This is a genomic window from Mesorhizobium captivum (assembly GCF_033977165.1).
Lineage (GTDB): Bacteria > Pseudomonadota > Alphaproteobacteria > Rhizobiales > Rhizobiaceae > Mesorhizobium > Mesorhizobium captivum.
The window spans coordinates 55,825-112,223 of record NZ_JAVIJB010000015.1; the positions used below are offsets into that span (position 1 = coordinate 55,825).

General features: G+C 64.5%; 56 protein-coding genes and 1 pseudogene (2 of these 57 only partly in view). 40 read left to right on the forward strand and 17 right to left on the reverse strand.

Annotated features, from left to right (window positions below):
• From RFM40_RS14995 to RFM40_RS15015, 5 genes are all read left to right on the forward strand, one after another.
• A protein-coding gene (locus RFM40_RS14995) for an ABC transporter substrate-binding protein (RefSeq protein WP_320227459.1) crosses the window boundary here: on the forward strand, nt 1-1,497 show its 3' portion. 132 nt of this gene lie to the left of the window's left edge; only the last 1,497 of its 1,629 coding nucleotides appear in the window; its start codon lies off the left edge, out of view; the stop codon is at nt 1,495-1,497.
• Between the two features lie 19 nt (nt 1,498-1,516).
• Complete coding sequence (locus RFM40_RS15000; protein WP_320227409.1) at nt 1,517-2,584, forward strand: ABC transporter permease; 1,068 nt, start codon at nt 1,517-1,519, stop codon at nt 2,582-2,584.
• Nucleotides 2,585-2,780: 196 nt separating this feature from the next.
• The gene (gene nikC, locus RFM40_RS15005; RefSeq protein ID WP_320227408.1) at nt 2,781-3,707 is read left to right on the forward strand and encodes a nickel transporter permease; all 927 of its coding nucleotides are present in this window, start codon (nt 2,781-2,783) and stop codon (nt 3,705-3,707) included.
• A gap of 10 nt (nt 3,708-3,717) precedes the next feature.
• On the forward strand, nt 3,718-4,578 hold the full coding sequence (locus RFM40_RS15010; protein ID WP_320227407.1) for an ABC transporter ATP-binding protein: 861 nt from the start codon (nt 3,718-3,720) through the stop codon (nt 4,576-4,578).
• Nucleotides 4,575-5,321: an ABC transporter ATP-binding protein gene (locus RFM40_RS15015; RefSeq protein ID WP_320227406.1), complete on the forward strand. Its 747-nt coding sequence runs from the start codon at nt 4,575-4,577 to the stop codon at nt 5,319-5,321. Before RFM40_RS15010 ends, RFM40_RS15015 begins: the two co-directional genes overlap by 4 nt.
• Before the next feature lie 21 nt (nt 5,322-5,342).
• Here the strand turns inward: RFM40_RS15015 and RFM40_RS15020 are convergent, their stop codons facing one another.
• The 3 genes from RFM40_RS15020 to RFM40_RS15030 are packed head-to-tail and all read right to left on the reverse strand — an operon-like array spanning nt 5,343 to nt 10,557.
• Nucleotides 5,343-8,426: an efflux RND transporter permease subunit gene (locus RFM40_RS15020; protein WP_320227405.1), complete on the reverse strand. Its 3,084-nt coding sequence runs from the start codon at nt 8,424-8,426 to the stop codon at nt 5,343-5,345.
• Nucleotides 8,426-9,499: an efflux RND transporter periplasmic adaptor subunit gene (locus tag RFM40_RS15025; RefSeq protein ID WP_320227404.1), complete on the reverse strand. Its 1,074-nt coding sequence runs from the start codon at nt 9,497-9,499 to the stop codon at nt 8,426-8,428. The genes RFM40_RS15020 and RFM40_RS15025 overlap by 1 nt, the downstream gene beginning before the upstream one ends.
• A complete protein-coding gene (locus RFM40_RS15030) occupies nt 9,496-10,557 on the reverse strand; it encodes an efflux RND transporter periplasmic adaptor subunit (protein WP_430691676.1) in 1,062 nt (353 codons plus the stop codon). The genes RFM40_RS15025 and RFM40_RS15030 overlap by 4 nt, the downstream gene beginning before the upstream one ends.
• Here RFM40_RS15030 and RFM40_RS15035 point away from each other — a divergent pair.
• Nucleotides 10,472-10,918 (forward strand): hypothetical protein, encoded by a 447-nt coding sequence (locus RFM40_RS15035; protein WP_320227402.1) that lies wholly within the window; start codon nt 10,472-10,474, stop codon nt 10,916-10,918. The genes RFM40_RS15030 and RFM40_RS15035 overlap by 86 nt on opposite strands.
• A gap of 61 nt (nt 10,919-10,979) precedes the next feature.
• The gene (locus RFM40_RS15040; protein WP_320227401.1) at nt 10,980-12,257 is read left to right on the forward strand and encodes a 4-aminobutyrate--2-oxoglutarate transaminase; all 1,278 of its coding nucleotides are present in this window, start codon (nt 10,980-10,982) and stop codon (nt 12,255-12,257) included.
• 117 nt (nt 12,258-12,374) lie between these two features.
• Here RFM40_RS15040 and RFM40_RS15045 read toward each other — a convergent pair whose 3' ends face one another.
• Complete coding sequence (locus RFM40_RS15045) at nt 12,375-13,622, reverse strand: NAD(P)/FAD-dependent oxidoreductase (protein WP_320227400.1); 1,248 nt, start codon at nt 13,620-13,622, stop codon at nt 12,375-12,377.
• Nucleotides 13,623-13,787: 165 nt separating this feature from the next.
• Nucleotides 13,788-13,979 carry a hypothetical protein gene (locus tag RFM40_RS15050; RefSeq protein WP_320227399.1) on the reverse strand — a complete coding sequence of 64 codons (192 nt, stop codon included), beginning with the start codon at nt 13,977-13,979 and terminating at the stop codon, nt 13,788-13,790.
• Between the two features lie 72 nt (nt 13,980-14,051).
• Between RFM40_RS15050 and RFM40_RS15055 the strand changes: the two genes are divergently transcribed.
• The 18 genes from RFM40_RS15055 to trmB all read left to right on the forward strand — a co-directional run bounded on the left by RFM40_RS15055 (nt 14,052) and on the right by trmB (nt 31,419).
• Nucleotides 14,052-15,368, forward strand: a complete 1,317-nt coding sequence (locus RFM40_RS15055; protein WP_320227398.1) for an imelysin family protein — start codon at nt 14,052-14,054, stop codon at nt 15,366-15,368.
• A 58-nt stretch (nt 15,369-15,426) separates the two neighbouring features.
• The gene (locus RFM40_RS15060) at nt 15,427-15,738 is read left to right on the forward strand and encodes a (2Fe-2S)-binding protein (protein ID WP_192249981.1); all 312 of its coding nucleotides are present in this window, start codon (nt 15,427-15,429) and stop codon (nt 15,736-15,738) included.
• On the forward strand, nt 15,704-16,189 hold the full coding sequence (bfr, locus tag RFM40_RS15065; protein ID WP_059184973.1) for a bacterioferritin: 486 nt from the start codon (nt 15,704-15,706) through the stop codon (nt 16,187-16,189). Before RFM40_RS15060 ends, bfr begins: the two co-directional genes overlap by 35 nt.
• Before the next feature lie 12 nt (nt 16,190-16,201).
• A complete protein-coding gene (locus RFM40_RS15070) occupies nt 16,202-17,803 on the forward strand; it encodes a di-heme oxidoreductase family protein (RefSeq protein ID WP_320227397.1) in 1,602 nt (533 codons plus the stop codon).
• Complete coding sequence (locus RFM40_RS15075; protein WP_320227396.1) at nt 17,803-18,882, forward strand: imelysin family protein; 1,080 nt, start codon at nt 17,803-17,805, stop codon at nt 18,880-18,882. Before RFM40_RS15070 ends, RFM40_RS15075 begins: the two co-directional genes overlap by 1 nt.
• 4 nt (nt 18,883-18,886) lie before the next feature.
• On the forward strand, nt 18,887-19,993 hold the full coding sequence (locus RFM40_RS15080; protein ID WP_320227395.1) for a DUF1513 domain-containing protein: 1,107 nt from the start codon (nt 18,887-18,889) through the stop codon (nt 19,991-19,993).
• 132 nt (nt 19,994-20,125) lie between these two features.
• Nucleotides 20,126-20,872, forward strand: a complete 747-nt coding sequence (tsaB, locus tag RFM40_RS15085; RefSeq protein WP_320277753.1) for a tRNA (adenosine(37)-N6)-threonylcarbamoyltransferase complex dimerization subunit type 1 TsaB — start codon at nt 20,126-20,128, stop codon at nt 20,870-20,872.
• Nucleotides 20,872-21,366 (forward strand): ribosomal protein S18-alanine N-acetyltransferase, encoded by a 495-nt coding sequence (rimI, locus tag RFM40_RS15090; RefSeq protein ID WP_320227393.1) that lies wholly within the window; start codon nt 20,872-20,874, stop codon nt 21,364-21,366. The genes tsaB and rimI overlap by 1 nt, the downstream gene beginning before the upstream one ends.
• Nucleotides 21,367-21,393: 27 nt before the next feature.
• Nucleotides 21,394-22,194, forward strand: a complete 801-nt coding sequence (olsA, locus tag RFM40_RS15095; RefSeq protein ID WP_320271534.1) for a lyso-ornithine lipid O-acyltransferase — start codon at nt 21,394-21,396, stop codon at nt 22,192-22,194.
• Between the two features lie 86 nt (nt 22,195-22,280).
• Nucleotides 22,281-23,690 carry a tRNA (N6-isopentenyl adenosine(37)-C2)-methylthiotransferase MiaB gene (gene miaB, locus RFM40_RS15100; protein WP_320218664.1) on the forward strand — a complete coding sequence of 470 codons (1,410 nt, stop codon included), beginning with the start codon at nt 22,281-22,283 and terminating at the stop codon, nt 23,688-23,690.
• A 135-nt stretch (nt 23,691-23,825) separates the two neighbouring features.
• A complete protein-coding gene (locus RFM40_RS15105) occupies nt 23,826-24,818 on the forward strand; it encodes a PhoH family protein (RefSeq protein WP_292339837.1) in 993 nt (330 codons plus the stop codon).
• 11 nt (nt 24,819-24,829) lie between these two features.
• Nucleotides 24,830-25,327: an rRNA maturation RNase YbeY gene (ybeY, locus tag RFM40_RS15110; protein ID WP_320227391.1), complete on the forward strand. Its 498-nt coding sequence runs from the start codon at nt 24,830-24,832 to the stop codon at nt 25,325-25,327.
• Between the two features lie 27 nt (nt 25,328-25,354).
• A complete protein-coding gene (locus RFM40_RS15115; RefSeq protein WP_320227390.1) occupies nt 25,355-26,431 on the forward strand; it encodes a hemolysin family protein in 1,077 nt (358 codons plus the stop codon).
• An 11-nt stretch (nt 26,432-26,442) separates the two neighbouring features.
• On the forward strand, nt 26,443-26,913 hold the full coding sequence (locus RFM40_RS15120; protein WP_320227458.1) for a VOC family protein: 471 nt from the start codon (nt 26,443-26,445) through the stop codon (nt 26,911-26,913).
• Nucleotides 26,914-27,105: 192 nt separating this feature from the next.
• Entirely contained in the window at nt 27,106-28,695 is a 1,590-nt protein-coding gene (lnt, locus tag RFM40_RS15125) for an apolipoprotein N-acyltransferase (protein ID WP_320227389.1), read from the forward strand.
• 139 nt (nt 28,696-28,834) lie between these two features.
• Entirely contained in the window at nt 28,835-29,257 is a 423-nt protein-coding gene (locus RFM40_RS15130) for a helix-turn-helix domain-containing protein (protein ID WP_126086026.1), read from the forward strand.
• A gap of 162 nt (nt 29,258-29,419) precedes the next feature.
• The gene (gene metK / locus RFM40_RS15135) at nt 29,420-30,697 is read left to right on the forward strand and encodes a methionine adenosyltransferase (RefSeq protein ID WP_320227388.1); all 1,278 of its coding nucleotides are present in this window, start codon (nt 29,420-29,422) and stop codon (nt 30,695-30,697) included.
• Nucleotides 30,698-30,717: 20 nt separating this feature from the next.
• Nucleotides 30,718-31,419, forward strand: a complete 702-nt coding sequence (gene trmB / locus RFM40_RS15140; protein ID WP_320227387.1) for a tRNA (guanine(46)-N(7))-methyltransferase TrmB — start codon at nt 30,718-30,720, stop codon at nt 31,417-31,419.
• A 45-nt stretch (nt 31,420-31,464) separates the two neighbouring features.
• On the opposite strand, the gene RFM40_RS15145 is transcribed toward trmB, so the two are convergent.
• Entirely contained in the window at nt 31,465-31,626 is a 162-nt protein-coding gene (locus RFM40_RS15145) for a hypothetical protein (RefSeq protein ID WP_320277754.1), read from the reverse strand.
• A gap of 199 nt (nt 31,627-31,825) precedes the next feature.
• Here RFM40_RS15145 and RFM40_RS15150 point away from each other — a divergent pair.
• From RFM40_RS15150 to RFM40_RS15205, 12 genes and pseudogenes are all read left to right on the forward strand, one after another.
• Nucleotides 31,826-32,056, forward strand: a pseudogene (locus RFM40_RS15150) (CopG family ribbon-helix-helix protein); the annotation flags it as partial.
• Between the two features lie 14 nt (nt 32,057-32,070).
• Nucleotides 32,071-32,358, forward strand: a complete 288-nt coding sequence (locus RFM40_RS15155) for a type II toxin-antitoxin system RelE/ParE family toxin (protein WP_320227457.1) — start codon at nt 32,071-32,073, stop codon at nt 32,356-32,358.
• A 154-nt stretch (nt 32,359-32,512) separates the two neighbouring features.
• Nucleotides 32,513-33,145 (forward strand): ribosome maturation factor RimP, encoded by a 633-nt coding sequence (rimP, locus tag RFM40_RS15160; RefSeq protein WP_320227385.1) that lies wholly within the window; start codon nt 32,513-32,515, stop codon nt 33,143-33,145.
• 46 nt (nt 33,146-33,191) lie between these two features.
• Nucleotides 33,192-34,787, forward strand: coding sequence for a transcription termination factor NusA (gene nusA, locus RFM40_RS15165; protein ID WP_320227384.1), 1,596 nt, complete (start codon nt 33,192-33,194; stop codon nt 34,785-34,787).
• Between the two features lie 32 nt (nt 34,788-34,819).
• Complete coding sequence (locus RFM40_RS15170) at nt 34,820-35,470, forward strand: RNA-binding protein (RefSeq protein WP_320218675.1); 651 nt, start codon at nt 34,820-34,822, stop codon at nt 35,468-35,470.
• Entirely contained in the window at nt 35,467-38,037 is a 2,571-nt protein-coding gene (gene infB, locus RFM40_RS15175) for a translation initiation factor IF-2 (protein WP_320227383.1), read from the forward strand. The genes RFM40_RS15170 and infB overlap by 4 nt, the downstream gene beginning before the upstream one ends.
• A 123-nt stretch (nt 38,038-38,160) precedes the next feature.
• Nucleotides 38,161-38,583, forward strand: a complete 423-nt coding sequence (gene rbfA, locus RFM40_RS15180; RefSeq protein ID WP_320227382.1) for a 30S ribosome-binding factor RbfA — start codon at nt 38,161-38,163, stop codon at nt 38,581-38,583.
• Complete coding sequence (gene truB, locus RFM40_RS15185) at nt 38,584-39,543, forward strand: tRNA pseudouridine(55) synthase TruB (protein WP_320227381.1); 960 nt, start codon at nt 38,584-38,586, stop codon at nt 39,541-39,543.
• 164 nt (nt 39,544-39,707) lie between these two features.
• Nucleotides 39,708-40,802 (forward strand): magnesium/cobalt transporter CorA, encoded by a 1,095-nt coding sequence (corA, locus tag RFM40_RS15190; RefSeq protein WP_320277755.1) that lies wholly within the window; start codon nt 39,708-39,710, stop codon nt 40,800-40,802.
• 191 nt (nt 40,803-40,993) lie between these two features.
• Nucleotides 40,994-41,263: a 30S ribosomal protein S15 gene (gene rpsO, locus RFM40_RS15195; protein ID WP_027165894.1), complete on the forward strand. Its 270-nt coding sequence runs from the start codon at nt 40,994-40,996 to the stop codon at nt 41,261-41,263.
• A 368-nt stretch (nt 41,264-41,631) separates the two neighbouring features.
• Complete coding sequence (pnp, locus tag RFM40_RS15200; RefSeq protein WP_320227379.1) at nt 41,632-43,782, forward strand: polyribonucleotide nucleotidyltransferase; 2,151 nt, start codon at nt 41,632-41,634, stop codon at nt 43,780-43,782.
• A gap of 71 nt (nt 43,783-43,853) precedes the next feature.
• Entirely contained in the window at nt 43,854-44,861 is a 1,008-nt protein-coding gene (locus RFM40_RS15205) for a class I SAM-dependent methyltransferase (protein ID WP_320227378.1), read from the forward strand.
• A 5-nt stretch (nt 44,862-44,866) separates the two neighbouring features.
• Here the strand turns inward: RFM40_RS15205 and RFM40_RS15210 are convergent, their stop codons facing one another.
• The 4 genes from RFM40_RS15210 to fabA form a co-directional block, all read right to left on the reverse strand.
• Nucleotides 44,867-46,420: a putative bifunctional diguanylate cyclase/phosphodiesterase gene (locus RFM40_RS15210; protein ID WP_320227377.1), complete on the reverse strand. Its 1,554-nt coding sequence runs from the start codon at nt 46,418-46,420 to the stop codon at nt 44,867-44,869.
• A gap of 103 nt (nt 46,421-46,523) precedes the next feature.
• Entirely contained in the window at nt 46,524-47,336 is an 813-nt protein-coding gene (gene fabI / locus RFM40_RS15215) for an enoyl-ACP reductase FabI (RefSeq protein WP_126096324.1), read from the reverse strand.
• A gap of 12 nt (nt 47,337-47,348) precedes the next feature.
• Nucleotides 47,349-48,569 (reverse strand): beta-ketoacyl-ACP synthase I, encoded by a 1,221-nt coding sequence (gene fabB, locus RFM40_RS15220; protein WP_320227376.1) that lies wholly within the window; start codon nt 48,567-48,569, stop codon nt 47,349-47,351.
• Between the two features lie 127 nt (nt 48,570-48,696).
• Nucleotides 48,697-49,212: a 3-hydroxyacyl-[acyl-carrier-protein] dehydratase FabA gene (gene fabA / locus RFM40_RS15225; protein ID WP_320227375.1), complete on the reverse strand. Its 516-nt coding sequence runs from the start codon at nt 49,210-49,212 to the stop codon at nt 48,697-48,699.
• A gap of 246 nt (nt 49,213-49,458) precedes the next feature.
• On the opposite strand from fabA, the gene irrA reads away from it, so the two are divergent.
• Nucleotides 49,459-49,890: an iron response transcriptional regulator IrrA gene (irrA, locus tag RFM40_RS15230; protein ID WP_320227374.1), complete on the forward strand. Its 432-nt coding sequence runs from the start codon at nt 49,459-49,461 to the stop codon at nt 49,888-49,890.
• Nucleotides 49,891-49,900: 10 nt separating this feature from the next.
• Nucleotides 49,901-50,260: a DUF4260 domain-containing protein gene (locus RFM40_RS15235; RefSeq protein ID WP_320227456.1), complete on the forward strand. Its 360-nt coding sequence runs from the start codon at nt 49,901-49,903 to the stop codon at nt 50,258-50,260.
• A gap of 59 nt (nt 50,261-50,319) precedes the next feature.
• On the opposite strand, the gene RFM40_RS15240 is transcribed toward RFM40_RS15235, so the two are convergent.
• Nucleotides 50,320-50,877, reverse strand: coding sequence for an SH3 domain-containing protein (locus RFM40_RS15240; RefSeq protein WP_320277756.1), 558 nt, complete (start codon nt 50,875-50,877; stop codon nt 50,320-50,322).
• A gap of 169 nt (nt 50,878-51,046) precedes the next feature.
• Here RFM40_RS15240 and RFM40_RS15245 point away from each other — a divergent pair, with 169 nt between their 5' ends.
• The gene (locus RFM40_RS15245) at nt 51,047-52,048 is read left to right on the forward strand and encodes a 2-hydroxyacid dehydrogenase (RefSeq protein WP_126096320.1); all 1,002 of its coding nucleotides are present in this window, start codon (nt 51,047-51,049) and stop codon (nt 52,046-52,048) included.
• A 15-nt stretch (nt 52,049-52,063) separates the two neighbouring features.
• Here the strand turns inward: RFM40_RS15245 and RFM40_RS15250 are convergent, their stop codons facing one another.
• The 6 genes from RFM40_RS15250 to dnaN form a co-directional block, all read right to left on the reverse strand.
• Nucleotides 52,064-52,471: an aconitase X swivel domain-containing protein gene (locus RFM40_RS15250; RefSeq protein WP_320227371.1), complete on the reverse strand. Its 408-nt coding sequence runs from the start codon at nt 52,469-52,471 to the stop codon at nt 52,064-52,066.
• A complete protein-coding gene (locus RFM40_RS15255; protein WP_320227370.1) occupies nt 52,468-53,721 on the reverse strand; it encodes an aconitase X catalytic domain-containing protein in 1,254 nt (417 codons plus the stop codon). The genes RFM40_RS15250 and RFM40_RS15255 overlap by 4 nt, the downstream gene beginning before the upstream one ends.
• Nucleotides 53,718-54,206: a GNAT family N-acetyltransferase gene (locus tag RFM40_RS15260; protein WP_320227369.1), complete on the reverse strand. Its 489-nt coding sequence runs from the start codon at nt 54,204-54,206 to the stop codon at nt 53,718-53,720. The genes RFM40_RS15255 and RFM40_RS15260 overlap by 4 nt, the downstream gene beginning before the upstream one ends.
• A gap of 4 nt (nt 54,207-54,210) precedes the next feature.
• Complete coding sequence (locus RFM40_RS15265; protein ID WP_320227368.1) at nt 54,211-54,966, reverse strand: molybdopterin-synthase adenylyltransferase MoeB; 756 nt, start codon at nt 54,964-54,966, stop codon at nt 54,211-54,213.
• Between the two features lie 135 nt (nt 54,967-55,101).
• Entirely contained in the window at nt 55,102-56,241 is a 1,140-nt protein-coding gene (gene recF / locus RFM40_RS15270; RefSeq protein WP_320277757.1) for a DNA replication/repair protein RecF, read from the reverse strand.
• A 68-nt stretch (nt 56,242-56,309) separates the two neighbouring features.
• Nucleotides 56,310-56,399, reverse strand: partial view of a DNA polymerase III subunit beta gene (dnaN, locus tag RFM40_RS15275; RefSeq protein WP_320227366.1) — the end only. 1,029 nt of this gene lie beyond the right edge of the window; 90 of the gene's 1,119 nt are visible here — the last part of the coding sequence; its start codon lies beyond the right edge, outside the window; its stop codon occupies nt 56,310-56,312.

A 56,399-nucleotide genomic window follows, 5' to 3' on the forward strand; every position in this document is an offset into this window, starting at 1 on the left:
ATGGATCCGGGCGAGGCGTTCGAGCTGTCGACCGCTGAGGTCACGGGCAACACCTATGACCTGCTGGTTCGGCTCGACCTCAGCGACACCTCCAAGGTCAAGGGCGACCTCGCCGAGAGCTGGACCGTTTCCGACGACGGCATGACCTACACCTTCAAGCTCAAGCCCGGCATGAAGTTCGCTTCCGGCAATCCGATCACCGCGGCCGACGTCGCCTATTCCTTCGAGCGCGCCATCAAGCTCGACAAGAGCCCGGCCTTCATCATCAACCAGTTCGGCATCAGCGGCGACAACGTCACTGAGAAGGCGAAGGCCGTCGACGACACCACCTTTCAGTTCACCGTCGACAAGGCCTATGCGCCGAGCTTCGTGCTCAACTGCCTGTCGGCCACTGTCGCCTCGGTCGTCGATGCCAAGCTGGTCAAGGAACATGTCGCGGCCGTCACGCCCAGCGCCGACTACAAATGGGACAACGACTTCGGCAACGCCTGGCTGAAGACCGGCTATGCCGGCTCGGGCCAATACAAGCTCCGCGAATGGCGCGCCAACGAAGCCGTCGTCCTGGAACGCAACGACAACTACAATGGCGAGAAGGCGAAGCTCGCCCGCGTCATCTACCGCAACATGAAGGAAAGCTCGGCGCAGCGCCTGGCGCTCGAAGCCGGCGACATCGATGTCGCACGCAACCTCGAGCCGAACGACCTCGATGCCATCGCCAAGAACGCCGACCTCACCACCACAAGCGCGCCGAAGGGCACGGTCTATTACATCAGTCTCAATCAGAAGAACGCGAATCTCGCCAAGCCGGAGGTTCGCCAGGCGTTCAAATATCTGATCGACTACGACGCGATGAGTTCGACGATCCTCAAGGGCATCGGCGAGATCCACCAGTCGTTCCTGCCCAAGGGCGACCTCGGCGCGGTCGACGAGAATCCCTTCAAGTTCGACGTCGCCAAGGCCAAGGAACTCCTGGCCAAGGCCGGCCTGGCGGATGGCTTCAGCGTCACGATGGACGTGCGCACCGGCCAGCCGACGACCGGCATGGCGGAATCGATCCAGCAAACCCTGGGCCAGGCCGGCATCAAGCTGGAGATCATTCCGGGCGACGGCAAGCAGACGCTGACCAAGTACCGCGCCCGCAACCACGACATCTATATCGGCAATTGGGGCCAGGACTATTTCGATCCCAACTCCAACGCCCAGACCTTCGCCTCGAACCCGGACAATTCCGACGCCGCCAAGATCAAGACGCTCGCCTGGCGCAATGCCTGGGACATTCCGGACCTGACCAAGCAGACCGAGGCGGCGCTCTTGGAGAAGGATTCGGCCAAGCGCGCCGATATGTACAAGGACTTGCAGCAGAAGATCCTCGACACCAGCCCCTTCGTCATCATCCACCAGCAGCTCGAAGTGGCGGGCTTGCGCAAAAACCTCAAGGGCTTCGCGCTCGGCCCGAGCTTCGACACCAATTTCGTCTGGTCGGTCTCGAAGGAATAGTACCAGCGGAACGCGCCGCGTGAGCGTAGCTGACAACCAGGCGGCGGCCGGGCGCGGCCGCGCCCGTGCCGTGGCCATTTTATCATCGATCGGCCGCTTCCTGGTCATCGCGGTGACGACCTATCTCGGTCTTCTCGCGGTGACCTTCTTCATCGGCCGCGTCATCCCGATCGATCCGGTGCTGGCCGTGCTAGGCGACCGGGCGCCGACCGCCGTCGTCGAGCGCACGCGCCGCGAGATGGGGCTCGACCTGCCGCTGATCCAGCAGTTCTACATCTACGTGAAAAGTGCGCTGAGCGGCGATTTCGGCACCTCCGTGCTGACCACCAATCCGGTGATGTCCGACATCCGCCGCGTCTTCCCGGCGACGATCGAGCTTGCAACGCTGGGCACGATTATCGGCGCCGTCATCGGCGTGCCGCTCGGGGTGCTGGCCGCGGTGCGGCGCGGCAGCCTGATCGACCAGATCGTGCGCATCATCGGCCTGATCGGCTATTCCGTGCCGATCTTCTGGCTCGGGCTTCTCGGGCTCGTCCTGTTCTACGCCAAGCTGCAATGGGTCGCTTTTCCGGCGCGGCTCGACGTCGTCTACGAATACACTTTCACGCCGATCACCGGCTTTTATCTCCTCGATGCGGCGATACAGGGCCAGTGGGACGTCTTCTACGACGCCTACCGCCACATCATCCTGCCGGCTTCGCTGCTCGGCTACTTCGCGCTCGCCTATATCAGCCGCATGACGCGCTCCTTCATGCTGAACGAGATGGCGCAGGAATACATCGTCGCCGCGCGCGCCAAGGGCCTGTCGGAAACGCGCATCATCTGGGGCCACGCGCTGCGCAACGCCGCGGTGCCGATGGTAACGGTGATCGCGCTGTCCTATGCGAGCCTGCTGGAAGGCTCGGTGCTGACCGAGACCGTCTTTTCCTGGCCGGGCATCGGGCTATACATCACCAACTCGCTGCAGAATGCCGACATGAACGCTGTGCTCGGCGGCACCATCATCATCGGCTCGGTGTTCATCGGTATCAACCTTCTGTCCGATTTGCTTTACCAACTGCTCGATCCGAGGACGAAGGCCGGATGAGCAGAGGTATCGCACCTTCGGGCTTGGCTGCGGCCAATCACCCCCACTCCGGCCCTTCGGGCCACCTCTCCCCCTGCCCGGGGGAGAGGAAAAGCTGGCCGCACGCTTGGCGCCTTTCCTCTCCCCCGTCGAACGGGGGAGAGGTGGTCAGCGAAGCAGACTGGAGTGAGGGTCGACAGCTTCAAGAGGCATCGTCATGACCGCCTCCGACGCCGGCCCCCTCTCCCGTCGCGAATGGTTGCTGTCGGAGCGGCCGGCTTCGCGCATGCAGGCAAGGCTCGGCCGCGCCTATGTCGCGTGGCGGCGTTTTTCAGCCAACCGGCTGGCCCTTGTCGGCCTGCTGATCATACTCGCGCTGGTGGCGGTTGCCGCCTTTGCCGATGTGCTGGCCCCCTATTCGCCGACCGTGGGTGACCTGAAGAATGCCCGCTTGGTTCCGCCCGGCGCCGCGCACTGGTTCGGCACCGACGACCTTGGCCGAGACATCTATTCGCGCATCGTCTACGGCTCGCGCTGGACGCTCTACGTCGTCATCCTCGTCGCCATCATTGCGGCTCCGATTGGTTTGCTCGTCGGCACCGTCGCCGGCTATGCCGGCGGCTGGACCGATGCGATCTTGATGCGCATCACCGACATTTTTCTCGCGTTTCCGAAGCTGGTGCTGGCGCTGGCCTTCGTGGCGGCGCTTGGCCCCGGCATCGAGAACGCGGTGCTGGCGATCGCCATCACCTCCTGGCCGCCATACGCGCGCATCGCCCGGGCCGAGACGCTGACGGTGCGCAACTCCGACTACATCAAGGCCGTGCAACTGATGGGCGCCTCGCCCTTCCGCATCGTGCTGCGCCACATCATGCCGCTCTGCATATCCTCGCTGATCATCCGGGTGACGCTCGACATGGCCGGTATCATCCTCACCGCCGCCGGCCTTGGCTTCCTCGGCCTCGGTGCCCAGCCGCCGCTGCCCGAATGGGGCGCGATGATCGCGTCCGGCCGCCGCTTCATCCTCGACCAGTGGTGGGTGGCCGCGGCACCAGGCGCCGCGATCCTCATCGTCAGTCTCGGCTTCAACCTGCTCGGCGACGGTTTGCGCGACGCGCTCGATCCCCGGAGTGGTGACCAATGAGCGGCGACCAATGAGCGGCAATCCAGATAGGCAGCAAAAAGGCACGCTGCTCGACGTCGAAGATCTGCGCGTCACCTTCCCGACGCGTACCGGCGTCGTGCAAGCCGTGCGCGGCGTCTCCTTCTCGCTCGGCCGCGAGCGGCTCGGCATTGTCGGCGAGAGCGGCTCCGGCAAGTCGCAGACCGGCCGCGCCATCATGGGCCTGACCCCGCCGCAGGCTATAGTTTCGGCGAAGAAGCTCGGCTTCGACGGCATCGATCTGCTCTCCATATCGCAGGGCCGGCGCCGGGCGCTGCGGGGAAACCGCATCGCCATGATCCTGCAGGATCCGAAATACTCGCTCGATCCGGTGATGACCATCGGCCGCCAGATCGTCGAAACGCTGCGTACGCACGAAAAAGTCTCCAAGGCCGAGGCGCGCGAGCGGGCGCTGGAGATGCTGCGGGCGGTGCAGATCCGCGACCCGGGCCGGGTGTTCGACCTTCACCCGCATGAAGTCTCGGGCGGCATGGGCCAGCGCGCCATGATCGCCATGATGCTGATCGCCGGGCCGGAGCTGATGATCGCCGACGAGCCGACCTCGGCGCTGGATGTCACCGTGCAGCTCGACGTGCTCAACATCCTCGACCGGCTCGTCGCCGAGCGCGGCATGGGCCTGATCTTCATCTCGCACGATCTGCGCCTGGTCTCCTCATTCTGCGACCGCGTCGTCGTCATGTATGCCGGCAAGGTGGTCGAGCAGCTCAAGGCCTCCGAACTGCGCGACGCCCGGCATCCCTATACGCGCGGCCTGCTCAATTGCATGCCCCGGATCGGTTTCGAGCGCCATCCGCTGCCGGTGCTCGACCGCAAGCCGGAGTGGGCGGCATGACGGCAGCGCTTTCCGTCGAAGGGCTGGAGGTTGTCTTCGACCGTTTTCGCGCGCTTAAGGGCGTGAACCTCGAAGTGCGTGAAGGCGAATCCTACGGACTGGTCGGCGAGAGCGGTTCCGGCAAATCGACGCTGCTCAAGGCCATCACCGGCCTGGCGCCGGTCTCCTCGGGCACCATCACCGTCAACGGCAAGACGCTTGGCAAGAGCCGCGACAAGGCCTTCTATCGCGAAGTGCAGATGGTCTTCCAGGATCCGTACGGCTCGCTGCATCCGCGCCAGACCGTCGACCGGCTGCTGCAGGAGCCGCTCGCAATCCACGGCATTGCCGACGGCGAGAAGCGCATCGAGCGCGCGCTCTATGAGGTCGGCCTCGGCAACGGCTTTCGCTTCCGCTACGCGCACCAGCTCTCCGGCGGCCAGCGCCAGCGCGTGGCGATTGCCCGCGCGCTGATCCTCGAACCCTCGATCCTTTTGCTCGACGAGCCGACTTCGGCGCTCGACGCCTCGGTGCAGGCGGAGGTGCTTAACTTGCTCGAAGAGGTGCGCCGGCGGCGCAAGCTCACCTTCCTGATGGTCAGCCACGACCTCGCCATCATCACCCATATGTGCGAGCGGCTGATGGTGATGCAGAACGGCGAGGCGGTCGAGACGCTGACCGCGAGCCAGCTCATCGGGCATCGGGTGAGCGAAGACTATACGCGCAACTTGCTCAGGGCGAGCGAGGGGTTTGTGAGGGTGTGACGGAACGCGGCGCAACTCATTTTATGCCGCACCGCTTTCCGCTAAGGCTTCTTCCCGCTCCCGCTTCGGCTCCTTGATCCTGAACCACGTCACGTAAAGCGCCGGCAGGAACAGCAGCGTGATCGCGGTGCCGGCGATGATGCCACCCATCATGGCGTAGGCCATAGGCCCCCAGAACACTTCGCGCGCGATCGGGATCAGCGCCAGGCTCGCCGCCGCGGCCGTCAGCGCGATCGGCCGCATGCGATGCTCGGTCGCCTCGATCACGGCCGCCCAGCGGTCCTTGCCCTCGGCGACGAGGTCCTCGATCTGCACGATCAGGATGACCGAGTTGCGGATCAGGATGCCGATCAGCGCCAGCACTCCGAGGATGGCGACGAAGCCGAGCGGCGCGCCGCTCGGTACCAGCGCCGCGACCACGCCGATCAGGCCGAGCGGCGCCACCGCCACCACCAGGAACAGGCGCTGGAAGCTCTGCAGCTGCACCATCAGGATGGTCGCCATGATGAACAGCATCAGCGGCACCACTGCCGCGATCGGGCCCTGGCTGTTGGCGCTTTCCTCTACCGAGCCGGCCGTCTGCACCGAATAGCCCGGCGGCAGCTTGGCGATGAAGGCGTCGACCGACGGCTTCAGCTCGTTGACGACCGTCGCCGGCAGCACGTCGCCGACCAGGCCGGCGCGCACGGTGATCGTCGGCGTGCGGTTGCGCCGCCACACCGTCGGCTGCTCGAGGTCGTAGCGGAAGTTGGCGATTGCCGCCAACGGGATCGACTCGCCGGTGCCGGTCGGCAATTGCATGTTCTGCAGCGTCGAGATCGAGCTGCGGTCCGCCTCGCGCGAACGCGCCACCACGTTGATCAGATAGGTGGCGTCGCGCACCTGGGTGATCGTCGCGCCGCCGACCGTGCTGTTCAGCGCGCTGGCGATGTCGGAAGAGGTGATGCCGAGCTGGCGCGCCTTGTCCTGCAGCACGTCGACCCTGAGCACGCGTTGCGGCTCGTTCCAGTCGAAGGTCGGCGCGCCGAGCTTCGGATTGACCGAGATGATGCCGGCGAATTGCTGCGCCAGCTCGCGCACGGTCTGGATGTCGGGTCCGCCGACGCGGTATTGCACCGGACGCCCCACCGGCGGCCCGAGCTCGAGCGGCTTGACGAAGGCGTCGGTGCCGACGAACTCCTCGCGCAGCAGCTTCTCCAGCGCCGGCTTGACCCGGTTGCGCGCATCGATGCTCTTGGTGACGATCACGGTCTGGCCGAAATAGGGATTGGCCGGCTGCACGTCATAGGCAAGCAGGAAGCGCACCGCGCCCTGGCCGATATAGGACGAGAAGTGGTCGATGTCGGGATTGCCGACCAGCGCCCGCTGCTCGAAGCGCTCCATCTGGTCGCGCGTCTCGGCGATCGAAGCGTTCTGCGGCAGGTTCCAGTCGACGATCAGTTCAGGCCGGTCGGAGGGCGGGAAGAACTGCTGCTGGACGAGGCCGAAGCCGGCGATCGAGGCGGCGAACAGAAGCACCGTCGCGATAATGGTCAGCCAATGACGGCGCACCGACAGGACAAGTACGCGCCGGAACATGGAGGTGAATCGCCCCGGCTGGTCGTGGTGCTTGGCCTTCATCGTCGCCGGCAGGATGGTGACGCCGAGCAGCGGCGCGAAGAGCACGGCGACGATCCATGACACCAACAGCGACACCGCGATGACGACGAACAGCGTGAAGGTGTATTCGCCGGCAGCGCTCGAGTTGAGGCCGATCGGGATGAAGCCTGCGACCGTCACCAGCGTGCCGGTCAGCATCGGGAAGGCGGTGGACGTGTAGACATAGGTCGCCGCCTTGCGCAGGTTGTCGCCGACCTCCAGCCGCGCCACCATCATCTCCACCGCGATCATGGCGTCGTCGACCAAAAGGCCGAGCGCGATGATCAAGGCGCCCAGCGAAATGCGCTGCAGCGAGATGCCGAGATAGGCCATGACGGTGAAGGTGATGGCCAGCACCAGCGGGATCGACAACGCCACGACGAAGCCGGCGCGCAGGCCAAGGCTGATGAAGGAAACCGCGAGCACGATCGCCACCGCCTCGAACAATGCCCGTGTGAATCCCGACACCGCTTCCTCGACGATCACAGGCTGGTCGGCGACCAGATGCACGCCGACGCCCACCGGCAGGTCGGCCAGCACCTTGTTCATCTCCTCGTGCAGCGCTTCGCCGAACTGCAGCAGATTGGCGTTGGGCTTCATGCCGATGGCGAGTCCGATCGCGTCCTGGCCGTTGAAGCGGAACAGCGCCGTTGGCGGATCGACATAGCCGCGCCTGATCGTCGCCACATCGCTCAGCCGGAAGAAGCGGTCGTTGACGCGCAGGTTGATGGCGCGCAGGCTCTCCTCGGAGGTGAACTGGCCGCCGACACGCACGCTGATCCGCTCCGGGCCTGACTGGATGACGCCCGACGGCGTGATCGCGTTCTGCGCCTGCAGGCTGGCGACGATCTGCTGCTGGTTGAGGCCGAGCGCCGCGATCTGGCGGGACGAGAATTCCAGATAGATCGCTTCGTTCTGGGCGCCGACGAGATCGACCTTGCCGGCGTTCGGCACCGTCAGGATCTTGGTGCGGACGTCCTCGACATAGTCGCGCAGCTGGCGCGGCGTCAGCCCGTCGGCGGTGAAGGCATAGATGTTGCCGTAGACGTCGCCGAAGCGGTCGTTGAAGAACGGCCCCTGCACACCCTGCGGGAACTGCGACGCGATGTCGTTGACCATGTTGCGCACCTGCAGCCATGTCGGCACGACGTCGCGCGCCTTGGTGTTCTGCTTCAGGTTGACGAAGATGACGGTCTTGCCTGCGGTGGTGACGGATTTGGTGTAGTCGAGGCTGTCGAGCTCCTCGAGCTTCTTCTCGATGCGGTCGGTCACCTGGCGCACCGTCTCGTTGACCGAGGCGCCCGGCCAGTTGGCCTGGATCAGCATCGTCTTGATGGTGAAGGCGGGGTCTTCCTCGCGTCCGAGGTTGAGGTAGGAGAAGATGCCGGCCACCACGAAGACCAGCATGAAATACCAGACCAGCGAGCGGTGGCTGAGCGCCCAGTCGGAGAGATTGAAGCCTTTCATCAGACCCCTCCCTCCGGCACTTTGACCTTCTGGCCCTCACTCAGGCTGTGCACGCCGGCGGTGACGACGCGCATCCCGGCCTCGAGCCCCGACGCCACGGTGAAGGTGCCGCCATTCTTCGCGGCAATCCTGATCTCGCGCGCGCTTACGCTCGAGGACTGCGGATCGACGATCCAGACCTTCTCGGCGCCGTCCTTTTCGAGCAGCGCCGATATCGGCAGGGTGATTGTCGGCGCGACCTTGGTCATGCGGGTCGCGGTGATCGTCGAGCCCAGCCGGAATGCCGACGGCGGATCGGTCAGCGTCAGCCGCACGCGGCGGGTGCGGGTCGAGCCTTCGGCCTGCGGCGCGATCTCGCGCAGCTTTGCCTCGGTCGTGATGGTGGGGAGCGACTGCAGGATGATCTGGAACGGCGTGCCGACGGTGAGCTCGCCGGTCAGTTGGTCCGGGATGTCGACCACCGCCTCGCGCGGATCGGTGCGCGCCACGGTGACGACGGTTTGTCCGGGCGAAACAGTCTGGCCGACCTCGGCGCCGACCTCGGTGACGACGCCGTCGAAATCGGAAAATAGCCGGGCATAGCCGAGCTGCTCCTGTGACTTGGCCAAAGCGGCATTCGCCCGCTCGACCCCGGCCGCCGCCGCTTGCCGGGCCTGCTGCGCGGCGTCGAACACGGCCTGCGAGGTGTTGGCGGAAGCGAGCAACTGGCGTTGGCGTTCCTCGCTGGCTGCGGCATTGGCGAATTGCGCCTGCGCATTCGACAAATCCGCCTTCGATGCCTGGACGGCGAGCTCCAGCGCCGTCGGATCGAGCGCCGCGATCGTCGTCCCCTTGGTCACGATGTCGCCGACCTTGACGTCGCGCGAGACGACGCGGCCAAGCAGGCGGAAAGCAAGGTCGGCGCTATATTGCGGTTCGACCGAGCCGGCGAAGCCGAAGGTCTCGACGGTCTTCGGTTCGACGACCATCGACAGCACCGGCCGAATGATCTCGGGCGGCTTCTCCTCCGAGCGCGAGCAGGCGGCAAGCGATGCAATGAGCAGGAGCGCGGCAGTAAGCGGCAGCCGGTTCATTGGCTCACTCCTGCGATCTCGATCGTCTGGCCGGGACTGAGCAACTGCCCGCCCGCGGTGACGACGTTCTGGCCTTCTTGCAGCCCCTTCTCGACGACGACTACACCGGAATCGAAGGCGAGCACCTCGATCGGCGTCGTCGTCACCGCCTTGCTCGACGGATCGACGATCCAGACGGCGGGTTTGCCGGCGGTCGAGGTCAGCGCCTGCCAGGGCAAAAGGATGGCTTTCACCGGCTTGGCGCCGACCGTGCCGATGACGGCCGCGCCCAGCGGCATACCGGCCGGCGTGTCGGGTATGCCGATCTTGACCCGGATCGATCCCGACGCCGTATCGACCGCCGGCGAGATTTCGCGCACCTTGCCAACCGCCCGGACCTGCGGGTCGGAAAGCAGGGTGATCGTCACCGCCGGGGAAGGCGGCGTCCGGGCGACCAGCGTCTCATGGACATTGAAGACAGCGTCGCGGTCGCCGTCCTCGGCGACGGTGAAGACGGTCTGCGCCGCCTGCACCACCTGTCCCGCCTCGACCTGGCGTGCGGTGATCACGCCGGCGGCCCCCGCTTTGAGCTCCGTGTAGGAAAGGTTTTCCTTGGCGTTGGCCAAGGCGCTTTGCGCGGCCTCGACGCTGCCTTGCGCCACCTTCAGCGTCTGGTTGGCGGTGTCGAAATCTCGTCTCGTCGTAAAGCCTTGCGAAAGCAGCGTCTTTTGCCGTTGGTAGGTGGCCGTTGCCTGGGTGAGCTGCGCCTGCGTCGCGTCGAGGTCAGCCTGCGCTGAGCGCAGGTCCGATTCCTGTTCCTGCGGATCGATGCGGGCAAGCACGGCGCCCTGGTCGACATGCTGGCCGACATCGACCAGCCGTTCGGCGACACGGCCGCCGACACGGAACGACAGATTGTTCAGCGTGCGGGCCGCGATCACGCCTGTCAGCGAGGTCCTTGGCGCGTAGTCGGCAAGCGCCACCGTCTGCGTGGTGACCATCACCGGCAGTTTCTTTTCCGTCGCCTGCTGTTTCTGGCAGCCGGCGACGGAGAGGGTGGCGGCGCAGGCCAGCAGCAAAAAGACATTTGAACGAGACAGGAGGCTGGGCGGCGAAGACGGCAAGGCGGACGATGTCGCGTTCCTGCTCATAATTCCCCTCAGCCCGCGGGAAGCCGCTCCTGACGGCGGCACGTCGCGGATAAAAGAGGATAATCGATCGGCTGGAAAAGGAAACCATTTCCGCACGTTCATCGCCGGCCTGGTTGAGATCGATTTCGGCCCGAAGCGGTTCACCGTTTCATGGAAACGGCGAGCCGCTCGATGTTTTTGTTGGACGCAATTCCGCACGGAAAACCGCTTCACACTTTTCCTGGAATTGCTTTTAGGGCAGGCCCAATCGACCGGGCCAATGTGCCGACTTGAGGAAAACCTGAAATAAGGTCAGAAGAGGCTTTGACGGCATCAAAAACAGAACGGGCGCCTGCCCGATGAGGGATGAGATGAAGAATTCAGCCATTTCCGAACGCAAGAACCAGTCGATCTCGCGCGGCGTCGGCATGACCACGCAGATCTATGCCGATCGCGCCGAGAATTCGGAAATCTGGGATGTCGAGGGCCGCCGCTATATCGACTTCTCGTCGGGCATCGCCGTGGTCAACACCGGCCATCGCCATCCGAAGGTGATCGAAGCGGTCAAGGCGCAGCTCGACCGCTTCACCCACACCTGCCACCAGGTCGTGCCCTATGAGAGCTATGTGCGGCTGGCCGAGCGGCTGAACGGCATGCTGCCCGGCAAGTTCGACAAGAAGACGGTCTTCGTCACCACCGGCGCCGAGGCGGTCGAGAACGCCATCAAGATCGCCCGCAACGCCACCGGCCGCCAGGCGATCATTGCGTTTTCCGGCGGCTTCCACGGCCGCACCTTCATGGGCATGGCGCTGACCGGCAAGGTCGTGCCGTACAAGGTCGGCTTCGGCGCCATGCCGGCCGATGTCTTCCATGCGCCGTTCCCGGTCGCGCTGCACGGCGTGTCTGTCGCGGATTCGCTCGGCGCGCTCGACAAGCTGTTCAAGGCCGATGTCGATCCGGCCAGGGTAGCCGCCATTATCGTCGAGCCGGTGCAAGGCGAGGGCGGCTTCTACGAGGCGCCGCGCGATTTCATGACGGCGCTGCGCAAGATCTGCGACCAGCACGGCATCCTGCTTGTCGCCGACGAGGTGCAGACCGGCTTTGCCCGCACCGGCAAGATGTTCGCCATGGAGCATCACGACGTGGCCCCCGATCTCACCACCATGGCCAAGAGCCTCGCCGGCGGCTTCCCGCTATCGGCTGTCACCGGCCGCGCCGAGATCATGGACGCGCCCGGCCCCGGCGGCCTTGGCGGCACCTATGGCGGCAGCCCGATCGGCGTCGCCGCGGCCCATGCGGTGCTCGACGTCATCGAGGAGGAAAAGCTCTGCGACCGCGCCAATGCCCTGGGTGCCAGGCTGAAGCAGAGGTTGGAATCGATCCGCGACGACGTGCCGGAGATCGTCGACATCCGCGGTCCGGGCTTCATGAACGCCGTCGAGTTCAACGATGTGAAGAAGGGCCTGCCCTCGGCCGAATTCGCCAATGCGGTGAGGCTGAAGGCGCTCGACAAGGGCCTCATCCTGCTCACCTGCGGCGTCTACGGCAACGTCATCCGTTTCCTGTCGCCGATCACCATCCAGGACGGCGTCATGACCGAGGCGTTGGACATTCTGGAGAGCTCGATCCGCGAAGTGCGGGCGGCTTGAGCCAACCCCCTACCTCCTCCTTGTGGGGAGGTCGGACCGAAGGTCCGGGTGGGGGTCGGCGCCGTCCCCCGCCCGTTGCTTCGCAGCGACCCTCCCCACAAGGGGAGGGCAAGCGCGTCAGCCCGCGGCTCTTACCGGCTCGCTGAAAGCGGCAAGCGCCGCCTTCAGCGCATCCGGCCCGGCTGCCACGGTCTGCGGCGCTGGTGAGAAGCCGGCGCCGAGCATTTTGCGCCCGAGCATGTGGTCGGCCGGACGGTTGACGGATTCGATGCCGAGCAGCCGATTGCCGGCATAGTGGTAGATGGAGAACCTGTTCTCGGCCGGCTCGCCCAGCACGACATGGCTGTCGCCGCCTTGGGTGAGGCCCACCATCTGCAGCTTCATGTCGCCGATATCCGACCAGAACCACGGCACCGCCGAGAAGGGCTCCGCATGGCCGAGGATCGTGCGCGCGGCGAGCCGCGCCTGGTCGGTGGCGTTCTGCACCGATTCCAGCCGCACGTCGCCGCCGGTGAACCAGTGCCGGTAGGAAGCCGCATCGCCGACCGCGAGGATTTCCGGGATCGAGCTCTGCATATGCTGGTCGACGCGGATGCCGTTGCCGGTGGCTAAGCCGGCGGCTTCCGCCAGCTCGACATTAGGCACCACGCCGATGCCGATGATCACCAATTGCGCCGGCAGGCGTTCGCCGCCCGACGTAATCGCGGCCGAGACGCGGCCGGCGTCGCCTTCGAGGCGGGAAACCGTGGTTCCTGTCATGATGCGCACGCCCGTCGCTTCCAGGCGCTGGCGCGCATGGGCCGCGATAACCGGCGCAACGGCACGGCCGAGCAGCCGGTCGACGGCCTCGACGACGGTGACCTTGCGGCCGGCGGCCCGTAGCGTCGCCGCGATCTCGAGACCGATGAAGCCGCCGCCGAGGATGACGACGTCCTCGCTCTGCGCGCTGAGCTCGCGGATCAGCCGCGCGTCGGCCAGCGAGCGCAGCGATACGACGCCGGCGAGTTCCGCGCCATCGAGTTTGAGCAGGCGCGGCCGCGATCCGGTCGCGAGCACCAGCCGGTCGAAGGCGAGCGTGCCGCCGCCGGAGACGTCGAGCCTGCGCGCGCCGATCTCGATCCTGTCGATGCGCACGCCCGGCCGGTAATCGACGCTGTTGCCGGAATAGAAGGCTTCGCCGCGCAAAGGCTGCGGCTTGGCCTCGGCATCCTTGATGAAGGTCTTGGACAGCGGCGGCTTGTGATAGGGCAGCTCGTTCTCGTCACCGATCAGGATGACCGGTCCGTCATAGCCTTCCTCGCGAAGGCTTGCGGCCGCCTGCACGCCGGCATGACCCGCACCGACAATGACCACCCCGTTCTTCATCGCAGTCCTTTTTGCCTTTGAAATCTAGGATCTTCCGCCAGGTGGCGATTGTCTGCCGCCGCCGCAAGAGCCTTGATCCGGGTCGCACCCAGAATGGCCGCCTGTCAATCCGGATGTTCGACGGAACCACCGGCATAAAGTTGATAATTGCAGTTTAGAATAATTCTAAACTGTTGTTTCAATTGAATTTTCTCTGGCGAACCAGTTGACTTCCAGCCGCTCCGCCGCTTTATGGAGGGCTGCGCTCCCGGCGCATTCCTTTGATGTCTGGGCCTTGAACCCTTTCGATTGGAGGCATTTCGGTGTCTTTTGCTGATTGGCCGCGCCGTCGCGCGGCAACCTTGCCTTTCCGGTCATTCGTGCTCGCGCTGGCGCCGCGCGCCGGCGGCGGCACATCTATGTCATTGAATTTCTGAGGAGATGGGATTGATGAAAGCGATAATTTCGCCACGGATTGTCACGCCACGTTGGGGCAGCAGGCTGGCCGCGATCGGCGCCACCGTGGCGTTGACGGCCGCCGTGTTCGTGCTGCCGGCGAAAGCCGAATCCGACGCGAAGGCCGTCATCAAGACCTATGCCGACATCGCGCTGGCAAAGTATGAAGATTCGCTGACCACCGCGCAGGCGCTCGATAAGGCTGTCGATGCACTCATCGCCGCGCCCTCGGCCGAGACGCTCAACGCCGCTCGTGAAGCCTGGAAGGCGGCGCGCATCCCCTACCAGCAGACCGAGGTCTATCGCTTCGGCAACAAGATCGTCGACGACTGGGAAGGCCGGGTGAATTCCTGGCCGCTGGACGAGGGCCTGATCGACTATGTCGCCAAGAGCTACGGCACCGAGTCGGACGAGAACGCGCTCTATACGGCCAATGTCATCGCCAACAAGGAGATCGAGGTCAACGGCAAGAAGGTCGACGCCTCGAAGCTGACGCCCGAATTCCTCTCCGGCACGCTGCAGGAAGCCGGCGGCGTCGAGGCCAATGTGGCGACCGGCTATCACGCTGTCGAATTCCTGCTCTGGGGCCAGGACCTGCATGGCACGGGACCCGGCGCCGGCGAGCGTCCTTATACCGACTACGATCTCAAGAACTGCACCGGCGGCAATTGCGACCGCCGCGCGGAATATCTGAAGTCGGCGAGCGATCTGCTGGTCTCCGACCTGCAGGAGATGGTCAACGACTGGAAGGAAGATGGCGCTGCTCGAAAGAATCTCGTCGATGGCGAGACGAACGCCGGCATTTCGACAATCTTCACCGGCATGGGCTCGCTGTCTTACGGTGAACTTGCCGGCGAGCGCATGAAGCTCGGTCTCCTGCTGCACGACCCGGAGGAGGAGCACGACTGCTTTTCCGACAACACCTACAACTCGCATCTCTACGACGCGGTCGGCATCCGCGCCGCCTATCACGCCAGCTACACGCGCCTCGACGGCACAGTGGTTTCCGGCCCGTCGGTCTCCGACATGGTGAAGGCGGCCGATCCGGCGATCGGCAAAGAGCTGTCGGACAAGCTCGACGTCACGGTCGCCAAGATGGAGGCGATCAAGGCGCGCGCGCTCGCCGGCGAGGCCTATGACCAGCAGATCGCCGAGGGCAATACCGAAGGCAACGCCACGGTGCAGGCCGCGATCGACGCGCTGATCGACCAGACCAAGTCGATCGAACGCGCCGTCGGTTCGCTCAAGCTCAACGCCATCGCCTTCGAGGGTTCCGACAGCCTCGATGCGCCGGACAAGGTGTTCAAGTAAGCGACGGTCCAGTACCAGCCACACGGCGCCGAATGGCGCCGTCAGCCAGAGCAAGTAAATGCTGATCTGCCATTGCAACATCATCACTGAAAAGGAGATCGAGCAGACGATCATCGGTCTGCTGGATGAAGATCCCTGGCAGCTTATTGTACCGGCCAAGGTCTATCATGCCATGCGCAAGCGCGGTCGCTGTTGCGGCTGCTTTCCAAATGTGGTGGAAACGATCATTCGGGTCACCGAGAACTACCACGCCCGTTCAGAGGGGAGCGGCGCGGACATCGTGTCACACCTGGATCGCGTAAGAGGCTTGCGGGTCCAATACGGGAGCAGATTCCATGAAAGGCGAACCGCAGATCATCGAGCGGCTTAACGAAGCCCTGTTTCTGGAGCTTGGGGCCGTCAATCAGTACTGGGTCCACTATCGTCTGCTCGAGGACTGGGGCTACACGAAGCTGGCAAAGAAGGAGCGGGCGGAATCGATCGAGGAGATGCACCACGCCGACCGGCTGGTGGCCCGCATCATCTTCCTCGAAGGACACCCGAACCTGCAGTCCGTCGCGCCGCTGCGCATCGGCCAGAACGTCAAGGAAGTGCTCGAATCCGATCTCGCCGGCGAGTATGACGCGCGCACCTCCTACAAGCGCTCGCGCGAGATCTGCCAGGAGGCAGGAGACTACGTGTCGATGAAACTGTTCGAGGACCTTTTGTCCGACGAGGAAGGCCATATCGACTTCCTGGAGACGCAGCTCGACCTGCTTGCCTCGATCGGCGAGGAAAAATACGGCCAGCTCAACGCCGACTCGGCCAACGAGGCGGAGTAAGGACATGCGGGAATGCGGCGCCCCGTAAACCTTTTGCGCCGCGCGCGGCGGGCCGACATTGATGGCCTGCCGCACCAGAAGAGCCCGCGATATAGGATTTATCGCGGGGTTTTGCTTCTGCTGGCAATAACGCTTTCCGCTATCGCCACGGCCGGCGAGCCGGTGCCTGCCGGCCTTGCGTCCAGCCGCACCGACCTGACGCCGAAGGATCAGGCACGGGTCCTTGCCGTCACCCGGCCGACCACGGACTTTACAAAACCCGAGCAGTTCGAATTGATGCAGGGCGGCGCCGGCACGTCGGAGAAGGACGTCAATCGCGACGCCTTTTCGCAGTCTTCCGCCAACATCACCTTCGAGGAAGAAGGCACCTTCAAGCTCGGCAACGCGCTTTTCCGCAAGAACTGGGTGTCGTCGCCGTCGTCGACGCAGGCCTCTGACGGGCTCGGCCCGCTGTTCAACGAACGTGCCTGCCAGAACTGCCACCTGAAGGATGGGCGCGGACGGCCACCGGAAGGCGGCATCGGCTCCTCGTCGATGTTCCTGCGGCTGGCGCGCGACGCAAGCAATGCCGAAGAGAGGGCAGCGCTTGCCGACCACAAGGCGCTGAACTTCCCCGATCCGATCTACGGCTCGCAATTGCAGGATCTTGCGGTTCCAGGCCTCAAGGGCGAAGGCCGCATGCGTGTCGAATACTCCGAAGAGAAAGTGACGCTCGGCGACGGCTCCGTCGTTTCGCTGCGCAAGCCGACCTATACGGCCGAGGGCCTGGCCTACGGCCCGCTCGACCCACGCACCACGCTCTCGCCGCGCCTGACGCCGCCGATGATCGGCCTCGGCCTGATCGAGCAGATCGCGCCCTCCGACATCCTCGCCCATGCCGATCCGGACGATCGCGACGGCGACGGTATCTCCGGCAGAGCGAACATCGTTCGCGATGCGCTGAGCGGCGAACCGACGCTCGGCCGCTTTGGCTGGAAGGCGCAGGCCGCATCGATCCGCCAGCAGGCCGCCGATGCCTTTGCCGGCGACATCGGCATCTCGACGCCGGAGGAGCCGAAGCATTGGGGCGACTGCACACAGGCCGAAAAGGCCTGCTTTGCCATGCCGGATGGCGTGCAGCAGCGCCTGGGCACGGCGGAAGCGCCGCCGCCGGTCATGGACCTCGTCACCTTCTATTCGCAGAACCTTGCGGTGCCGGCGCGGCGCGATATCGGCACACGGCAAGTTCTTGCCGGCAAGAAGCAGTTCTACGAGATGGGCTGCATTTCCTGTCACACGCCGAAATTCGTCACCATGCGCGGCAACAAGGCGCAGGCCTTCCAGCTGATCTGGCCCTATTCCGACTTCCTGCTGCACGACATGGGCGAGGACCTTGCCGACGGGCAGCGTGTGGGCGAAGCGAGCGGCAGCGAATGGCGCACGCCGCCGCTCTGGGGTATCGGCCTGACCGCGACGGTCAACGGCAACAGCTTCTATCTGCATGACGGGCGCGCGCGCACGCTTGCCGAGGCGATCCTCCGGCACGGCGGCGAGGGCCGGAAGGCGCGCGACCGCTTTGCCGGCGCCGCCGCGGCCGATCGCGATGCGCTGATCAAATTTTTGGAGTCGCTATGATGTCGAAACGCCTGGCAGCCGCGCTTGCCTTTCCCCTGTTTCTGGCTGCTGCATGGCCAGCCTCGGCCGCGGTCAAAGCCTCCGATGTCATTGGACGCGCGATCGACGGCTTCGTGCGCCCGGCCTATGCCAGCCTCGACGATCGTGCCGCGAGCCTGACCAAGGCGATGCGTCAGCTTTGCGATAGCCCGTCACAGCAAAATCTGGACGCGGCGCGCGCGGATTTTTCCGCAACAGTCGAGGCCTGGTCGGTGGCCGAGATCATCGCCTTCGGGCCGATCAAGGAAAACAACCGGCTGGAGCGCATGCTCTATTGGCCGGACCGCAAGAGCATCGGTCTGAGGCAGGTGCAGGCCACGCTCGCCGCGAAAGACCCTTCCGCGACGGTTCCGGCGCAGTTGGCGGGAAAGAGCGTCGCCATGCAGGGGCTGGGCGCGCTCGAATATGTGCTGTTCGGCGATGGCGCGGAGGTGCTTGCCAAAAAGGATGAACCCTACCGCTGCGCCTATGGCGCGGCGGTCGCCGGCAACATCGAGGCGATCGCCGGCGAGGTCCGCGACGCCTGGAGCAAGCCGTACGGTTTTGCCTCGCTCTGGGCCAATCCGGGACCGAAGAACCCGCTCTACCGCGACGGCACCGAAGCCGTGACGGAGCTGGTCAGCGTTTTCATCAACGAGCTGGAAATGATCCGCGACGTGCGGCTCAAGGGCTTCCTTGGCGCAAAACCTGACGCAGACAAACCGAAGCAGGCGATCTACTGGCGCTCGCAAAACACGACGAAATCTCTGGCCGGGAACCTGTCCGGCATCGACCAGTTGTTCCAGGCCTCGAAGCTCGGCGATGCGCTGCCCGCCGATGCTCGATGGATGGCGGAATCCATCCACATCCAGCTCACCAACGGCGTGGCGACCGCGAAGTCCGTCACCGGTCCGATCGACAAGGCGCTCGCCGATCCGGCGCTGCGCGGCAAGCTCGAGCATTTCGCGCTGATCACCTCCAGCCTCTCGACCCTGATCGGCACGAGGATGACCGCCGAGTTCGGACTGACGGCCGGCTTTTCATCGCTGGATGGGGATTGATGCTTTGAGGACCTCGCTCATCGACCGCCGCGATTTCCTGCGCGCCGCCAGCGCCAGCTTCGCCGCTGCTATGGCGCCGCGCGCCTGGGCGGATACGTTGGCAGTGGACGCCGTCTTTGCCACGGCCTTCGTCAAGCGCGACGGCGGCTTCGGCGCCGCCGTGCTCTCCGAGGCGGGCAGGATCCTGCACACTGTCGATCTGCCCGACCGTGGCCACGACGTCGCCTTCGATCCGGTGTCGAAGCGCTCGGTCGTCTTCGCCCGCCAGCCCGGCACCTTCGCGGTCGTCTTCGACCATGCCGGCCGCGAGAAGCCATTGACCATCGCCAGCATCGCCGGCCGGCATTTCTTCGGCCATGGCGTGTTCTCGCCCGACGGCGCGCTGCTCTACGCCACCGAGAACGATTTTGATAACGCCGCCGGCGTCGTCGGCGTCTATGACGCGAAGGCGAAATTCAATCGCATCGGCGAGTTCCCGACCTATGGCATGGGCCCGCACGAACTGCTGCTGCTCGGCGACGGCAGGACGCTCGCCATTGCCAATGGCGGCATCGAGACGCATCCGGATTTCGGTCGCGCCGAGCTCAACATCGCGACGATGAAGCCGTCCTATACGCTGGTCGACCGCGTCACCGGCGACCTGATCGAAAAGCACGAGCTGCCTCCGGCGCTGCACCAGCTCTCGATCCGCCACATGGACCGCGACCAGGCCGGCACCGTCTGGTTCGGCTGCCAGTATCGCGGGCCGGCGACCGACTGCCCAGCGCTGGTCGGTCGCGCCGCGCGCGGCAAGGAGCTAGAGCTTTTGGAGATGCCGCGGGACGTGCTCTCCGGCTTTCGCAACTACATCGGCTCGGTCGCCGCCAATCCTGCCGCCGGCACGGTCGCCGTCACCTCGCCGGAAGGCAATTCGCTGGCTGTGATTGATGCCGCCAGCGGGCGCGTGGTCGCAACCAGGTCGCTTGTCGAGGTTTGCGGTCTTGCCCCGGACAGCGCCGACTTCATGGCGACGACCGGCGCCGGCGAGATCGTCGGCGGTGCCGGTGCTTCGCGCTCCGAGCCCGACTATGTTTGGGACAACCACATGCTGCGCATCGCGGCCACGGCCTGACGGCCGGAAGCAAAGCCGCTTAACATTTATGCGGCCTGGCCCTTGCAGCGGCGGGCCATGCCGGGCACAGGGAAGGCGTTCGATCCAGTGCGTTAACCGGCCACATGAAGCTGCCCGTATGAAGCTGCCTGCATGAAATTGCTCGCCATCGACTGTGCCGCCAATCTCTGTGCCGCCTGCGTCTATGACGCGGGCGCGGGCATCGAGCTTGGCCGGCAAGCGCTCGATCTGGGCAAAGGCCATGCCGAGCATCTGATGGCCGTCATCGAGACTGCCCTGAAGGCCAGCGGGATCGATTACCGAGGCTTGGGTGCCGTCGCCGTCTCGATCGGGCCGGGTTCCTTTACCGGCCTGCGCGTCGGCGTGTCCACCGCGCGCGGCCTGGCTTTGGCATTGAAAATCCCTGCCATCGGCGTGACGACGCTGGAAGCGCTGGCGGCGGAGGCTGCAGATGCCTTTCCCGGCCGCCCCGTGCTTGCCGCGCTCGACGCCGGCCGCGAGGAGCTCCATGCGGCTCTTTTCGACAAAGCGTTAGTTTTGACTTACGGTCCTGCGGTGGCCACCCTTTCCGAAGCCGCCGCAATGGCAGTCAAGGCGACCGCGGTTCTAGCCGGCACCGCCGCGCCGCAGATTGCCGCGGCAGCAGGACCTACCTTCGACATCGGGCCGGTCGCCGCTACGGCGGATATCGCGACCTACGCCAGTCTCGCCGCCGCCAAGGGGCCAGGCGAAAAGCCGAAGCCGCTTTATCTGCGCGGCGCCGACGCCAAGCCGCAGGCTGGTTTCATTTTGCCGAGACAGGACCAGCCGAAAGGTCATGGTGTGGAAAAACACGGCCAGAGTCCCCGAAAGCGGGGCTCAGGAGAAAAAGGGTCCTGATGCGCATACCTTTTCTTCAACCGCGCCGCAGGGACTATGCGCTGGAGCCGCTGACGGTTGCCGACAGCGGCGCCGTCTCGGTGTTGCACCGCGAGGACTTCGTCCGGCCCTGGACCGATGGTGAGTTCGCGGCGCTCCTCGAACAGGACACCGTGTTCGGCTACGCCGCGCGCGAGACCGGACAGGGAGCAAAGCCTCCGGTCGGCTTCGTTCTGGCGCGGCTCGCGGCCGGCGAGGGCGAGATCCTGACAGTCGCGGTCGCCCGCGCGCATCGCCGCCAGGGGCTCGGCTGGCAATTGATGGACGCGGTGCTGCGCGAATTGCATGCGCAGCGCGCCGAGGCGCTCTTCCTGGAAGTCGACGAGACCAATGCACCGGCGATCGCGCTCTACCGCAGGCTCGGCTTTCGCCAGGTCGGCCAGCGTCCGAACTACTACCGGTCGACCGAGCACGGCCCGACCGGCGCGCTTGTCATGCGCCGCGATCTTCGCTAGCTGAACTGGCGGGCAGGGCCGGAGCGAATGATCAAGAAATTGAGGGTTTTCCTGGCGCTTGGTCTTGTCGTCGTCGGCTCGCTTGTGCTGGTGCCGCTTCAGATACTGTCGATGAAGACCGGACTCTGGCCGGAGACGGTCGTTCTGAAAATCTGGCACCGCATGATCCTCAAGGCGCTCGGCATGCGCGTGCACGTGAAGGGCAAGCTGTCCAAGGAACGTCCCTTGCTCATCGCGGCCAACCACATCTCCTGGACCGACATCATGGTGCTCGGCTCTTTTGTCGATGTGAAGTTCATTGCCCGGGCCGACATGGAAGGCTGGCCGCTGATCGGCATGCTGTCCAAGCTCCAGCGCACCGTCTTCATCGAGCGCGACCGCAAGCGCACCTCCGGCGACCAGGCGAGCGAGATCGCCAGGCGCATGGCCAGGGGCGATGCGATGGTGCTGTTCGCCGAGGGCTCGACCGGCGACGGCAATCTGGTGCTGCCGTTCAAGAGCACTTTGTTCGGTGCGGCCTCGATGGCGATCTCGGAAGGGGCCGCAGACCAGGTGTTCATCCAGCCGGTGGCGATCGCCTACACGCGCCTGCACGGCGTGCCGATGGGCCGCCGTCACCGGCCGATCGCCGCCTGGATCGGCGACCAGGATCTGATGCCGCATTTGAAGGGTTTGCTTGCCGAAGGCTCGCTCGATGCCGAAGTGCATTTCGGCGATCCGGTGCCGTTCTCCAAGGGTTCGAACCGCAAGGAAACGGCAAGATTGATGGAAGCGAAGGTGCGCGAGATGATGCAAGCCACGCTCGCTGACCCACGTCCCAGCCGCTAGCGCACAAAGCGAAAACCGAACGAGCGGCGCCGTAACCCGCCAGAATCGTCTGTTTTTTGTCACGGAAAGGCGTTAGAAGCCGCCCGATGGAATTGAACACGATTGAAAGTCACGAGATCGGCGCTACGCCCGAGCACTCGGCTGGCGCCGCCCCGGCGGCGAAAAAGGTCTTCGTCAAGACCTATGGCTGCCAGATGAATGTCTATGATTCCCAGCGCATGACCGATGCGCTGGCCGCCGACGGCTATGTCGCGACCGACGCCGTCGAAGACGCCGACCTGGTGCTCCTCAACACCTGCCATATCCGTGAGAAGGCGGCCGAAAAGGTCTATTCCGAGCTCGGCCGCATCCGCGACATGAAGGCCGAGCGCGCCGAGGCCGGCCGCGAGTTGCTGATCGGCGTCGCCGGCTGCGTGGCGCAGGCCGAGGGTGCCGAGATCATCCGACGCGCGCCCGCGGTCGATCTGGTCATCGGCCCGCAGACCTATCACCGTCTGCCCGACGTGCTGGCGAGGGTGCGCGGCGGCGCAAAGATCGTCGAGACCGACTACGCCATCGAGGACAAGTTCGAGCACCTGCCGCAGCCGAAACGCACCGAGTTGGCCAAGCGCGGCGTCACCGCGTTTCTCACCGTACAGGAAGGCTGCGACAAGTTCTGCACCTTCTGCGTCGTGCCTTATACGCGCGGCTCCGAAGTCTCGCGCCCGGTGGCGCAGATCGTCGCCGAGGCCGAGCGTCTGGCCGAGGCCGGCGTGCGCGAGGTGACGCTGCTCGGCCAGAACGTCAACGCCTGGCACGGCGAGGGCGAAAACGGCGAGGAATGGGGTCTTGGCCGCCTGCTTTTCCGCCTGGCGGAAATCCCTCGCCTGGCCCGGCTGCGCTATACGACCAGCCATCCGCGCGACATGGATGACGAATTGATCGCCGCCCACCGTGACCTGCCGGCCTTGATGCCCTATCTGCATTTGCCAGTGCAATCTGGCTCCGATCGGATACTCAAGGCGATGAACCGCAGGCACACGGCACGCGACTATCGGGCGCTCATCGATCGCATCCGCGCTGCCCGCGGCGACATCGCCATGTCGGGCGATTTCATCGTCGGCTTCCCCGGCGAGACGGAAGAGGATTTCGAGGCGACGCTCGAGCTGGTGCGCGACGTGAACTACGCCTCTGCCTTCTCGTTCAAATATTCGCCGCGCCCCGGTACGCCGGGCGCCGAGATGGACGGCCACGTTTCCGAGGCCGTGAAGGACGAGCGGCTGCAGCGCCTGCAGGCGCTGATCAACGAGCGGCAGCAGAGTTTCATTGCCAGCCTGGTCGGCCGCACAGTCAGCACGCTGATCGAGAAGCCGGGCCGCCGCCCTGGCCAGAAGGTCGGCCGCTCGCCTTGGCTGCAGCCGGTTATTGTTGACGACAAGGCCGGTGGAATCGGTGACATTATTGACGTACGAATCACGAAGACAGGTCCAAACAGCCTGTTCGCCGAGTTGGCCTGATGCATGTCGCCCAAAAGTGCTCGCGGTTTTGGGCAACGACATGCATAGCCACAAGCCTCGGCAGATGAGGAGAGACGGTTGAGCGCTGCTGAACTGAAGAATCCGCCCCAGAACCAGGCATCCGGGGCCTCCGACATGGCGCACATCGTACTGACCTTCGACAACAACAAGCTTGCCAGCGCCCTTTACGGCCAGTTCGACGAAAACCTGGCCCGGCTCGAGCAGAAGCTCGGCGTCGACATCCGCTCGCGCGGCAACCAGCTCGCCATCAAAGGCACGGCTTCGGCCGCCGAACAGGCGCGCCGCGCGCTGGATACGCTCTACGGCATTCTGCAGAAGGGCGCCGATATCGGCCAGTCGGATGTCGACGGCGCCGTGCGCATGGCGATCGCCGCCGACGACCAGCTGACGCTGCCGACCATGGAGCGCAAGGGCAAGGTCTCGGCCGCCCAGATCGCGACGCGCAAGCGCACGATCTATGCCCGCTCGCTCAACCAGGACGCCTATATGCGCGCGCTGGAGCGCTCCGAAATGGTCTTCGGCATCGGCCCGGCCGGCACTGGCAAGACCTATCTGGCGGTGGCGCATGCGGCCATGCTCTTGGAGCGCGGCATGGTCGAGCGCATCGTGCTGTCGCGCCCGGCCGTCGAGGCCGGCGAGCGGCTGGGCTTCCTGCCGGGCGACATGAAAGAGAAGGTCGATCCGTATCTCAGACCGCTTTACGACGCGCTCTATGACATGATGCCGGCCGACAAGGTCGAGCGGGCGATCGCCGCCGAGGTTATCGAGATCGCGCCTTTGGCCTTCATGCGCGGCCGCACGCTGGCGCATGCGGCGGTGATCCTCGACGAGGCGCAGAACACCACGCCGATGCAGATGAAGATGTTTCTGACCCGTCTCGGCGAGAACTCGCGCATGATCGTCACCGGCGATCCGACGCAGATCGACCTGCCGCCCAACACCAAGTCGGGCCTGGTCGAGGCGCTGCGCATCCTCGACGGCGTGCCGGGCATCGTCACGGTCCGCTTCAACGAAGGCGACGTCGTGCGGCATCCGCTGGTTGCCGAGATCGTCAAGGCCTATGACCGCGACGGCAAGCTGGCCAGGGGTCTCGGCACCGAGAGCTGATCAAAAGCCCCATGGCTGAAAATCCGGGATCCAGCGGCGAGACGCCGGTCGACATCGATATTTTCGTCGAGGCCGGCGACTGGCCCGCGGAAGCCGAGCTGGCGCGCCTGGTCGATCGGGCCGTCGCGGCCGCCTTTGCCGAGACCGGCTCGAACGGTGCCTCCGAGCTCAGCATCGTTTTTTCCGACGACACTCATATCCAGACCCTCAACGCCGGATGGCGCGGCAAGGACAAGCCGACCAACGTCTTGTCTTTCCCGGCTTTTTCCTTCCCGAAAGGCGGCAAGCTGCCGCCGATGCTGGGCGACATCGTGCTGGCCTCCGAGACCGTGGTCCGCGAGGCTGCCCTGGAAGACAAGCCGCTGGCGAACCATATCACCCATCTCGTCATCCATGGCCTGCTGCATCTTCTGGGCCATGATCACGAGACCGACGCCGAGGCCGAGGAGATGGAAGCGATCGAGCGCGCAGCGCTTGCGAGGCTTGCCATTCCCGATCCCTACGCGTAACAGAAAAGACCAATTGACCTGATGGCGATGAACGACAAACCAGAACCTGCCGCCCGTCCGGATGCCGGCAGTGCTGCCAAGCCTTCCGAAAAGTCGGAAGAGGGCTCCAGTCCGAGTATTCCGACCGGCAGCGTGGCCGCTGAGCCTTCGCATGCCGGTCCTTCACTCTTCGATCGCGTGCTCGGCCTGTTTCGGCACCGCAACGGCACCAATTTGCGCGAGGAGATCGCCGATGCGCTTGCCGAGACGGCGAGCGATGCCGAATCCTTCTCGCCCGGCGAACGCGCCATGCTCAACAACATCCTGCGCTTGCGCGAAGTGCGCGTCGAGGATGTGATGGTGCCGCGCGCCGACATCGAAGCGGTCGAGATCGCCACCAATCTTGGCGATCTGCTTGGCCTCTTCGAACAATCCGGCCATTCCCGCATGCCGGTCTATTCCGAGACGCTCGACGACCCGCGCGGCATGGTCCACATCCGCGACGTTCTTGCCCACATCACCAAGCTCGCCCGCGTCAAGAAGGGCCGCGCGAACAGGAAGAACCCGGCGCCGACCGTTCTCGATCTCGCCCAGGTCGATCTCGCGCGCACGATCGGCGATCTCGACCTGATCCGCCCGGTGCTGTTCGTGCCGCCTTCCATGCTTGCCTCCGACCTGATGGGACGCATGCAGACGACGCGCACTCAGATGGCGCTCGTCATCGACGAATATGGCGGCACCGACGGCCTCGCCTCGCTCGAGGATATCGTCGAGATGGTGGTCGGCGACATCGAGGACGAGCACGATGACGACGAGCCGATGGTCACCCAGACGGGCGACGGCGTGTTCGTTGTCGACGGCAAGGCCGAGATCGATGAGGTCGCCAAGATGATCGGTGAGGATTTCGCCGCCGGCGAGCATGGCGAATATGTCGACACCATCGGCGGCATGATCTTCAACACGCTTGGCCGCGTCCCGGCCAGGGGCGAGGTGGTGCAGGCCATACCTGGCTTCGAGTTCCACGTTCTCGACGCCGACCCGCGCCGCGTCAAGCGGGTGCGCATCGTGCAGAGCCCGAAGGGCGAGCGGCAGCGCCGCCGCGCGGCGCGCACCGAGCAGGCTTGATATTTTCGCTCATGCCGGTCGACGATCCGTTCAAGCACGCCGTCCTCGGTTCCGGCGTCTTCTATCGAAAACCGCGCGCGGCTCTCGCCTGGCTTCAGGCGGCGTTCGGCTTCGAGCCGAGCATGGTGGTGAGCGATACGGACGGATGGCTCGTTCATGCCGAAATGCGGTTTGGCGACGGCTACATCATCGTCGATTCCGAATGGGCGGAGCACATTGCCAGCCCGGCTTCGGTCGGCGGCAGGAACACCCAGTCGGTCTACATCCGTTTGAAGGAAGACCTCGACGCCCATTGCGAAAAAGCGCGAGCGGCGGGGGCTGAAATCATCGACCAGCCGGCCGACCATTTCTATGGCGAGCGGCAATATCGCGCCCGCGATCCGGAAGGCCATGTCTGGACATTCACGCAGACCGTGCGCGTAGTGCCACGAGAGGAGGCCGAGAGACTAAGCGGCCTGCGCATCGAGGGCTGGCATCGCTAATGCACGTCGCCCGAAAGTGCGCAGCGGTTTTGGGAAAAACGACATGCACAAAGAAATCTAAAGCGCGTCGCTCGACTTCGTTTCGACGCGACGCGCTTTAGAAAGACGTTTCCTCAAATCACCGTCATTTGGAGCAGGCGGCGCGGCCTGTTAAATCTCTGGCTCCCTGATTCGCGCGACTTGGGAAGCTATATGCAGCGCTTTGCCGGCCGGATAATTCTGCTGTGGGGGTGGCGGCGATCGCTGGTGGCGTTTTTCGCGGGCGCGCTCGCGGTTCTCGCTCAGGCCCCTTACGATTTCTTCGCCGTCTGCTTCGTCTCGTTTCCGGTGCTGGTCTGGCTGCTCGACGGTGCGACCGGCGAGGCCTCCGACAGGTGGCTGAAGCGCCTGAGGCCGGCCTTTGCCATCGGCTGGTGGTTCGGCTTCGGCTATTTCCTCGCCGGCCTCTGGTGGATCGGTCAGGCACTTCTGGTCGAGGCCGACAACTTCGCCTGGGCCTTGCCTTTCGCCGTGGTCGGCATCCCCCTCGCGCTTGCCTTTTTCTACGGCTTCGCGGCGGTCGTGGCACGGCTTTTCTGGAGCAGCGATATCGGCCGCATAGCAGCTCTCGCCTTCGGCTTCGGCCTTGCCGAGTGGCTGCGCGATTTTCTCTTCACCGGCTTTCCGTGGAATGCCGTCGGCTACGCCGCGATGCCGGTGCCGATCCTGATGCAGAGCGTGTCGGTGACCGGCATGATCGGCATGAACGCGCTTGCCGTCTTCGTCTTTTCGTTGCCCGCTCTCATTGCCGCGCGCCGGCATCTGAGGCTGGGCCTTGTCCTGTTCGTCATCCTCGTCGCCGCCGATGTCGGCTTCGGCTATTTCAGGCTTGCCGCCCCGGCCGAGCCTGCCACCCGCTCGATCGATGTTCGCATCGTCCAGCCCGCCGTCGATCTCAGCGAGAAATGGGACGCCTCGGTGCGCGACCGCATCTTCGCCACGTTGTTGGGGATATCGGGGAAAGCGCCGGAGCGAGGCCATGCCAAGCCGCAGCTGGTCCTGTGGCCGGAAACATCGGTGCCGTTCCTGTTCACGGAGCGTCCGGACGCGCTGACGGCACTGGGCGATATGCTGGGCGACGGCCAGATGCTGATCGCCGGCGTCGTGCGCGAGGAGGGCAGCTCGGGAAATGCCGGCAGCCGTTATTACAATTCCGTGGTGGCGATCAATGACAAGGGCGAGATCACTGACGCCGTCGACAAGGTGCATCTGGTGCCCTTCGGCGAATATCTGCCTTTTGCCGGTCTGTTCGAACGTTTCGGCATCGGCCAACTCGTCGCCGGACCGATGAATTTCGCCGCCGGCAACGAACGGCATCCGATCGCGATGCCGAACGGCCTGCGAGCGGTTCCCTTCATCTGCTACGAGGTCATCTTTGCGGACCTTGTGACGGTTGACGCCGCGTCATCCGAACTTATTGTGAACGTCACCAACGACGCCTGGTTTGGCGACACGCCAGGCCCGTACCAGCACTTCAGGCAGGCGCAGATTCGCGCAGTGGAGAACGGGTTGCCATTGTTGCGTGCGGCCAACAACGGCATCTCCGCCGTTGTCGATTCGCGCGGGCGCATCGTCGATGCCCTGGCGGTCGACGCGCGCGGCGCCATCGATGCGCATGTGCCGATTTCTGGGCGCGCCCTGCTGTCCGCCGACCAGCGGCGCATTAACGGATTGCTGATCATGTTGCTGTTTGCCCTGACGGCCTTCACATTGAATGTAAGGCAGCGGCTACGGGTGAATTGACAGTCGGCACATTAGAAACTCATACTGTAACGCCTAAAATTTTCTCGAAGTCGGCTGGAGGGGTCTGTTGGGGCAGGTGGCTCCGGCTTCGTTTGGGCGGGAAAAATAGAAAAAGCCGGAAAAATTCGGCGAGGAAAAAATGACAGAAGAGAACAAGAAGAAGCCGAATCCGATCGACATCCATGTCGGGAGTCGTATTCGGTTGCGTCGCAATATGCTTGGAATGAGCCAGGAAAAGCTGGGTGAAAATCTCGGCATCACGTTTCAACAGATCCAGAAGTACGAAAAGGGGACGAACAGGGTTGGCGCCAGCCGTCTGCAGGCGATAGCCTCCATCCTGAGCGTTCCCGTCGCCTTCTTCTTCGAGGACGCCCCGGGTCAGGAGGCCGGGGCCGGCAACCGGGGATTTGCCGAGGACGCCTCGATGGCCTTCGCCATCGAATTCTGCGGCAGCCCCGAGGGGCTTCAGCTCAATCGCGCCTTCGTCAAGATTCCGGACGTCAAGGTGCGGCGCCGGATCATCGATCTTGTAAAGTCCCTTTCGCCGGACGATGCCGAGTGATTCTAGGCTCCTGCTGCCGGCGGTGCCGCCGGTGGCACAAGCCGATTGTGCCGATATTCATGCCAGATCCGTCGCGCCGCTTGACGAGCGGCGCCCGGCACCGCTAACACGTGGCGCGCCAAAATCGGCAGCCCTGCCGATCTTTTTCAAGAGGGGACACCCGTGACGCGGCAGAACTATCTCTTCACCTCGGAATCCGTCTCCGAGGGCCATCCCGACAAAGTCTGTGACCGTATCTCCGACGAGATCGTCGATCTCGTCTATCGTGAAGCCAAGAAGACGGGCATGGACCCGTGGAAGGTGCGCGTTGCCTGCGAGACGCTGGCCACCACCAACCGCGTCGTCATCGCCGGCGAGGTCAGGGTTCCCGACACGCTGCTGAAGAAGGACAAGGCCGGCAACATCCTCAAGGATGCGTCGGGCCACCCGGTCGTCAATCCGGCCAAGTTCAAGTCGGTCGCCCGCAAGGCGATCCGCGAGATCGGCTACGAACAGGCGGGCTTCCACTGGAAGACGGCCAAGATCGAAGTGCTGCTGCACGGCCAGTCGCCCGACATCGGCCAGGGCGTCGACAATGCCGCCGACCGCCAGGGCGAGGAAGGTGCCGGCGACCAGGGCATCATGTTTGGTTACGCCTGCCGCGAGACGCCGGACCTGATGCCGGCGCCGATCTATTACAGCCATAAGATCCTCGAATTGCTTGCCGCCGCGCGCCATGAAGGCAATGGCGAGGCCGGCAAGCTCGGCCCGGATGCCAAGAGCCAGGTCACCGTACGCTATGCCGACGGCAAGGCGGCGGAAGTGACGCAGATCGTGCTTTCCACCCAGCATCTCGATTCGAGCTGGGATTCCAAGAAGGTCCGCAAGGTCGTCGAGCCCTACATCATCGAAGCGCTTGGCGATCTCAAGGTCGCCGAAGACTGCAACTGGTACATCAACCCGACCGGCAAGTTCGTCATCGGTGGACCCGACGGCGATGCCGGCCTCACCGGCCGCAAAATCATCGTTGATACCTATGGCGGCGCAGCACCCCATGGCGGCGGCGCCTTCTCCGGCAAGGACACCACCAAGGTCGACCGTTCGGCCGCCTATGCGGCGCGCTATCTCGCCAAGAACGTGGTGGCGGCCAAACTCGCCGATCGCTGCACCATCCAGCTTTCCTACGCCATCGGCGTCGCCCAGCCGCTGTCGGTCTATGTAGACCTGCATGGCACCGGCAAGGTCGACGAGGCCAGGCTCGAAGAGGCGTTGCGCAGGGTGATGGACCTGTCGCCGTCCGGCATCCGCCGTCACCTCGACCTCAACAAGCCGATCTACGCCAAGACCTCGTCCTATGGCCATTTCGGCCGCAAGGCCGGCCGCGACGGGTCCTTCTCCTGGGAGAAGACCGATCTCGCCAAGGTACTCAAGGACGCGGTTGCCGATGCGATTGCCGCCTGACGGCGTCGCCAAGCGTATCCATGGAGCCAAACGACAGGCCGAGCCGCGCGACCGAAGCTTTCTTCGGCCGCCGGCACGGCAAGGCCATTCGCCCGCAACAGGCTGCGGCGCTTGAAAGCGGCCTGCGCGCCTACAGGCTCGACCTGACGGTCGAGGCGCCGGCGGATCTCAAGACGCTGTTCGAGGCGAAGGTTTCTGCCCTTCAGCTTGAGATCGGCTTCGGCGGCGGCGAGCATCTCTTGCATCGCGCGACGGAAGCGCCGGCGACCGGCTTCATCGGCGTCGAGCCCTTCGTCAACGGCATGGCCAAGATGATGACGGCGCTCGACAAGCGCCCGCTCGCCAATCTGAGAGTCTATGACGACGACGCCACACGCCTGCTCGACTGGCTGCCGCCGGCTTCGCTCGATGGCATCGACCTGCTTTATCCCGATCCCTGGCCGAAGAAGAAGCACTGGAAGCGGCGCTTCGTCAGCCCGGCCAATCTCGACCGGTTCGCCCGGGTGCTGAAGGCGGGCGGCAGGTTCCGCTTCGCCTCCGATATCGACAGCTATGTGAACTGGACGCTGCTTAACTGCCGCGCCCATGGCGCCTTCGCCTGGCAGGCGAGCGAGTCTGCCGACTGGCACCGGCCCTATGAGGGTTGGCCCGGCACGCGCTATGAAGCCAAGGCCCTCCGCGAGGGAAGGCGGCCTGCCTATCTGACTTTTATCAGGAAGTAGGTCGGAGAATCATTCAAAGGGGCCCGAAGCGCCCATTGTCGGTTGTTAGAAGCGGCCGATCTTGTCGAAAGCGGTCGGGTCGATGCCGAGCTTCTTCAGGTCGCCGCGGCGCGGCTTGCGTCCGGCCTCGACGGCGCGGGCCGCGGCCGCCGCGCTGCCGAAAGTGTTGAAGAAATCACCGATGACGACAAACAATCCACGGTCCATATGATTACCTTCGCGCGCCACCGCGCGCGTCCTTTTTTCGCTGCAACATAGATGGTGACGACACATCGGTTTACAAAGGACTGCATGGCCGCCATGCGCGGCGCGCAACGCAACTCAGGCGGGTTCTGCCTCGAGACATGCAGAATTGACGAACCAATTTGGTTCCACCACATTGATAGTGAACCAGAATGGAGACAGGATGATGAGTGCCTTCACCGTGCGGCTTCCTGATGAGACTGTGGCCAAGCTCGACCAACTGGCCGAAAAGGTGGATCGCTCTCGTTCCTACGTCGCGGCTCAAGCGATCGAAGACTATGTCGCCAGGGAGGAATGGCAGCTTGCCGAGATCGAGGCAGGCCTGAGCGAGGCCGATCGAGGTGAGTTTGCAAGCGAGAAGGAATTGGCCGACGTCATCGCGAAGTACGTTAAGCCAGGCCTTGGGCGATCAAGCGCATCCGGTGGACCCGGCGCGCTTTGCGGCGGCTCGACCAGATCGGTGTTTATATCGAGAACGATAATCCTGGAGCAGCGGCGCGAGTCGTTGCCCGAATTGTCTCCTCGGCCGGTAATCTCGCCGAGCAACCCGCTATGGGGCGAGTTGGACGCATAAAGGGCACGCGGGAGCTGGCGCTGACGGATATCCCATACATAATTCCCTATCGAGTGGTCGGCGGCGAGATCGAGATACTCACGGTGATGCACGCAGCCCAGCAGTGGCCGCTCCAGCTATAGACGCCCGCCCAGAGCCCTCTGACGTCAGGCTTGAAACACAGGCCGGGATCGTCTATATCAGCATCAAATTCTTGGTCGGTATGACGAAGAGTGGGTCCTCCCGGTCCCGCTCTTTTTTGTTACCTGGCCGGAGTGACGAAGCGACAGGAATCTTATGACCGCAGCGGCAAGCCAAGCCGACGACCGTATCATCCGCGAAAGCGGTATCGATGCGCGCATTGCGATGATCGTGCAACCGGTGCTCAAGGCCATCGGCTTCCGCCTTGTTCGGGTGCAACTGACGGGGCAGAACGGGCTGACGCTGCAGATCATGGCCGAGCGCGAGGACGGCACCATGACCGTCGAGGATTGCGAAGAGGTCAGCCGCGCGGTGTCGCCGGCGCTCGATGTCGAAGATCCGATCGAAAAGGCGTATCATCTCGAAGTGTCGTCGCCGGGCATCGACCGGCCGCTGATGCGCAAATCGGATTTCGCCGCCTGGACCGGCCACCTGGTCAAGATGGAGACCTCGGTCCTCATCGGCGACCGCAAGCGCTTCAAGGGCAAGATCGCCGAGGCGGATGCCGACGGCATCCTGCTGGAGCGCGACAAGGCGGCCTATGGCGAAGAGCCGACGGTGCGAGTGCCTTATGACGCGATTGCCGAGGCGCGGCTGGTGCTGACCGACGATTTGATCCGCGAGGCCCTGTCGAAGGACAACAGGGCCCGCAAGGAAGCGAAGAAACGCCGGGGCGAAGCGGAAGACGCCGCCGCCGGCGAAGAAAACGAAACCGAACAGGAAAGTTGATTGACCTTCGGGCCGCGTGCCCCGGGGCGAAGTCGGGAGAAAGACAATGGTTGTAAGCGCCAACAGGCTTGAACTGCTGCAGATCGCCGATGCGGTCGCGCGTGAAAAGTCCATCGACAAGCAGATCGTCATCGCCGCCATGGCCGATGCGATCCAGAAGGCGGCGCGTTCGCGTTACGGTCAGGAAACCAACATCCGCGCCGACATCAACCCCAACACGGGCGAGATGAAGCTGCAGCGCCTCATGGAAGTGGTCGAGAAGGTCGAGGACTACGCGACGCAGATCGCTCTTTCCACGGCGCGCGAGCGCAACCCCGACGCTCAGCTCGGCGATTTCATCGCCGAACAGCTGCCGCCCATGGATTTCGGCCGCATCGCCGCCCAGTCGGCCAAGCAGGTCATCGTCCAGAAGGTGCGCGAGGCCGAGCGCGATCGTCAGTATGACGAGTACAAGGACCGTATCGGCGAGATCGTCAACGGCACCGTCAAGCGCGTCGAATACGGCAACGTCATCGTCGACCTCGGCCGCGGCGAGGCGATCATCCGCCGTGACGAGCTGATCCCGCGCGAGAACTACAAGTATGGCGACCGCGTCCGCGCCTATGTCTATGACGTGCGCCGCGAGCAGCGCGGCCCGCAGATCTTCCTGTCGCGCACGCATCCGCAGTTCATGGCCAAGCTCTTCACCATGGAAGTCCCGGAAATCTACGACGGCATCATCGAGATCAAGTCGGTCGCCCGCGATCCGGGCTCGCGCGCCAAGATCGCGGTCATCTCGCGCGACTCCTCGATCGATCCGGTCGGCGCCTGCGTCGGCATGCGCGGCAGCCGCGTCCAGGCGGTGGTCGGCGAATTGCAGGGCGAGAAGATCGACATCATTCCGTGGTCGCCTTCGGCCGCCTCCTTCATCGTCAACGCGCTGCAGCCGGCGGAAGTCGCCAAGGTGGTGCTCGACGAGGATGCCGAGCGCATCGAGGTGGTGGTGCCGGACGACCAGCTGTCGCTGGCCATCGGCCGCCGCGGCCAGAATGTGCGCCTTGCCTCGCAGCTCACCGGCTGGGATATCGACATCCTGACCGAGCAGGAGGAGAGCGAGCGCCGCCAGAAGGAATTCGTCGAGCGCTCGGCGCTGTTCATGGAGGCCCTAGACGTCGACGAGATGGTCGGCCAGGTGCTCGCCTCCGAAGGCTTCACCAGCGTCGAGGAAGTCGCCTATGTCGACTCCGGCGAGATTTCCTCGATCGACGGCTTCGACGAGGACACCGCGTCGGAAATCCAGACCCGCGCCCGCGAATATCTGGAGAAAATCGAGGCCGAGCATGACGAGAAGCGCAAGGCGCTCGGCGTCGAGGACGAACTGCGCGAGATCCCCGGTATCACCACGGCCATGATGGTGACGCTCGGCGAGGACGGCGTGAAGACGATCGAGGACTTCGCCGGCTATGCCGCGGATGACCTGACCGGCTGGAAGGAGCGCAAGGACGGCGAGACCAAGGTGTACCCGGGCGTGCTCGCCGATCACGGCGTCTCGCGCGCCGATGCCGAAGAGATGGTGCTGGCCGCTCGCAAGAAGGCCGGCTGGATTTCCGAGGAAGAACCGGCCACTGAAGAAGCCACGGCCGGCGAAACCGTCGGTGCGTGAGGTGACTACCAATCGCAGGGTCCGTGGACGAGATGAACGATCGTACCTGCATCGTCACGCGCAGGCAGGCCGAAGCGGATGAACTGATCCGCTTCGTCGTCGGCCCGGATTCGGCCGTCGTCCCGGACATCAAGAGAAATCTGCCCGGCCGCGGTTGCTGGGTCACCGCTGATCGCCTACATATCGACAAGGCAGCGGCTAAGAACCTGTTTGCCCGTGCCTTCAAGGCGCAGGTCGCGGTTCCCGCCAATCTCGGCGATATGGTCGACGGGCTGCTTTCCAGATCCGCTCTGGGCATGCTGGGTCTTGCTCGCAAGGCCGGAGCGGTCGTTCTCGGCGCCGCCAAGGTAGAGGCTGCCGTGCGCGACGGGCAGGCGCTGTTTGTGCTGCACGCGACCGAAGCCTCGGACGACGGCGTCCGCAAGATCAGTCAGGCGCGGCGGGCGACCGTCCATCTCGGCGGCCCGGCCATCCTTGCCTACAAACTTTTCCCCGAGGCCGAGTTGAGCTTGGCATTGGGGGGTACAAATGTGATACATGCTGCCGTCCTCGCGCAGGACGCGGGTAAGGCGGTTGAGAAGCGCATGGTTGCGCTCGACCGGTATCGGGGCGGAACCCCGGACGATTTGGCAATGCTTGCGGCCGTTGCTGACGAAGATGATGCCGCAGAGGATATGGAATGAGCGATACGAAATCGGGCGACGACAAGACGTTGAGTGTTACGCCGAAGAAGACCTTGACGCTGAAGCGCCCCGGCCTCGAGCAGGGCACCGTGCGCCAGAATTTCTCGCACGGTCGCACCAAGTCGGTCGTGGTCGAGACCAAGAAGCGCAAGTTCTCGCTGCCCGGCGACAAGCCGGAGCCGGTGGCGCCGTCCGTCTTCACGCCGAAGCCCGCAGCCGCGGCGCCTGCGCCAGCCGTGCAGGAAGCGCCGAAGGCGCCGCCCCCGCCGCCGGAACGCTCCGGCATGGTGCTGAACGAATTGTCGCGCGGCGAGATGGAAGCGCGCCGCAGGGCGCTCGAGGGCTCCAAGGCGCGTGAGATCGAGGATCGCCAGCGCGCCCAGGAAGAGAGCAAGCGCCGCGCCGAGGAAGAAGAGCGCCGCAAGCGCGAGCGTGAGGAATCCGCCCGCCGCCAGGCCGAGGAAGAGGCCCGTCTGCAGACCGAGGCCGAGTCCCGCCGCCGCGCCGAGGAAGAGGCCCGCCGCCGCGCCCCGCAAGCCGCCGAGCTGGCGACGGTCGACGAGGAGGAGGAGGTCAAGCCGCGGCGCCCTGGTGGCGCCGGCGCCGGAGCGCCTCTGCGCCGTCCGGCCACGCCGGAAGTCGCGCGGCCGGCCAAGCCCGCCAAGGGCGAGGAAGACCGCCGCCGCGGCAAGCTGACGCTGAACACCGCGCTGTCGGATGACGATGCGCGCGGCCGCTCGCTGTCGTCGATGCGTCGCCGCCAGGAAAAATTCAAGCGCGCGATGCACAACGAGCCGCGCGAGAAAGTCATGCGCGAAGTGATCCTGCCCGAAACCATCACCATCCAGGAACTGGCGCAGCGCATGTCCGAGCGCGCCGTCGACGTGGTCAAGTTCTTCATGAAGCAGGGCCAGATCCTAAAGCCGGGCGACGTCATCGACGCCGACACGGCCGAGCTGGTCGCCTCCGAATTCGGCCACACGGTTCGCCGCGTTGCCGAGTCGGACATCGAGGAAGGCCTATTCAACATCGCCGACCGTGCGGAAGACCTGGTGTCGCGTCCGCCCGTGGTGACGATCATGGGCCATGTCGACCACGGCAAGACCTCGCTGCTCGACGCCATCCGCAACGCCAATGTCGTCTCCGGCGAGGCCGGCGGCATCACCCAGCACATCGGCGCTTACCAGGTCGAGAAGAACGGTCAGAAGATCACCTTCATCGACACCCCCGGCCACGCCGCCTTCACGGCGATGCGCGCCCGCGGCGCCCAGGTGACCGATATCGCCGTGCTGGTGGTGGCGGCCGACGACAGCGTGATGCCGCAGACGATCGAATCGATCAGTCACGCCAAGGCGGCCGGCGTGCCGATCATCGTGGCGATCAACAAGATCGACAAGCGCGACGCCGACCCGCAGAAGGTGCGCGCGGAACTCTTGCGCCATGAAGTGTTCGTCGAATCGATGGGCGGCGAGGTGCTGGACGTCGAAGTGTCGGCGACCAAGGGCACCAACATCGACAAGCTGCTCGAGACGATCCTGCTGCAGTCCGAAGTCCTCGACCTCAAGGCCAACCCCGATCGTACCGCCGAAGGCGCCGTCATCGAAGCCAAGCTCGACAAGGGCCGCGGTCCCGTCGCCACCGTGCTGGTGCAGACCGGCACGCTGATGCCGGGTGACATCATTGTCGCCGGCAACGAATGGGGCCGTGTGCGCGCGCTGGTCAACGATCGCGGCGAGCATGTGCCGGAAGCACCGCCGGCAATGCCGGTCGAGGTGCTTGGCCTGCAGGGCACGCCGCAGGCGGGCGACCGCTTCGCCGTCGTCAACAACGAGGCGCGTGCGCGCGAGATCACCGAGTATCGTCAGCGCCTGGCGCGCGAGAAGGCGGTGGCCAAGCATGCCGGCCAGCGCGGCTCGCTCGAGCAGATGATGTCGCAGCTGCAGACGAGCGGCCTCAAGGAATTCCCGCTGGTCATCAAGGGCGACGTGCAGGGCTCGATCGAGGCGATCAACGCCGCGCTCGAAAAGCTCGGCAACGACGAGGTGCGCGCGCGCATCGTGCACGCCGGTGCCGGTGGCATCACCGAAAGCGACGTCTCGCTCGCCGAGACCTCGGGTGCGGCGATCATCGGCTTCAACGTCCGAGCCAATGTGCAGGCGCGTGCGGCCGCGGCCGCTGCCGGAATCGAGATCCGCTACTATTCGATCATCTACAACCTGGTCGATGACGTGAAGGCGGCGCTCTCCGGCATGCTCTCGCCGGAGCGTCGCGAGACCTTCATCGGCAATGCCGAGATCCTCGAGATCTTCGACATCACCAAGGTTGGCAAGATCGCCGGCTGCCGTATCACCGAAGGCAAGGTCGAACGTGGCGCGGGCGTGCGCCTGATCCGCGACAACGTCGTCGTCCACGAGGGCACGCTGAAGACGCTCAAGCGCTTCAAGGACGAGGTTTCGGAAGTGCCGGTCGGCCAGGAATGCGGTATGGCCTTCCAGAACTACGAGGACATGCGCGTCGGCGACGTCATCGAGTGCTTCCGCGTCGAGATGGTGAGCAGGACGCTCTAAATTCGGATATACTTGCCGAAATGACCCGGGCGGCGGCCGAAAGGCTGCCGCCCAGACCCTCATGCACATTGAGAGATGTGGCGTGGTCCCATCCCGCGCTTCACGATTTCAGGACCGAAGAAAATGTCCCGTTCGACACCATCAGGCCCCTCCCAGCGCATGCTGCGCGTCGGCGAGCAGGTGCGGCATGCCTTGTCCGAGACCTTGCAGCGCGGCGAGATCATCGACCCGGTGATCGAGAACAGCGTCGTCTCGGTGTCAGAAGTGCGCATGTCGCCCGATCTCAAGATCGCCACCGCTTTCGTCTCGCCGCTGGGCGCCGGTGACGCCGGTGTCGTGGTCGAGGCGCTCAACAAACATGCGAAATTCATCCGTGGCCGCGTCTCCGGTGCGCTGAGGCAGATGAAGTACATGCCGGAGTTTCGCTTCCGGCTCGACACGTCCTTCGACAATTTCGCCAGGATCAACGAATTGCTGAAGTCGCCGGAAGTCGCGCGCGACCTCGGCCCTGATGACCGCAACAACAACGACAAGGACGAGGAATAAGTGGCGCGGCGCGGCAAGAAGAAGGGCAGGCCGGTTTCCGGCTGGGTGGTGCTGGACAAGCCGGTCGGCATGGGCTCGACCGAGGCGGTCTCCAAGATCAAATGGCTATTCCAGGCGGAGAAGGCCGGCCATGCCGGCACGCTCGATCCGCTGGCCTCCGGCATGCTGCCGATCGCGCTCGGCGAGGCAACCAAGACCGTGCCTTACGTTCAGGATGGCGCCAAGGTCTACCGTTTTACCGTCGCCTGGGGCGAGGAACGCACGACCGACGACCTCGAAGGCCCGGTGACGAACAGCTCCGACCGGCGCCCGGCCGAGGCCGAAGTGCGGGCGCTGCTGCCGAAATACACCGGCATCATCATGCAGACGCCGCCGCAATTCTCAGCCATCAAGATCGCCGGCGAACGCGCCTACGACCTCGCCCGCGACGGCGAGACGGTCGACATCCCCGCCCGCGAGATCGAGATCGGACGCCTCGATCTCATCGAGCACAATGGCGAGCGCAGCCTCTTCGAAGTCGAATGCGGCAAGGGCACCTATGTGCGCTCGCTGGCGCGCGACATGGGCCGCGATTTGGGCTGCTTCGGCCACATCGCCGAGCTGCGCCGCGTCGAGGTCGAGCCGTTCACGGCCGGCGATTTTGTCACCGTCGCAGAACTCGAAGCGGCGCGCTTCGGCGACAAGACCGATGAAGGTGCTGGCGAAGCCGAGGCGCCGGTCGATTTCGGCGCCATCGATGCGCTGCTGGTCGACACCGCTGTCGCGCTCGATTGCCTGCCGCAGGTCGCGGTCAGCGACGACGCGGCGACGAAGATCCGCCTTGGCAATCCGGTCATCATTCGCGGCCGCGACGCGCCGGTCGAGGCGGAGGAGGCTTGTGCCACCGCGCGCGGCAAGCTCGTCGCCATCGGCGCCATCGAGCAGGGCATGTTCAAGCCCAAGCGGGTCTTTGTCGGTTGACGACACTCAGCTAGCGCAATTCCAGGAAAAGTGTGTAACGGTTTTCCGTCCGGAATTGCGTAGAAACAAATAGTTAGAGCAGTTCGGCGCGTTTCCGTGAAACGGTGAACTGCTCTAGTTTCGGTCTGGGTGCACGCCCGGGGAGTTCGTGGCCCGGAGGAATCATGGCAAAGGCTGATACCGTCAGGACAAGGGCGCCGCTGAAAACCCGCCGGCCGCCGGTCGGCGCTTCGCCGGGCACGCTGATCGCCGATCCGGCGGCGCGGCGCAGCGAGCTTCGGCTGACGCTGATCTCGCCCGAAAAATTCAAGACCATCGACAATGCCAGTATTGACGATCTCAACACCCACTGCGACCGCTGGCCGGTCGTCTGGCTGGATTGTACGGGGCTTGCCAACATCCCGCTGATCGAGGAGATCGGGCGGATCTTCAGCCTGCATCGGCTGGCCCTGGAGGACGTCGTCAACACCGGTCAGCGGCCGAAGGTGGATTTCTTCGAGGATCATGCCTTCGTCGCCATGCGCATGATCGACGACGTCACCGCCCATCGCTACGAGCAGATCGCGGTGTTTTTCGGCAAGAACTTCGTCGTCACCTTCCAGGAGCGTGAGGGCGACCCGTTCGATCCGGTGCGCAAGCGCGTCGCGGCGGCCATGCCCAACCGGCTGCGCTCGCGCGGCGCCGACTATCTGGCCTACGCGCTGATCGATGCCATCGTCGACAGCTATTTCCCGCCGATCGAGGCGGCGAGCGAACAAGTCGACGGCATCGAGGACCAGATGCTGAACGCGCCGCACAAGCATCGGATGCGGCAGTTGCATGAGTTGCGGCGCGACGCCAACGTGCTGAAGGGCGTGCTGTGGCCGATGCGCGATGCGCTGGCGACGCTGATCCGCAACGATGTGCCCTTCGTAAAGGCCGAGACCAAGATATTCTTCAACGACACGCTCGACCATTCGCTGCGCCTGATCGAGCTGGTCGAGAACCAGCGCGATATGCTGACCGGCCTGATCGAGATGCACCTGTCGCTGACCCAGGCGCGCACGAATGACGTGATTTCCTATCTGACGATCGTCTCGGTGATCTTCATGCCGCTCACTTTCTTCGTCGGTGTCTGGGGCATGAACTTCGAGCCGGAGAGTTCGCCCTGGAACATGCCGGAGCTGAAGTCTTACTACGGCTATCCTGCGGCTCTGTTGTTCATGCTGGTCGTCGCTTTTGGGCTCGTCGCCTTCTTCAAATGGAAGAAGTGGCTGTAGCCCAAAGCAACCCTCTGTTTTTGCGACAAGACCTGCGACAAGCCGGCTTGACAATTGGGCTGGTGTTTTGCCGGAAATTGCACTATATGCGCCGCAGCTTCGCGCCCTGACGCGTTGCTTGCACCGGCCCCTGCTGGACGACATCCCGGCTGAGGGCGTCCCGTTTCCTCGAACAGATAAGGAAAAACACGATGTCGATTACTGCCGATCGCAAAAAGGAATTGATGACCGAATTCGCAACCGCCAAGGGCGATACCGGGTCTCCGGAAGTCCAGGTTGCCATCCTTTCCGAGCGCATCAAGAACCTGACGGAGCACTTCAAGGACCACAAGAAGGATAACCATTCCCGCCGTGGCCTGCTTGCTCTCGTCTCCCAGCGCCGCAGCCTGCTTGATTACCTCAAGCGCAAGGACGACGCGCGCTATCAGACGCTGATCGACAAGCTCGGTCTGCGCCGTTGACGAATTGACCGGCGGGCTCTCTGCGGAGGGCCCGCCGGTCGCGCATTGGCGCATCGGATGGTCCGGTGTTCCGATGCTGAAAAACGAAATTTGCATTCGCGCATGGCGCGTTCCGGAAACAAGGGTTTTCGGCGTCATGCGCAAGGCCGGCCCAACCGGTCGGCCAGACCCGGTTCCGGGAGTGCAGAGGGCAACTCGGAACCGCCCGTGGACGGTCATGGGGCAGGATTGCAGGATGCTCGCTCGGCTATTGCCGGACCTATCGAGCTTCCCGTTGTCTTGCCCGTGGCTGCCCGAAGGAAGCCAGGGAAGGGATGATCCGCGACCGTTGAGACGGCGTGGCCCTTTCCGCATATGAAGGACAAGATATGTTCAATCAGCACAAAGTGGAAATCGAGTGGGGCGGCCGTCCGCTCATCCTGGAAACCGGCAAGATCGCCCGCCAGGCCGACGGCGCTGTGCTCGCCACCTATGGCGAGACCGTGGTTCTCGCCACCGTCGTTTCGATGAAGGAGCCGAAGCCCGGCCTCGACTTCTTTCCGCTCACCGTCAACTATCAGGAAAAGACCTATGCCGCCGGCAAGATCCCGGGCGGCTATTTCAAGCGCGAGGGCCGTCCGAGCGAGAAGGAAACGCTGGTTTCCCGCCTGATCGACCGCCCGATCCGCCCGCTCTTCGCCGACGGCTACAAGAACGACACCCAGATCGTAGTCACCGTCGTCCAGCACGATCTTGAAAACGATCCGGACATCTTGTCGATCGTCGCCACTTCGGCCGCGCTCACGCTCTCCGGCGTGCCCTTCATGGGCCCGATCGGCGGCGCTCGCGTCGGCTATATCAACGGCGAGTATGTGCTCAATCCGCATATCGACGAGATGGAGGAATCGAAGCTCGACCTCGTCGTCGCCGGCACTACCGACGCAGTTCTGATGGTCGAATCCGAGGCAAAGGAGCTCAGCGAGGACGTGATGCTCGGCGCCGTCGTGTTCGGCCACAAGAGCTTCCAGCCGGTAATCGACGCGATCATCAAGCTGGCCGAGGTCGCCGCCAAGGAGCCGCGCGACTTTACTGCGCCGGACTATTCCGAGCTCGAAGGCGAGATGCTGAAGATCGTCGGCGACGAGCTGCGCGAGGCATACAAGATCACCGACAAGCAGTCGCGCTACGCCGCCGTCGACGCCGTCAAGGCGAAGGTCAAGACAGCCTTCGCGCCGGCCGAAGGCGAGGAAGCCAAATACTCTTCCGAGCAGATCGGCAGCGTCTTCAAGGAGCTCCAGGCCAAGGTCGTGCGCTGGAACATCCTCGACACCGGCTCGCGCATCGATGGCCGCGACCTGAAGACCGTTCGCAAGATCGTCTCCGAGGTCGGCGTGTTGCCGCGCACCCATGGTTCTGCGCTGTTCACCCGCGGCGAGACCCAGGCGCTGGTCGTCGCCACGCTCGGCACCGGCGAGGACGAGCAGTATGTCGATTCGCTGACCGGCATGTACAAGGAGAAGTTCCTCCTTCACTACAACTTCCCGCCCTATTCGGTCGGTGAAACCGGCCGCATGGGCTCGCCGGGCCGTCGCGAGATCGGCCACGGCAAGCTTGCCTGGCGCGCGATCCGCCCGATGCTGCCGTCGGCCGATCAGTTCCCCTACACGCTGCGCGTCGTCTCGGAGATCACCGAGTCCAACGGCTCGTCCTCGATGGCGACCGTCTGCGGCACCTCGCTGGCGCTGATGGATGCCGGCGTGCCGATCGCCAAGCCGGTGGCCGGCATCGCCATGGGCCTGATCAAGGAAGGCGAGCGCTTCGCGGTGCTCTCCGACATCCTCGGCGACGAGGACCATCTCGGCGACATGGACTTCAAGGTCGCCGGCACCGCCAACGGCGTCACCTCGCTGCAGATGGACATCAAGATCGATGGCATCACCGAGGAGATCATGGGGATCGCGCTCGGCCAGGCCAAGGACGGCCGCCTGCATATCCTCGGCGAGATGGCGCATGCGATCTCCGGCGCGCGCGCCGAGCTCGGCGAGTTCGCGCCGCGCATCGAGGTTATGCACATCCCGACCGACAAGATCCGCGACGTCATCGGCTCCGGCGGCAAGGTGATCCGCGAGATCGTCGAGAAGACCGGCGCCAAGATCAACATCGAGGATGACGGCACGGTCAAGATCGCCTCGGCCAACGCCAAGGAGATCGAGGCGGCGAAGAAGTGGATCCACACCATCGTCGCCGAGCCGGAAGTCGGCGAGATCTACGAGGGCACCGTCGTCAAGACGGCCGACTTCGGCGCCTTCGTCAACTTCTTCGGCCCGCGCGACGGCCTAGTCCACATCTCGCAGCTCGCCAATGAGCGCGTCGCCAAGACCTCCGACGTCGTCAAGGAAGGCGACAAGGTTTGGGTCAAGCTGATGGGCTTCGACGAGCGCGGCAAGGTCCGCCTGTCCATGAAGGTCGTCGACCAGGCGACCGGCAAGGAAATCGTTCAGGAGAAGAAGAAGCCGGAAGGCGAGGAAGACGCCGCCTGATCGACGTTTCCCGATAATCGAGACGGGCGCGCCGCAAGGTCGCGCCCGTTTTTGTTTGAAGAGTTGTGTGAATGGCCTCAGAGCCGCTGAAAACGCTGTTTTTTCCCTTCGAGGCCGAGGCGCTCCCTTTGCCGCGAAAAGATGCTCACGTGCTGTTCCTGGGTGCCGAGCCCGGCTTCCGTTTGCCTGCCGGCTTCGACGCCGCGCTGCATCTCGTGCAAGGCTTCCGGCCGCATTTTCGCGCCCTGCAGGCGGCCGGCTACACAGTCGCGCCGCGGGCGGAAGGTTCCGGCTTCGACGCCGCCCTGGTGCTGGCCGGCCGGCATCGCGGCCAGAACGAGCTGCGGATCGCGGAAGCCATCGAGCGTGTGGTGCCGGGAGGGCTGATCGTCGTCGCCGGTGGCAAGGACGATGGCATCGACAGCCTGCGCAAGCGCATCGATGCGCTGGTGTCGCTCGAGGCGCACCTGCCGAAACATCACGGCGTCGCCTTCTGGTTCCGCCGGGCCGGCATGGACGCGGCCCGGACGCTTCGCGCCGCCAACCCCGACCTCGTCGTCCAAGGACGCTTCCGCACCGCGCCTGGCATGTTTTCGTTTGATCGGATCGACGCCGGCTCCAAGTTGCTCGCCGCGCACCTGCCCGACAATCTCGGCGGCAACGTCGCCGATTTCTGCGCCGGCTGGGGTTATCTGGCGGCAGAGGTGGCGGAACGCTCGAAGGGCCTCTCCGCTCTCGACCTCTACGAAGCGGATTTCGAAGCCCTGGAAGCGGCCAGGATCAATGTCCATGCTGATCCTGGCCCACGATTCTTCTGGACCGATCTGTTGGCCGAAGCCGTTGAACGACGCTATGACGCAATCATCATGAACCCGCCGTTTCACAGCGGCCGGGCGGCGGAACCGGGCATCGGCGCCGACATGATCCGTGCGGCGTCGAAGTCGCTGAAGCCAGCAGGGCGGCTGGTCATGGTCGCCAATCGCCAGCTTCCTTACGAGCAGGTGCTGGCGGCCACGTTCTCCAGCCACGTCGAGGTCGCGCGCGACGGCATGTTCAAGGTGTTTTCGGCTCGCCGCTGAGGCGGTTACTGCAGGCTGACGAGGCGTGCTGGCTCGCGCGTAGTATGTGTGGGTCGCGTCTGGCCGAGCTCGATCTTGAGCGGCGCAGGACGCCCGAACAGATAGCCCTGCACCACCTCGCAGCCGGCGGCTCTCAGCAGCGTTGCCTGGTTCTCGGTCTCGACGCCTTCGGCGATGATGCCGACGCCCAGCGCCCGCGACAGTCCGACGATGGTCGAGACCACGGCGCCCGAGCTGGAGTCGGTGTCGATGCGGCTGACGAAGGAGCGATCGATCTTCAGCTTGCCGAACGAGAAGTCGATCAGATAGCTCAGATTGGAGTAGCCGGTGCCGAAATCGTCGACGGCCACCGAGATGCCCATATCGGCGAGCTGCCGCAGGATGACGGCCGCACGGTCGCGGTCCTGCATCATCGCCGTTTCGGTGACTTCGAGCTCCAGCCGCGACGGCTTTATGCCGGTCGATGCCATCGTCTCGCGCACGATGCCGACGAAGTCCTTGGTCATGAACTGGACCGGCGAGATGTTGACGGCGACGAAGCAATCCTGCGGCAGATACTGCGCGTCGCTGCAGGCCTTGCGCAGCACCCACTCGCCGATCGGATTGATCATGCCTGTTTCCTCGGCGATCGGAATGAACTCCATCGGCGGGATCATGCCGCGTTCCGGGTGCTTCCACCGGATCAAGGCCTCGTAACCGACCACGCGGCCGGTCGGCATGTCGAATTGCGGCTGGTAGTGGAGGCTGAAGTCGCCGCGGTCGAAAGCGGTTTTCAGCTCGGATTCGATCCATTGCCGGTAGTCCGCCACCCGCCCCATATCGGCATGGAAGACCGACCAGTTGCCGATGCCGCTTGCGCGCGCATTCTGCAGCGCGAGGTTCGAGCGGCGAAGGACGAGCACCGGATCGACGCCGTCCTTCGGCATCGCCACGATACCGACGGACATGCTGACGGACTGCAGGTGCGTCTGGAGCTGGTAGGGCTCCATCATCCGGTTGATGAATATTTCGAGGAAGCGTTCGAGAGACCCCCGGATCTCGCGGTCCGGCAAGAGCACGGCGAATTCGCCGGCGCCGAGCCGCCCGATCACAACATCCTCCGGCATGCTCTCCTTCAGCCTTTTGGTGAAGGCACGGATCAGCTCGTCGCCATGGCTGTAGCCGATGGCGTCGTTGATCTGCTTGAAGCGGTCGATGTCGATATCGATCAAATAGACCGGTTCGCCGGTCCCTATCGTTTCCGCTGCCGCCGCCGCCACCTTTCCGACGATCGCCTGGCGCGTCAGCAGGCCGGTCATCTTGTCGAAATGCGTTTCCTTGAAGACATATTCGGCCGATTCATCAACGCCTGCGAAGAAGGACATGGCGGCGCCACCGGCGGAAAGGGCACACAGCGCGGCGATGATGGCCGCCATCGTCTCGGCAGACATGCCGGCCAGTCCGTCACCGAAACCGAAGCGCAGCCCCCAGAGCCCGAGGATAAAACTGCCCATGCCCGAGCTGGCGATGGTGATCAGCCGGAACAGCGGTGTTCGCTTCGGGTTGCTGACTGCAGACATGCAAGGTCCCTGACACTACAGGACCTTCTAGCGGATACCTCCTTAAAATCGGTTTCCGCCGATGCCTCCAATTTTACTGGAAAGTACTTTTTGCGTTAGCGAATTATTCGCGGTCGCCGCCGTTCTGTTTCAGTTCCTCGAGCGCCGGCATGGAGACGATGTGATAGCCGGAATCGACATAGTGGATCTCGCCGGTGACCCCGGAAGACAGGTCGGACAGTAAGTAGAGCGCCGAGCCGCCGACCTCGTCGATGGTCACCGTGCGCCGCAGCGGCGAATTGCGCTGCTGATAGGAGAACATGTGGCGCGCGTCGGACACGCCGGAGCCGGCGAGCGTCCGCACCGGTCCCGCCGAGATGCCGTTCACCCGGATGCCGCGCGGGCCGTAGTCATTGGCGAGATAGCGCACGCTTGCCTCGAGCCCGGCCTTGGCGACGCCCATGACGTTGTAGTTCGGCATGACCCGCACCGACCCGGCATAGGTCAGCGTGATCATCGAGCCGCCCCTGGTCATCAGCGCGGCGGCGTTGCGGGCGACCTCGGTGAAGGAATAGCAGGAGATCACCATGGTGCGAACGAAGTTGTCGCGGCTGGTGTCGGCGTAGAGGCCCTTGAGCTCGTTCTTGTCGGAAAAGCCGATGGCGTGGACGACGAAATCCAGCCCGTCCCAGGCCTTGCCGAGCGTCTCGAAAGTGGCGGTGACCGAGGCGCTGTCCTCGACGTCGCAAGGCACGACCAGCGAGGCGCCGAGCTTTTCGGCAAGCGGCTTGACGCGCCTCCCGAACGCGTCGCCCTGGTAGGTGAAGGCAAGTTCCGCACCGTGTTCGGACAGTTTCTTGGCGATGCCCCAGGCGATCGAATGATCGTTGGCGACTCCCATGACAAGCCCGCGCTTGCCCTTCATCAACCCTTCCATAAAAGGCAATCCTTATGCGGAATAGCGCTGGAAAATCAGCGTTGCGTTGGTGCCACCGAAACCGAAGGAATTGGACAGGACGGTGTCGATCTTGGCGTTGTGGATGCGCTTGCGCACGATCGGCATACCCTCGAATTCCGGATCGAGCTCCTCGATATGGGCGCTCTCGCCGACGAAGCCGCCCTGCATCATCAGGATCGAGTAGATCGATTCCTGGACCCCGGCGGCGCCGAGCGAATGGCCGGTCAGCGACTTGGTCGAGGTGATGAAGGGTATCTTGTCGCCGAACACCTCGCGGATGGCGCCCATCTCCTTGGAATCGCCGACCGGCGTCGAGGTGCCGTGCGTGTTGATGTAGTCGACGGGCGTCGTAACCGTGGCAAGCGCCTGCCGCATGCAGCGCACCGCGCCTTCTCCCGAAGGGGCAACCATGTCGTAGCCGTCGGAGGTGGCGCCATAGCCGATGACCTCGGCATAGATCTTGGCGCCGCGCGCCTTGGCGTGCTCCAGCTCTTCCAGCACCAGCACGCCCGCGCCGCCGGCGATGACGAAGCCGTCGCGGTTGACGTCATACGCGCGCGAAGCGGTCGATGCTTTGTCGTTGAACTTCGACGACATGGCGCCCATGGCGTCGAACAGGTCCGACATCGTCCAGTCGAGATCCTCGTGGCCGCCGGCGAACATCATGTCCTGCTTGCCCCACTGGATCAGCTCGTAGGCATTGCCGATGCAATGCGCCGAGGTCGAACAGGCCGACGAGATCGAGTAGTTGACGCCATGGATCTTGAACCAGGTGGCTAAAGTGGCCGAAGCGGTCGACGACATCGCCTTCGGCACCGCGAACGGGCCGATGCGCTTCGGGCTGCCGTTCTTGAGCGTGGTTTCGGCGGCTTCGACGATGGTCCTGGTCGACGGTCCGCCGGAGCCCATGACGATGCCGGTCCGCTCATTGGTGATGTCGCTTTCGCTTAAGCCGGCGTCCGCGATCGCCTGGTCCATGGCGACGTGGTTCCAGGCGGCACCTTGGCTTAGGAAGCGCATGGCGCGGCGGTCGATCATCGCCGAGGGGTCGAGCGTCGGCGCGCCCCACACCTGGCAGCGGAAGCCGTGCTCGGCAAAAGAATTGGAAAAGCTGATGCCGGACTTGGCATCGTAAAGCGAGGACTGCACCTCGTTGGCGTTGTTGCCGATCGACGACACAATGCCGAGGCCTGTCACTACGACACGTCTCATTCGCAACTCCTTCCGGCGTACTTTGGCGGAAAACCTAGTCGGTTTTCGCCTTCGATCATACGCAAAATAAACTGCCGCGGCGTCCTTGCGCATCCGTCGGACACGCGAGGCCCCGTGGCGGTGGCGATCAGGAAGCCGACTGCTTGGACAGGCCGACCTTCAGATCCGTTGCCGCGTATATGGGTTCGCCATCCGCCTTGAGCCAGCCATCGGCGATGCCGAGCACGAGGCGTCCGCGCATCACGCGCTTGAAGTCGACGCCGTATTCGACCTTCTTGACCGACGGCGTCACCATGCCCTTGAACTTCACCTCGCCGGTCGACAGCGCCATGCCCTTGCCCGGCTCGCCGAGCCAGCCGAGATAGAAGCCGGTCAATTGCCACATGGCGTCGAGGCCGAGGCAGCCCGGCATGATCGGATTGCCGATGAAATGGCAGGCGAAGAACCAAAGATCCGGCTTGATGTCGAATTCGGCGCGGATGAAACCCTTGTCGAAGGCGCCGCCGGTCTCGCTGATCTCGGTGATGCGGTCGAACATCAGCATCGGCGGGTAGGGCAGCTGGGCGTTTCCCGGTCCGAACAGCTCGCCGCGGGCGCAGGCAAGCAGTTCCTCGTAATCGTAGCTGGACTTTTGACCCGCCATTAACTCCGTCCCCGTTTCCGTTCCGGGCGGCAGGGCGCCCTCGGTCGTTGGTTTCCTAACACACTCTGTTTGCGGCCGGAAACCGGCGTTTGCGCTTAACCCGTGCGTCTGCCTGGGTCAATGCGCGCTATTGATCGCATTTGGGCGACAGAATATATGTCGAGAGGTGTCCAGTTTTTGGCAATGACGTCTTTTTGCCATTCTGGGCCTGTCTATGGGGCTGGGCCACGAGCTTTGACGGGATAGATGGATTCGGGCTGCCGGAAGGAAAATGTCGCTGTGGACAAGCGGGTTCGCGAAGCCGGCCTGAGGCCGACGCGTCAACGCATTGCGCTGGCCGATCTGCTTTTCGCCAAGGGCGATCGTCACCTCTCGGCCGAGGAGCTGCATGAAGAGGCGATTGCCGCCGGCGTGCCGGTTTCGCTGGCGACCGTCTACAACGCGCTGCACCAATTCACCCAGGCCGGCCTGCTGCGCATCCTCTCGGTTGAGGGGTCCAAGACCTATTTCGACACCAACACCTCCGATCACCATCATTTCTATGTCGAGGGCGAGAACCGGATCTTCGATATCGCGAGCGGCCCGGTGAGCGTCTCCAACCTGCCGGACCCTCCGGAAGGCATGGAGATCGCCAATGTCGACATCGTGGTGAGGCTGCGCCCGAAGCGCCGCGATTGATCCGCCCATGATGAGACCTGTGGATCTCGCGATCCGGCTTGAATGGGTCGCGGCTGCCGTGGCGGCCATCGTCTTCTACAAAATGACCGGTGTCTCCTGGTGGCTGTTTGCGCTGCTCATCCTGGCGCCTGACCTGTCGATGCTGGGATACCTCGCAGGCCCGCGGATCGGTGCGATTGCCTATAACGCCCTGCACATCCTGATCGTCCCGCTCGTCCTTGCGCTCGTCGGCGTCCTGTTTTCCGGTCCGGTCACGTCAGCCGTGGCGCTGATCTGGGTCGCGCACATCGCCATCGACCGCGCCCTGGGCTATGGCCTGAAACTATCCACCGGTTTTCAGGATACGCATCTCGGTCGCATCGGGCGCTAGACCATGATCCCGAAAAGCGGGACCGGTTTTCGGACAAGATCATGGTCAAGACAAAATAGTCAGTTCTTGACCTTTTCGCCAGGATAGGCACCCCAAACCTGCGACTGGGCCATCCAGCCGGTATGGCCGTCAAAGGTCATCTCGCACCATTGACCGTCGCATTTCTTGATCGAGCCTATCACCCCCGGCTCGATGATGGCGACGACGTTGGCGTCCTTGTTGGGCTCGTCGAGCAGATTGATTCGCCCGCCCTTGCCGCGCTGCCAGGGCGCAACGATCGCCGTGCGGCGGCCCGAGAGCAGCGACTGGTTGATCCAGCCCTCGGAGCCGTCGGCATCGCGCACGCGGCGCCAGGTGTCGAATTCCTGGATGACTTCCATCGGCAACCCGGCCTTCATGTACATCCAGTTGACGGAATAGTTGGCGCCCGGGCCGACGCGCGAGTTGACGCGCGGCGGCTTAAGGCTGACGAAGCGCGGCAGCGGCAGGCCGCTCGGCCCTAGAGTCACCGTTTGCGCAGGGGCGGCGGCACTTTGCGCGGATGCCTGCGGCACGCAAAGCATGGCGCCGAGAACGGCTGCGCTGAAAGCCAGGCGAAGCGACGCGAAACCAGACACTTTCGTTCCTTTCGGCGCCGGTCCGTCGGGATGAGCGCCCCTTTTTCTTTGTCTTCGGCGGCACCGCTTGTTACAGGAGTGGGCTGGTGCCGCGATCGGCTACAAGTTTCGCCGGTCTTGGTTAAAGAGGTCTCAACGAGATCGGTTTCGAGGAAGCTTCGGGGATACAATGGCAGGCAAAAAACGGCCCCTCGTCGTCATCACGCGCAAGCTGCCCGATCCGGTCGAAACCCGCATGCGCGAGCTGTTCGACGCGCGCCTCAATGTCGAGGACCGGCCGATGACCCAGCCGGAACTGGTCGCGGCCGTCAAGGAAGCCGACGTGCTGGTCCCGACCATCACCGACCACATCGATGCCGCGCTGATCGCCCAGGCGGGCGAGAACCTGAAGCTGATCGCCAATTTCGGCAACGGCGTCGACAAGATCGACGTCGCCGCGGCGGCCAAGAAAGGCATCACTGTCACCAATACGCCGAATGTGCTCACCGAAGACACCGCCGACATGACCATGGCGCTGATGCTTGCCGTGCCTCGCAGGCTCGCTGAAGGTGCCAACGTGCTCACCGGCGAGAAGAAATGGGCCGGCTGGTCGCCGACCTGGATGCTCGGTCGCCGCATCTGGGGCAAACGCCTCGGCATCGTCGGCATGGGTCGCATCGGCACGGCGGTTGCGAGACGCGCCAAGGCGTTCGGCCTGTCGATCCACTACCACAATCGCCATCGTGTGCTGCCCGCGGTCGAGGACGAGCTGGAAGCGACCTACTGGGAGAGCCTCGACCAGATGCTGGCCCGCATGGATATCATCTCGGTCAACTGCCCGTCGACGCCGGCGACCTTCCATCTCTTGTCCGCCCGGCGGCTGGCGCTGATGCAGCCTTCAGCCTACATCGTCAACACCGCGCGCGGCGACATCATCGACGAGGAATCGCTGGTCAAGCTCATCCATGACGGCAAGATCGCCGGCGCCGGCCTCGACGTCTACGAGCACGAGCCGGCGCTGAACAGCAAGCTTTTGAAGCTCGCCGCCAGGGGCAAGGTCGTTCTTTTGCCGCATATGGGCTCGGCCACGCTCGAAGGCCGCATCGACATGGGCGAGAAGGTGATCATCAACATCCGCGCCTTCTTCGACGGCCACCGCCCGCCGGACCGCGTGCTGCCGCTCAGGACCTGAGAATACCTCGGGTGTTCAGGCGACGGTAACGACGCCGTCGCCATCGACTTTGACGGCGCTTCCGCGATAGGTCTCGAACAGGCCACGTCCGAGCCGAACGGCCATCGGCGTTTCCCAGCCCATTTCCCGGGCGACGATCAGTCCGAGCAGCAGGATGGCGTCAGGCTCGTGTAGCACCAGCGCGGCCGGCGCACGGCCGTTGTGGACCAGCTCCATCAGCACCGCCGAAGCCGACGATGAGCCGATCGTGCCCGGCAGGAACAGCACGCGGCCGGAAATCACCTCGCCATTCTGCGGGTGGCGGACGTCGGCGATGCGGCCGGTCTTGGGGTCGACGCCGCCCCAGAAGCTGATAGGCGCCGTCAGCACCAGCGCTTCGCCTTCGCCCGCCTTGCCCGGCACCAGGATTTCGGCGGCGCTCATGCGGCGATATCCCTGAATGTCGCCCTGCCGGTTACTGCGCTTTCGACGCAATCGGCGAGCGAGGCATAGAGCACCCCGTAACCGGTGTTGCCCGGCGCGTAATGCGCGAACTTGCCCGAATTGGTCATCAGCACGCCGCCGTCCAGATCCGGCATGATCGGCGTCACCACCACGCAGGTATCGGCGACGATGACGACCCCGCTTGTTTCGAGCGCCTTTCGTCTGCCGTCCTGCTCGAGCGAGGCCAGCACGTGGCGGCCGGTGCAGGCATAGATCGGCACGGCAAGCCGTCTTCCGGAGATCAGCCGCTCCAGCGTGCTAAACTCGGCGTCTGACAGATGCGGACTGCCGATCGCCACCGCGTCGATCGCCTTGGTCGCTGCGGCGGTCGACAAGCCGGCGCGAGCTTTCGCCACCATCTGCGGCGTGACGTGGATCACCGCCTCCGGTTCCGGCCCGGCCAGAATGATTTCGGCGTCGGGAGCCTCCGGCGTCACGCCGGCAATATGGAAGAGCCCGACCGCGCCGGACGACGCAGCCGCTGCGCCGAAGGCCTTCAGCGCATCCTCACCGGGGTGATTGGCGATGCCCGAGACGACGCCGACCGCATTGCCGACCTCGCGGCCGTAGAGGCTGCCCAGCACCGGCCAGGCGATCTCAGACGCGAGGAAGGAAGGAGGAAGATCGGAGACGTCGAACATCAGCCGCGCTCTGCGGTTCTCCGGGCGATGCAGGCCATAGTCGGGCGCTTGGCCGGTTATGGCGCAGGCAATGTCGAGGAAGTCGCCGTAGCGGTTGGTGCGGGCGCCCAGCACCGAATTGCAGAACACCACGGCATTGGACTCGCCCCAGGCGACATCGCTGCCCTGTGCGGGCCTGTGCCCGGCCTGATAGGGCGCGCAGGTCCAGCTCTGCTCGCAGCCGAGCCTGCGATAGGCCTCCATCATCCGCCGCGCCATGCCGCGCTGCGGCTCTTCCAGCCGAATGCGCGAGCAGCCCATCAGGTCGAGCGCTCCGACATTGAGCGTCGAGCGCACCGCCACCCTGGCGCCGTCCTCGACCAACCGCTCGGCGAACAAAGTGCCGGAATCGCCGTGATACAGCGCGCCGTCGATATGCGCCGAAGCGATCGGGATCAGTCGCGGGGCGCCAAGCAGGCGGGCGCTTTCGGCGACGATGCGCATCGCCATCCCCGCGCCGTCCTTGCCGGCGGCGATTGCCTGTTGTTCGGGGCTGAGCGCGAGGCTCAAGACAACGCCTTTCGCATGGTGATCGAGGTTGGCTGGTCGTAGCCCTCATGCGCCGTGCGCGCGGTCTCGCGAAAGCCGAGACGAGCAAAGGCCGCGTGATTTGCGGCGAGCTCGATCCGCGTCTGCAGCTCGATCGCATGCTTGCCGCGCCGGCGGGCAAAATCCTCCACGGCCTGCATCAGCCGCCCGCCGATGCCTCGCCCCTGAAGGCTGGGCTCGACGGCTAGCTTGCCGACATAGAAATCTTTCGCCCGCTCCAGCGCGAAGACGCAGCCGACAATCCGACCATTCTCCACCGCCAGGAATGCAGTCTCGTGCCTCGCCTTGCTCTTGAGGCTCTCCGACGTCAGCAGACGCGCCGAGGATGGCGGGTCGATGACGCCGTCCATATAGGCGAAGGCGCGCAGGATCAGCGCCAGCAATTCGTCCCACCGTGCGAAGTCCGGCGGAAGATCGCTGACAAGGAGAGCGGCCGGCTGGTCCATGCGCTCAGACCGCCTTGTAGCGGACGGTGTCGAAACGGGCGGTGAGCCCGTCATAAAGCAACAGCCGGCCGACCAGCGGCTCGCCGATCCCGGCAATCAGCTTGATCGCCTCCATCGCTTCGAGCGTGCCGATAACGCCCGTCAGCGCGCCGACGATGCCGGCGACGGCGCAGGATGGCACCAGCCCTTCGGGTGGCGCTTCCGGGAACAGGTCGCGGTAGCTTGGATTGCGCTTGCCGTCGGCGCCCGTTTCGTACGGCTTCAGCACCGTCACCGAGCCGTCGAAACGGCCGACGGCGGCGGTGACCAGAGGCCTCTTTTCCAGGGCGCACGCATCGGCCAGCGCATAGCGTGTCTCGAAATTGTCGGAGCCGTCGACGACGACGTCGTAGCGAGCGACAAGGGCGGGGGCGTTTTCAGCCGTCAGCCTGAGGCGATGCAGTTCCACCCTGACATTGGGGTTGATGCGCATGATTGCCGCCGAAGCGCTGTCGGTCTTCGCCATGCCGATGGTGTCGCTGCCATGGATCACCTGCCGCTGCAGGTTGGACAGCGAGACATCATCGTCGTCGACGATGCCGAGCGTGCCGACACCTGCCGCGGCAAGATATTCGAGCACCGGTGCGCCCAGCCCGCCGGCGCCGATCACCAGCACCCGCGCCCGCTTCAGCTTCTGCTGGCCGGGGCCGCCGATTTCCGGCAGCACGATGTGGCGGGCATAGCGTTCGAGCTCTTCGTCGGTGAGGGCGGCATTGGTCATGGCCGGACCTTATAGCTGGTGCAAAGCCTTGTCATGTACGGGCGAGGCGAAGCCTTGTCCCGCAGCGCATGTACGGGCAAGGCGAAGCCTTGTCCCGAAGGCCAAGCGCTGACGCCCGTTGGGTTTTTCAAAAGGCTAGCCGGTCGGCCCGACGTTGCCGTGATCGACCGTCAGGAACTGCGCCCGCCCGGCAAGGCTTGAAAACAGCGCCGCGTCGGTGCCGGTCATGAAGGCCTGGCAGTTCAGCTCCTCGAGGATGGAAAACAATGCCGCCCGCCGGCCGCTGTCGAGGTGCGCGGCGATCTCGTCGAGTAGCAGGATCGGCGTCAGGCTCGACATCTCGCCGGTCAGCCTCGCATGCGACAATACGATGCCGACCAGCAGCGCCTTCTGCTCGCCGGTCGAGCAGAGTTCGGCAGGCATCGACTTCGGCCGGTGCCGGACCGCGAGATCGGAGCGATGCGGACCGTCGAGCGTGCGGCCGGCGGCGCGGTCGCGCTCGCGGCCGTTGGCGAGAGCGGCGCGAAACCGCTCCTCGACATCGACCGCCGGCGCGACGGCGATCTCGCTCTCCAACTCGCCGGAGAGGCTGATGTCGGCCTGTGGAAACGGGCCGCTGCCAGGCAGCTTGTCGATCATGGCGGTAAGCAGCCGCACCAGTTCCGCCCGCGCCGCCGCGATCGCCACCCCCGTTTCGGCCATTTGCGTCTCGATCGCGTCGAACCAGCCGCTGTCGCGGGAACCTTCGGTAAGCAAACGGTTACGGCCGCGCATTGCCTTTTCATAGTCGAGCGCCCGCTGGCCGTGGCTGGGGTCGATCGCCAGCACGAGCCGATCGAGGAAGCGGCGACGGTCGGCGGCCGGCCCCGGAAACAGCCCGTCCATCGCCGGCGTCAGCCAGACGACTCGCAGCCATTCCAGCATGTCCTCCGCCGACTTCGCCGGCGCGCCGTTGATGCGAACGCGTCTGCCGCCTTCTCCGGCACCGTCGCCGCCGGCAATGCCGGTGCCGATTTCGACCTGGCCTTCCGGTCCCTCGATGCGGGCATGCAAGGCAAAGCCGCCGTCACCGCCCTCGCGCGCCACGTCGGCATAGGGGGCGCGACGGAGCCCGCGTCCGGGTGTCAGCAGCGAGATGGCTTCGAGCAGATTGGTCTTGCCGGCACCATTGTCGCCGGACAGCACAACGATGCCGGGGCCGAGCTCAAGCGAAAGTCCAGCATAATTGCGAAAATTGGTAAGCGTAAGCTTACTTATGTGGGTCTGTTCCGGCAACCGCTATCCGTCCGTGCAAGCCGCCGTAATCATCGCTCCATCGCCAGCCGGCGCGAAACCGGATGCGGCTACACCCGCATCGGCATCAGCACATAGAGCGCGGTCTCGTCGGCCATGTCGTGGATCAGCGTCGGCGAGCCGGCGTCGGCCAGCATGAA

Excerpts from the sequence above, each read along its gene's own strand:
- nikC (WP_320227408.1), top strand. The coding sequence starts at position 2,781 with ATGACCGCCTCCGACGCCGGCCCCCTCTCCCGTCGCGAATGGTTGCTG.
- RFM40_RS15010 (WP_320227407.1), top strand. The coding sequence starts at position 3,718 with ATGAGCGGCAATCCAGATAGGCAGCAAAAAGGCACGCTGCTCGACGTC.
- RFM40_RS15015 (WP_320227406.1), top strand. The coding sequence starts at position 4,575 with ATGACGGCAGCGCTTTCCGTCGAAGGGCTGGAGGTTGTCTTCGACCGT.
- RFM40_RS15020 (WP_320227405.1), bottom strand. The coding sequence starts at position 8,426 with ATGAAAGGCTTCAATCTCTCCGACTGGGCGCTCAGCCACCGCTCGCTG.
- RFM40_RS15025 (WP_320227404.1), bottom strand. The coding sequence starts at position 9,499 with ATGAACCGGCTGCCGCTTACTGCCGCGCTCCTGCTCATTGCATCGCTT.
- RFM40_RS15040 (WP_320227401.1), top strand. The coding sequence starts at position 10,980 with ATGAAGAATTCAGCCATTTCCGAACGCAAGAACCAGTCGATCTCGCGC.
- RFM40_RS15045 (WP_320227400.1), bottom strand. The coding sequence starts at position 13,622 with ATGAAGAACGGGGTGGTCATTGTCGGTGCGGGTCATGCCGGCGTGCAG.
- RFM40_RS15050 (WP_320227399.1), bottom strand. The coding sequence starts at position 13,979 with ATGACCGGAAAGGCAAGGTTGCCGCGCGACGGCGCGGCCAATCAGCAA.
- RFM40_RS15055 (WP_320227398.1), top strand. The coding sequence starts at position 14,052 with ATGAAAGCGATAATTTCGCCACGGATTGTCACGCCACGTTGGGGCAGC.
- RFM40_RS15060 (WP_192249981.1), top strand. The coding sequence starts at position 15,427 with ATGCTGATCTGCCATTGCAACATCATCACTGAAAAGGAGATCGAGCAG.
- bfr (WP_059184973.1), top strand. The coding sequence starts at position 15,704 with ATGAAAGGCGAACCGCAGATCATCGAGCGGCTTAACGAAGCCCTGTTT.
- RFM40_RS15070 (WP_320227397.1), top strand. The coding sequence starts at position 16,202 with ATGCGGCGCCCCGTAAACCTTTTGCGCCGCGCGCGGCGGGCCGACATT.
- RFM40_RS15075 (WP_320227396.1), top strand. The coding sequence starts at position 17,803 with ATGTCGAAACGCCTGGCAGCCGCGCTTGCCTTTCCCCTGTTTCTGGCT.
- tsaB (WP_320277753.1), top strand. The coding sequence starts at position 20,126 with ATGAAATTGCTCGCCATCGACTGTGCCGCCAATCTCTGTGCCGCCTGC.
- rimI (WP_320227393.1), top strand. The coding sequence starts at position 20,872 with ATGCGCATACCTTTTCTTCAACCGCGCCGCAGGGACTATGCGCTGGAG.
- olsA (WP_320271534.1), top strand. The coding sequence starts at position 21,394 with ATGATCAAGAAATTGAGGGTTTTCCTGGCGCTTGGTCTTGTCGTCGTC.
- miaB (WP_320218664.1), top strand. The coding sequence starts at position 22,281 with ATGGAATTGAACACGATTGAAAGTCACGAGATCGGCGCTACGCCCGAG.
- RFM40_RS15105 (WP_292339837.1), top strand. The coding sequence starts at position 23,826 with ATGGCGCACATCGTACTGACCTTCGACAACAACAAGCTTGCCAGCGCC.
- ybeY (WP_320227391.1), top strand. The coding sequence starts at position 24,830 with ATGGCTGAAAATCCGGGATCCAGCGGCGAGACGCCGGTCGACATCGAT.
- RFM40_RS15115 (WP_320227390.1), top strand. The coding sequence starts at position 25,355 with ATGAACGACAAACCAGAACCTGCCGCCCGTCCGGATGCCGGCAGTGCT.
- RFM40_RS15120 (WP_320227458.1), top strand. The coding sequence starts at position 26,443 with ATGCCGGTCGACGATCCGTTCAAGCACGCCGTCCTCGGTTCCGGCGTC.
- lnt (WP_320227389.1), top strand. The coding sequence starts at position 27,106 with ATGCAGCGCTTTGCCGGCCGGATAATTCTGCTGTGGGGGTGGCGGCGA.
- RFM40_RS15130 (WP_126086026.1), top strand. The coding sequence starts at position 28,835 with ATGACAGAAGAGAACAAGAAGAAGCCGAATCCGATCGACATCCATGTC.
- trmB (WP_320227387.1), top strand. The coding sequence starts at position 30,718 with ATGGAGCCAAACGACAGGCCGAGCCGCGCGACCGAAGCTTTCTTCGGC.
- RFM40_RS15145 (WP_320277754.1), bottom strand. The coding sequence starts at position 31,626 with ATGGACCGTGGATTGTTTGTCGTCATCGGTGATTTCTTCAACACTTTC.
- rimP (WP_320227385.1), top strand. The coding sequence starts at position 32,513 with ATGACCGCAGCGGCAAGCCAAGCCGACGACCGTATCATCCGCGAAAGC.
- nusA (WP_320227384.1), top strand. The coding sequence starts at position 33,192 with ATGGTTGTAAGCGCCAACAGGCTTGAACTGCTGCAGATCGCCGATGCG.
- RFM40_RS15170 (WP_320218675.1), top strand. The coding sequence starts at position 34,820 with ATGAACGATCGTACCTGCATCGTCACGCGCAGGCAGGCCGAAGCGGAT.
- infB (WP_320227383.1), top strand. The coding sequence starts at position 35,467 with ATGAGCGATACGAAATCGGGCGACGACAAGACGTTGAGTGTTACGCCG.
- rbfA (WP_320227382.1), top strand. The coding sequence starts at position 38,161 with ATGTCCCGTTCGACACCATCAGGCCCCTCCCAGCGCATGCTGCGCGTC.
- corA (WP_320277755.1), top strand. The coding sequence starts at position 39,708 with ATGGCAAAGGCTGATACCGTCAGGACAAGGGCGCCGCTGAAAACCCGC.
- rpsO (WP_027165894.1), top strand. The coding sequence starts at position 40,994 with ATGTCGATTACTGCCGATCGCAAAAAGGAATTGATGACCGAATTCGCA.
- pnp (WP_320227379.1), top strand. The coding sequence starts at position 41,632 with ATGTTCAATCAGCACAAAGTGGAAATCGAGTGGGGCGGCCGTCCGCTC.
- RFM40_RS15205 (WP_320227378.1), top strand. The coding sequence starts at position 43,854 with ATGGCCTCAGAGCCGCTGAAAACGCTGTTTTTTCCCTTCGAGGCCGAG.
- RFM40_RS15210 (WP_320227377.1), bottom strand. The coding sequence starts at position 46,420 with ATGTCTGCAGTCAGCAACCCGAAGCGAACACCGCTGTTCCGGCTGATC.
- fabI (WP_126096324.1), bottom strand. The coding sequence starts at position 47,336 with ATGGAAGGGTTGATGAAGGGCAAGCGCGGGCTTGTCATGGGAGTCGCC.
- fabB (WP_320227376.1), bottom strand. The coding sequence starts at position 48,569 with ATGAGACGTGTCGTAGTGACAGGCCTCGGCATTGTGTCGTCGATCGGC.
- fabA (WP_320227375.1), bottom strand. The coding sequence starts at position 49,212 with ATGGCGGGTCAAAAGTCCAGCTACGATTACGAGGAACTGCTTGCCTGC.
- irrA (WP_320227374.1), top strand. The coding sequence starts at position 49,459 with ATGGATTCGGGCTGCCGGAAGGAAAATGTCGCTGTGGACAAGCGGGTT.
- RFM40_RS15235 (WP_320227456.1), top strand. The coding sequence starts at position 49,901 with ATGAGACCTGTGGATCTCGCGATCCGGCTTGAATGGGTCGCGGCTGCC.
- RFM40_RS15245 (WP_126096320.1), top strand. The coding sequence starts at position 51,047 with ATGGCAGGCAAAAAACGGCCCCTCGTCGTCATCACGCGCAAGCTGCCC.
- RFM40_RS15250 (WP_320227371.1), bottom strand. The coding sequence starts at position 52,471 with ATGAGCGCCGCCGAAATCCTGGTGCCGGGCAAGGCGGGCGAAGGCGAA.
- RFM40_RS15260 (WP_320227369.1), bottom strand. The coding sequence starts at position 54,206 with ATGGACCAGCCGGCCGCTCTCCTTGTCAGCGATCTTCCGCCGGACTTC.
- RFM40_RS15265 (WP_320227368.1), bottom strand. The coding sequence starts at position 54,966 with ATGACCAATGCCGCCCTCACCGACGAAGAGCTCGAACGCTATGCCCGC.